This window comes from Nonomuraea sp. NPDC049309 (genome assembly GCF_043196965.1).
Classification (GTDB): domain Bacteria; phylum Actinomycetota; class Actinomycetes; order Streptosporangiales; family Streptosporangiaceae; genus Nonomuraea; species Nonomuraea fastidiosa.
Genome location: NZ_JBICSH010000002.1, coordinates 572785 through 628364 on the forward strand (window position 1 = coordinate 572785; position 55580 = coordinate 628364).

A 55580-nucleotide genomic window follows, 5' to 3' on the forward strand; every position below is an offset into this window, starting at 1 on the left:
CCAGTTCGCCACCACGATGTTCAACGCCGTCTTCTTCGGGGGCTTCCAGGACGTCCAGCACATGCCCCACCAGTACTACATCTCCCGCTACCCGGCCGGCCGCGAATCGACGGTCTCGTACCCTCAACCGGACTTCCGCTGGCGTAACGACTCGCCGTACGGAGTGCTCATCAAGACGTCCTACACCGATACCTCTATCACCGTGCAGTTCTGGAGCACCAAGCGCTATGACATCGAATCGCAGAGCTCAGGGCGCTACGACATCAAGCCCGTCCGCAGCATCACCGACTCAGGACCCGAGTGCATCCCCATGGAAGGCGCCGAGGGATTCACGATCGACGTGTGGCGCATCTTCAAGCAGGACGGAAAGGTGATCCGAAAGCAGCGCTTCCACACGGTCTACGATGCTGAACCGCGCCTTACGTGCAAGGATTGATTGATTAAGTAATACGCATGTATTTAGGGTGAGCAGGGCTACTTCTGTGACCGTCAGTACTCATCGAAACAGCCCCACGCGAAGTGCGCTGCCCATGATGTTCACAACCTTCGCCACTGACCGCGGCCCTGCTGACGCTGGGCACGATGGTTCTCTACCCGTTCGAGATGGCCGCGGTCCTGAAGCTCGGCGGCGATCACTGGTCGAAACCTATTACGGCTGCTATAACACCATCTCCGGGCTAGGACTCGCGATGGGAAACGTGGCCATTGGCGGCGCCCTCGACGCCGCTCGGTCGCTCAGCCTGCCCAGTCTGCACTGGTGGGCGCTTCTCGGCCTGGGATGGGCCTGCGGGGCAGTCCTCTTCATCCTGAACAGAAATGGGCACCTGTGTACAGAGACCACCATCCCGATGGGTGAGCGGTCGGGCTAGCCACTCCAGTCCATCGAGGGCCAGAGCGTCGCCGCTGCGCTCATTCCTTCCTCGTCCATGGCCTACGAACATCCCTAGTAGACTCCGCGTCATGCGAGGGATTCGTGCTGTCGTTTCGGCAATCGTGGTCATGGCATTGGCGTCGTGCGGGCAGTCCGGGGAGCCTGCCCAGGCCGACGATCCAGGCATCGGGCACATCCATGGCCTTGGTGTGGATCCGGCCGACGGCGCCGTCTATCTTGCCGGGCACTACGGTCTGTTCAAGGTCACGTCCGCGCACACCGCCGAGCGCGTGGCAGGGCGCGTCCAAGACCACATGGGATTCACAGTGGTCGGCCCCAAGACCTTCCTCGCCAGCGGTCACCCCGGCGAAGCCGATACCGACTCCCCGCCCAATCTTGGCCTGATTCGTACCACTGATGCTGGGGAGACGTGGGAGACCGTCTCCGAGCTCGGGATCTCCGACTTCCACGCCCTGCAACCGGCAGGGGCCACGTTGTATGCCTATGACAGCCAGACCAGTCGCGTTCGGGCCAGCGTCGACGGCGGCGCGACCTGGCGGCAGGGTGCTCCTGAAGAGGTCATCGACTTCGCCGCCAATGCCGCGCAGCCGGAGCGCGTCTATGCGGCCACGACCAGTGGCGTGCAGGTGAGCGGGAATGGCGGCATGGACTTCGAGCCGGTAAAAGACGCACCCCCGCTCGGCCAGATCGAGGCTCCTGCCGCCGATCTCCTGATCGGGTCGGACGTCGACGGTCAAGTGCACATGAGCGTCGACGCCGGAAAGACCTGGCGGACGAGCGGCCGGCTTCCGGCTCCCCCCGTGGCGTTCACCGCTGTCGACCGGCAGCGCCTGCTCGCCGCGACTGAGGACGGCACCGTGTACGAGTCCAGGAACGGCGGCACGGACTTCACCGTCGTCTTCCGCCCGGCCAGCGTTGATGTTTCGTGACGAGGCCAATAGAGGTGAGCCGGTGGGGGGCTAGGACCACACCGACTCACTACTACGCAGTGTAGTTATTCAACGCCGCATGTCCACATGAAGGTCTATGCCACGCCGCCTTCTCCCTCACCGTCGCGGCGTGGACCGCCCACGGGCTGAACGCATGGGAGGTCGTACGCACACCTCCCATGACCGGCTATTACGCAACGTACGTTCACACTCTGAGGAAGTTGCGGCGAACCGGCTACCCAGCCCTCGACCTTCTGTACTATTTCGCCCCAGCTTAGAAATTACGAGGAGGCATCGTAGTGGCAGCGCCGACATGGCTCGGGAGATCAGCGGTGGCCACAGCCCTGGCCTTAGCTGTCTTGGTTTCCACCTCGGGCAATGCCGCCGCCGAACCGTCGCCCGAGCAGGCCCGGGCCAAGCTCGTGAAGCTGAACGAACAGGCCGATCAGCTCGTCGAGAAGTACAACCAGGCCACCGAGCGCTACAAGGCGGCCAAGAAGAAGCACGACGCCCTCAACGCCGACGTCAGGCGCATGGACGCGGAAGCGACTGCCCTGCGCAGCGATCTCGTCACCGCGGCGGTTGGGGACTATCAGTCAGGGTCGCTCACGAGCTGGGCGAGATTCACCGTCGAGGGCAGCCCCGAGACGGTTCTGAGCAGCATGGCCACCCTGGACCAGCTGGTGCAGGCCAGAGCCGCGAAAATGCGAGCCTTCGAGGCGACCACCAAGGAGCTGCGTGACCGGCGCGCAGGGGCCGAGCGAGCCCTGGCCGAGGCCAAGACGGCCCGCGACGAGGTACGCGACGAGAAGACGAAAGTCGACGAACTCGTCACCGAGCAGACCAAACTCCTTCGCCGGCTCGGCGCCTTCCAGACCGGCGACCCGAACAGTCCCGGCATCCCGTACACCGGCCCTGCCTCCGGCAACGCCCGGGCGGCCCTGCAGTTCGCCTTCGCCCAGATCGGCAAGCCCTACCGGTACGGCGGCACTGGACCGGGATCGTACGACTGCTCCGGCCTCACCCAGGCGGCCTGGCGTACCGCAGGGGTCGAACTACCCCGCACCACGTGGACCCAATGGAGCTGGGGCGCCGACCGCCGCGTGCCCCTCGACTCGCTACAGCCTGGCGACCTGCTTTTCAGCAAGGGCCTAGGGCACATGGGGATGTACGCAGGCAACGGAAAGATGGTCCACGCCCCGCAGACCGGGGACGTCATCAAGGTGAGCGATCTCGACGACTACTGGCGCAACCGCCTCCTCGGCGCCGTCCGCCCATGACACGTTAGGCCTCGCTGGTCCGCGTCAGGTTCGGCCAATGGACGTCGTTGCTGCCGTGTAGGTGGGCCCGTGCGGCGGCGCTGGGCTCGAGGGTCGTGTGGACACCGCCCAACGCCGCCGACGAATTCAGCGACTAACCGTGGAGGCGCTCCAGCAGGCGGTTCATCTCCTCGATCTCCCGCAGCTGGGTGTCCCGGACCGTTTCGGCCAGGCGCAGGGCTTCCCTGTCCTTTCCGTTCTCGAGCTCGTCGATGGCCATCATGACGCCGGCCGCGTGATGCGCGCGCATCATCATGAGGAACATGTGGTCGAACTCCGCCCGGTCGACTGTGCGGAGCATCTCCAGGTCCTGCTCGTTCATCTCCTGGATCGCGCGGGGCTCCTCCATGGGCCGCGCGCCCCGGCGTTCCAGCCAGTTCTGGATCTGCCGGATCTCTCGGAGTTGTGCGGCGACGATGCGGTCTGCGAGCCTCCGTACCTCGGGCAGGACGGCCCGCTGCCTGGCGACCTGCGCCATGCGCACGGCAGTGACGTGGTGCGGCAGCAGCATCGCCATGAACGTCACATCGTGGCGGACGGTGACGCTTGCGGCGGCGACCTGCTGCACCGACGCGCTCGCGGCCGTAGTGGCGGCCACTCCCGGCACCGCGACCAGGGCGGCGGTGAGAGGGATGAGGGCCCAGGCCCGACGATGCCGCGAAGTCGATGAGATGAACATGCGTTTCCCCCGATGATGTCAATGAGGATTGCCCCAGGCCGTGCGCCAGTCGATGCCCTCAATAGGCATTGGCGTCGTCACATCGCCATGCACGGACCGGTATGGGCGGGTCGGGGGGAAATGACAATCTCGTTTTAGCACCTGGCCTCGCCCGAAGCCTGGCGACACGCAGGCGCCTCCTGGCGATCAAGCTACCGGCCTCATGCGCGCCGCTACGCGTGTGCAAGGCACTGGGGAGCGCGCTTCGAGGGCACGGCGGCATTCGGCAGCCGACCTACTGGTCAAGTAGTGGCATTGCCCGCGCTGCCCTACTACGCGGTCTCGTCGGCAGGGCTACGCGCGGGGACGGTCCAGCGCTCCTCGATCCGCAGCACCTTCCACGCAGCGACCGCCAGCACCCACGTGAGGATGAACAGCGCGACGATGCCGTAGCCGACGTAGTCGAGGTCAAAGTCGGCGATCACGCGGAGCGGGCCGCTGGTTATGCCTAGTTTGTCAGCGAGGACGGAGTCGAGCTCGATGAAACCGATGATCAGGGCCACTCCTGCGGACAGGCTCGTGATCGTGATGTTGTAGTAGATCTTCCGAACCGGTTTGGAGAACGCCCAGCCATAGGCGAAGTTCATGAAGGAACCGTCGATGGTGTCCAGCAGGCTCATGCCGGCGGCGAAGAGGATCGGCAGGGTGAGGATCGCATACCAGGGCAGTTGGAAGGCTGCCGCACCTCCGGCCAGGACCAGCAGCGAGATCTCGGTGGCGGTGTCGAAGCCCAGCCCGAACAGCAGTCCGACGAGGTACATGTGCCAGGGCTTGGTGACGGTCCTGGTGACACCGTTGAGAATGCGGTTCATGAAGCCACGTTTGTCGAGTTCAGCCTCCAGCGCGGCCTCGTCGTAGTCACCCTGGCGCATGCGGCGGAAGACCCTGACGATCCCGCGCAAGACGACGAGGTTCAGCACCGCAATCAGCATGAGGAACACCCCTGAGACGGTGGTCCCGATCACCCCGGTGACCTGCTGCAAGGTCGAAGAGTCGTTGCCCACCTGCCTCGCCAGGGCACGAACCCCCAAGGAGAGCAGCAGGCATAGTCCGAAGACGACCGAAGAGTGCCCCAGCGAGAACCAGAACCCCACCGACAGCGGCCGCTGCCCGTCCGACATGAGCTTGCGGGTGGTGTTGTCGATGGCGGCGATGTGGTCGGCGTCGAACGCGTGCCGCATCCCGAGAGCGTAGGCGGTCACACCGAGCCCCACGCCGAACACCTGCCCGCCGACCGCATAGTGCTCAGGAGCGATGATGAGGATCAGGGTGCCCCAACCGATGAGGTGCAGGGCACAGATGAACACGGCCATGCCTGCCAGCCCGCGTTTCTCCGGCCCGAGCAGCCGCCCGGCACCGCGTCGGGTTGAGGGAAGATCTGACACGTATACCCCTCCATGGCACAGCATCTAACGTCCCAATTGACACTGTTTGGCAATTATGTACTAGCCGTAAAAGCGGCACTTTCTCAGGTAGCGTCCGAAGTCTCCCTCCCTGCGCGCGATGGTTGCCCGCCATGCATCGCCCGTCCTAAGACGCCGATCGGCGCGTCACCCGTGGCGGCTGTGCGCGGGCCGAGCTTTGGCGGTGGAGGAGTTACGGAGGGCGTCTAGCGCGGCTGGATCCGAGTTGATCAGCCTTTGTGGAAGTCGAGGTGGCGAGTGAGCATCCGGGTGACCGGAGGGACTGCGGCCAAACGCAACGGGAAGTCACGCAGGGCGAGTTCGAGACGGTTCCGTGGAGCGTGCAGGCCCGTGTTGGCCCGCCCCTTGGCCTGCCGCTCGATCACCTCCGGCCGGAGCCCTGCCTCCCAAGCACGCAGAGCCGCCGGAATCCCATCGGGGTGGCGATCGAGCGCGGTACCCAGCAGGTCGGCACCACCCACCGCCAAGGCGGAGCCGTAGCCGGCGAAAAGACTGACGCACCAGGCGGCATCGCCGAGCAGCACGACCCGTCCTTGGCTCCACTGATCCATGACGATCTGGCTCACACTGTCGAAGTACGCGTCCTTCTCCCGCATGTTCGTGATCAGCTCAGGCGCGGCCCACGTCAGGCCCCCATATGCCTGCTGGAGGGCGTGGCGCGGGCCTTTGTCCACCTCGGCGGCGGGATCGTCGGTGCCATAGGTGAAGAACGCGGCGGCCCTTCCCCCTCCCAGGCCTGCGACGGTGAACGTCTGCCCGACGCGGGTCACCGTGGTGAACGCCCTCCTGGACGCTCCGGCCAGCAACTCGTCCAGGGTGAAAGCGGCCACCATATGGCCCAGGTCCCGCCGGTACTGCGCTTCGGGGCCGAAGACGAGCGCACGTACGGTCGAATGCAGGCCATCGGCACCCACCAGGAGGGCCGCCCGCTCGACTGTGCCGTCGGCGAGGGTGACCTCCACTGCCTCAGCTTCCTGCCGCACGGCCGTGATGGTCGTGCCGAATCGAATCTCGGCCTGATCGGCCACTGCTTCGTACAGGACGGTTTCGATGTCGCCGCGCAGGAGCGCCATGCCGCCGCCGCCGAGCACCTTGCGCACGGTCGCGTACGGAACGGTGAAGCGCGGGCGCCCGTCGGCCCTCAGATAAGCGAGGTCGAACGCGCCGACCTGGCGCGCCTGCAGGCCGGGCAGGATGCCCATGCGTTCGGCCGCGTCGTGTCCGATACCGGAGAAGACGACCGCGTAGCCGCCGCTGCGACGCGACGGGGCGCGTTCGAGGACGAGAGGTTCCCAGCTGCTCCGGCGCAGCCGCAGCGCAGCAGCCAGGCCCGCGATCCCCGCGCCAATGATGATCACTCGTTTCGCGGTCATGCCGCCGCGTCCTTTCTGCCGTGGAAGAACGTGATCGCGAGGACGGCGCACAGCGCCATCAAGAAGGCGGAGACGACGAAGGCAGAGCCGTATCCGTCAGTGAGCGCCAGATCCATCGGTGTCCCTTCCCGAAGCCGATCACCGGTACGGGCGGCAGCCGCCGTCGCGAGGACCGCCAGCCCGAACGCCCCACCGAGCTGGGCGCTGACGTTGAGCAGGGCGGCCGCCACACCAGCGGCTGAGGGCGAGACGCCAGAGAGCGCGGCGTTGGTAAGTGGCACGACAATGAGCCCGAGACCGGCGCCAAAGACGACCAGGGGCACGATCACCCCCATGAGCAGACCCGTATCGGGCGAGATCCAGGCCAGCGGCAGCAGGCCCGCGGCGGCGAGCAACGCGCCGGACGCCAACACCGTACGGACGTGCAGGCGGCGAGTCAGCCCCGGCCCGAGCCAGGAAGCCGCGACCATGACGAGCGTGAGCGGCACGTACGCCAGGCCGGTGGCCAGAGCCGAGAGGCCGAGCACATCCTGCATGAACAGCGTGGCCAGGTAGAACAGCCCGAACAGGGCACTGGCCCGTACCATTTGGATCAAGTTGGCCCCGACCAGCGCGCGGTCGCGGAACAGTCCGAAATCGACCAGCGGGCGTTTCGCCACGGCGGCCTCATGGACGGCGAAGTAGCCCAGCAGCGCCACCCCGACGAGCACGAGCCACCATTGCGCCCGCAGCACGCCATAGATCAGCAGCCCGACCCCCACGGTGGCGGTCGCCGCGCCGACGAAATCGAACTCAGTGGATCGGCGGCCTTCTGCGCGCCCCGGCAGCACACGTCCCGCTACCAGCAGCAGCGCGCCGACCGGCACATTGATGAAGAAGATCCACCGCCAGCCTGGCCCGTCGACGAGTAACCCGCCGGCGACGAGCCCCAGCGCGCCGCTGACGACCGTGGCCGTACCCCACAGCGCCAAGGCACGGGCGCGCGCTCGCCCGTCCGGGAAAATCTGGCTGATCAGGGCCAGTGTCATCGGCGCGATCAGTGCCGCCGCAAGGCCCTGCACAGCGCGGGCCGCGACCAGCATTCCTGCCCCCTGGGCCAGTCCTGCCGCCAGCGATGTCCCAGTGAAGAGAGCGATGCCGCCCAGCAGAACCCGCCGGTGGCCGAGCAGATCGCCCAACCTACCTCCCAGCAGCAGAAAGCCGCCGAAAGGCACCATGTACGCGTTCACCACCCAGGACAGGTCGGCCGCCGTGAAGGCGAGGTCGTCCTGTATGGCGGGCAACGCAACGTTCACCACCGTGCTGTCGACGGCGTCCAGCACCTGCGCCGTACACAGCGCCAAGAGGGCGACTACGTGCCTTCGCGTCCACACGAACTCCGGCGTCTTCATGATCCTCCCGAGAATGAACGAATGCTCATACAGTATGAGCGAGTGTTCATTCTGGCAAGGTCGTAAACTCGGGAGGCATGTCACCCCGTGGCGTCACCATCCCCGAAGTACGGCAGCAGCTCTTCGACGCCGCCGAGCAAGTGCTGCTGCGCCAGGGTCCGTCCGCGCTCACCAGCCGCGCCATCACCCGGGAGGCCGGGGTCGCCGCCGGGCTACTCCACAACCACTTCGGCGACCTCGACAACTTCCTCGCCGAACTCTTCCTCGACCGTGCGAAGGCGGCAACGGAGCGATTCCGCGATCTGCCCGCACGAGCCGGCTCAGGCACGGTGGTGGACAACGTGATGGCGTGTATCGACTCGCTGTTCGCCGGCAACCTGCTCGCCCTGGCGGGGCTGGCACTGGTCAGGCCGTCCATCGTGGCCCGGCTCAGCCAGGCGCACGGCACCGAAGCACTGGAACTGGACGCCAGCGAACGCGTGCTGGCCGATTACCTCGAAGCCGAGCAGCGACTCGGCCGCGTTCCGGCTGGTGCCGATACCGGCTCCATGGCCCTTGCCCTGGTGGGCGCGGCGCATCAGCTCCTACTGACGCGTGGCCCCCAGGCGCCGGATCTACGTGAGCGCATGCTCCGCGTGGTAGCCGCCCTCACAGCCCACTGAGGCACTCGTGCCTCGCGTGAATCCGAGGGGCCCGAACGCGCTCAGGGCGGTCTCGTCTGCCTCGTCCAACACACTGTCAATGCCCTGAAAGTGTGGAGATGGTTCTATGCCACAGCGGTTCTCAGCAGGGCCGATTCGGCCTGTCTCTTCTCGATCATGTCGCGTTCAGAGGCGGCAGGCCGCGGTGGGTGCTGTGCCGCCGGGTTGCGTTGTAGAGGTCGGCGATCCAGGTTGCAATCTTCAGGCGGGCCTCGGCCCGGATACGGAACCGGTGAACGCCTCAACGGCCGCATTGTCGAGCGCGCAGCCCACCCGCTCCCTCGACTGCACCACACCAAGACGCCAGCACAACTCCTGGTAGCGGGGGCCGTGTATTCCGAGCCGCAGTCGGAGTGGAAGATCCCCCGTCCACGTTGCCGCCTCGAGTGGCCGCCGCCATCTGCAGCGAGGCGCACGTCAGCGCGTGGTCGTGATGCTCGGACACGGCGTAGCGAGCAGCTGGCGGGAGAACAGATCCTCGCTCGCGCTCTCCGGTGGTCAGCAACAACGTCTGTGCATCGCCCGCGCCATCGCGGTCAAGCCCGACGTGATCCTCATGGACGAGCCGTGCTCCGCGCTCGACCCGATCGCCACCACCAAGATCGAGGATCTCATGCAGGTCCTGTCGCGGGACTACACGATCGTCATCGTCACCCACAACATGCAGCAGGCGGCCCGAGTCTCCGAGCGCACCGCCTTCTTCACTGCGGAGGTGGACGACAAGGGGGAACGGCACGGCCGCCTGGTCGAGTTCGACTCCACCGCCCGCATCTTCAGCAACCCCGCCGACAAGCGCACGGAGGGCTATATCACCGGACGCTTCGGCTGAGCAGGAAGGGGAGCCGAGCACACATGAGCCACGCGAGCGCCGCCCCCGTATCGCTGCCCACCCAGCGGGGCAGCGAGGAGACCGCCAGGATCGGCCCCCTCCTGCTGGTCGCCGACCCGCACGCAGAGCTGGCCGAACTGTCCCAGCACGGGGTCACGGTCGTGCACTGCAGAGACGGAGTGGAGGCGCTGCTCCGCATCGGTGCCGAGCAACCCGACATCCTGCTGCTGAGCGTGGATCTGCCCGACATCGACGCGGCGACGCTCATCAGCACGCTGCGCCGGCGCATGAACCTGCGGATCATCGTGGGGGTGGGGGCCGGCGACGCCGAGGTCGCGATGCGGGCCCTGCAGGCAGGCGCGGCCGCCTGCGTGGCCCGGCCCTACCGGTTCTCCGAACTTCTGTCGCTGATCAGCGCCGGCCCCGGCTTGTCGGGGCCGCTGCGGATCGGTGAGGTCGAGCTGGACCAGCTGGCGCACGTGGTGAAGGTGCGGGGTCAGGTCGTGCACGTTCCGCTGCGGGAGTTCGAGCTGCTGGCGTACCTCATGCAGAACGCCGGCCGGGTGGTCACCCGCACCGAGATCAGCCGCGACGTCTGGCACAGCACCGTCGACCCGCCGAACAACACCATCGCGGTCCACAGCAAGCGCCTGCGCCGCCGGATCGGGGACGACGAGAAGAGCCCCACCCGAATCCATACTGTTCGAGGCGTCGGCTACCGCTTCGCGCTACCCGAGGAGCCTGCCGAGGACGCGTGACGCCGCCGACCCTTGCCGCCGTTCTAGGACGCTGGACATGCCAGACCCCATCCCCAAAAATAGACGAGTGTCTATGCATGGGCCGCGGCGGCCCGGCCCGCCCGCCGCCGCCGACGCCTGCTTCGGCTCGACGGCAGGCCCGCCACTTCCTCCACAGGTGGCCGCGGATCTGGCGCGGCGGGTGAGCGTGCTCGCCGACCCGATACGCCTACGGCCGATCAGCATCCTGCTGGCCCACGAGCAGGGCAGAGTGTCCGTGTACGACCTCGCCAACGCCTTGGAACCGACTGAGCCGGAGATCAGCCATCATCTGGAAGTGCTGCTCGACGCCGGGCTGGTCGACTGCCAAAAGACAGGCGTCTACTCGGTGACGAACTTGGGTGCGGAGCTGTTCCGGCACCTTGTGCAGTTATTCGGCCACCCGCCACGCGACGAACCATGACAAAGGGCGCCGCTGGTCAGCGGACGCATTTCGGTGCTCGTCCCTTGCGCCGTGGTCAGGCGGCCAGTTCGCCGATGAGTTTGTCGATGCGGGTGCGGATCTGGTCACGGATCACCCGGACCGCCTCGATGCCCTGCCCGGCGGGGTCGTCGAGCTTCCAGTCCTCGTAGCGCTTGCCCGGGAAAATGGGGCAGGCATCTCCGCAGCCCATGGTGACGACCACGTCGGACGCCTCAACCGCATCGACGGTGAGGATCTTGGGCTGCTCGGCGGTGATGTCGATGCCGACCTCGCGCATCGCCTCGACGGCCACCGGGTTGACCTGGTCGGCGGGCGCTGACCCGGCGGAACGGACCTCGATCCGGTCACCTGCCAGGTGCGACAGCCACCCCGCGGCCATCTGGGAACGCCCGGCGTTGTGCACACAGACGAACAGCACGCTGGGCTTGCCGGAAGAGTTTTCAGCCACGAAGCGGCTCCTTGGATGCGGTGGTGAACAGGCGACGGCCGGCCAGGCTCACGTAGACCAGGGCGACCAGGACGGGTACCTCGATGAGCGGGCCGACGACCCCGGCCAGCGCCTGGCCGGAGGTGACGCCGAAGACACCGACCGCCACGGCGATGGCCAGCTCGAAGTTGTTGCCGGCGGCGGTGAAGGCCAGCGTGGTGGTCCGCTCGTACGGCAGGCCAATGGCCCTGCCCAGCAGGAACGAACCGCCCCACATCAGAGCGAAGTAGGCCAGCAGCGGCAGGGCGATGCGAGCCACGTCCAGCGGTCGCTCGCTGATCGTGTGGCCTTGGAGGGCGAAGAGGATGACGATGGTGAACAGCAGGCCGTACAGAGCGAGCGGGCCGACCTTCGGCAGGAACCGCTCCTCATACCAGGCCCTGCCCTTGGCGCGCTCGCCCCAGGTGCGGGAGATGTAGCCGGCCAGCAACGGGATGCCAAGGAAGATGAGCACGTACTGGGCGATGTCCCACATCGATACGTCCAGGGCGGCCTGCGACAGGCCGAGCCAGCCGGGCAGCACCTGCAGGTAGAACCACCCCAGCACGCCGAACGCGACCACCTGGAAGATCGAGTTGATCGCCACCAGCACGGCCGCCGATTCGCGGTCACCGCACGCCAGGTCGTTCCAGATGAGCACCATGGCGATGCAGCGGGCCAGCCCGACGATGATCAGGCCGGTGCGGTACTCGGGCAGGTCCGGCAACAGGATCCAGGCCAGCGCGAACATCAGCGCGGGGCCGACGATCCAGTTCAGCAGCAGCGAGGAGACCAGCATCCGGCGGTCTCCGGTGACGGTGTCGAGCCGGTCGTAGCGGACCTTGGCCAGCACCGGGTACATCATCAGCAGCAGGCCGAGCGCGATCGGCAGCGAGATCTCGCCGACCTTCACCGCCTCCAGCGCCGCGTCCAGGCCCGGGACAAACCGGCCCAGCAGCAGGCCGGCGGCCATCGCCGCGCCGATCCACACCGGCAGGAACCGGTCCAGGACCGACAACCGGCCGACGATGGCGGTCGTGACTCCCTCGGCGGGCGCTTGGGCGCGGGCAGCATTCGAAGACATCTCGTACTTTCTGCTAGAGCGGCCGTCAGACCGAGGCGGGCGTGTTCAGCAGTGCCGACAGCTGGGCCAGGTTCTCGGGGACGAGCCGGTAGTAGACCCAAGAGCCGCGCCGCTCGTGGGTGAGCAGGCCGACGTCCTTGAGCACCTTCAGGTGGTGGCTGATCGTCGGTTGGGTCAGCTTGAAGGCGTCGGTGATGTCGCAGACGCAGACCTCACCGCCCGCATGGCTGGCCACGATCGACAGGATGCGGAGCCGCACAGGATCGCCCAGCGCTTTGAAGACGCGAGCGACCTCGGCGGCCTTGCCGGGGTCCAGCTGCTCGCGTACCAGCGGCGGGCTGCACTCCAGAATCTGCAGCGGCTCCACATGACCCCCTGTATAGATGGTTGTCGAAGTCCTCCTCCATATTGACATACGTCTATGAGCAAGCGCCAATCGGGGCCTGCCAGCAGGAACTCGGCGGAATGTCCGCAGAACTCGACCACCTCACAGCGTCGGGCGTTGCTTGCATCGCATCGATATCTGTCTATATTGAGAGCGCGTTCTCAACCTCACGTCGATGGGATGAGCTTCGATGAAGCCTTGCGAGGCGCTCCACCATGACGGCCGTACGTCTCGGTGTGAGCCCTTCACGCCGGAGGTTCGCCGATGGAACTGAGCCGGCCGGATGCGCTGCTGCGCCGGATCGCCCAGCAACTGCTGCCCCACTTCCCCGGGATCTTCTCGATGGAGACCGTCGAGCGGTACGTGACGGAGTCGTACGAGTCTCTCGCGCGCGGCGCCCGCGTCCGCCAGCACCTGTTCACCCTCACCCATCGCCTGGCCGAAGCGCGCCTCACCGCCCTCGCCCAGAGTCGCGGCGCGATCGGCAAGCCGGTGTGCGAGGTGCTCTTCGTCTGCACGCACAACGCCGGACGCTCCCAGATGGCAGCGGCCCTGATGAAACACCACGCGGCTGGACGCGTCCATGTGCGTACGGCCGGCACGCATCCCGCGCACGAGATCGAGCCGACCGTGATCGAGGCGCTCGCCCTCATGGGGGTCACCACGACGACCGAATTTCCCAAGCCGCTCACCGACGAGATCGTTCTGGCCGCCGACGTGATCGTGTCCATGGGGTGCGGGGACGCCTGCCCCGTCCACCCCGGCAAGCGGTATCTGAACTGGGACTTCTCCGACACCCGCGGCAAGTCGCTGCACGATGTCCACAACCTGTGCCAGATGATCGACCTGATGGTCCGCGACCTGCTGGACGAGCTGATCCCACATCCCGCCAGTCAATAGTCGTACCTGCCGATCGCCTGGATCCTGGGACCAGGAACCCGGTTGCTGACAGGCGCTAAGAACGATTCGCCGCCTCGTCGATCCAGTTTTGAGGAATTAGCTTTTCTCCGTTGCGCCAGTTATGCATCACAGAGTTCTGGAACCACTCTTCCGGAAGGTTGGCGTGATCACACACGATGATCTGCATGTCCGGAGCCAGCTCTCGTACGATGTCATAGATCAGTCTGAAAAGTCTGCTCACGGCTTCACGATCACTGTCCGAACGCAGTGCTCCTGAGGCTTGGTCGACCTCTGATCGATACCAGACCTGCGTAGGCTGGTCGAGCATGAGCATGCGGGGAACTGGCCGATTCTGACGGACAAAGTAGCGATGTAGGGCGAGGTGTGCCACAACGTGGTAACCGACCCAGTTCTCGCCGCTTCCAATTCGGAAGAGCGGAGCTGGCCCCTGCGCGGTGTCAGCCACAACAGTGAGCCGACTCAGATCGAGCCGTACGTTGCCCTCTCCGTGTTCCAGCTCGAGCCTGTTTGCCCAAGCCGTCATGTCCCGGCTGATCGTTACAAGGCGTGAGGTCAATTGCTCACGCTCTTCGGCTGGGTCCAGTTCGGCTTCCAAGGCGCGGACGCGTTCGGCAGCGAACTCCTGGAGAAGCTTCAGGCGATCAAGTTCTTCGTCGGAACCGCTTGGCAGAGCCGCCAGTGTGGCGTGGATACGGCCGCGTGTGAAGTCATGCCGGGAGTCTTGTGGAAGCTGATCTGTGGCGAACCTGCTGGACGTCAATGACCGAAGTGCCGCCTCCACGGAGCGAAGACGAGAGCGAAGAACTGAGGCTTGTTCATCGAGTGCCGTAAGTGCTGCGCGGCGTGCTGGGCGAGCCGCGTCGACTCCCGCTAGCTGGGCGTTAAGAGCTTTCAGGCTGCGGTCAAGGTCGGCGACGCTAGGGTCGGGTTGGGCCAGAGTACTGCCGCACAAGGGGCAGTCAACGGCAGAGTCTTCGGACGAATCTGCCCCATTCTGCTGTGACACAAGTCCCAAGAGGTTCAAGCTAGTAAGACGCGCGGTTTGCGTCCGGATGGCGCCATCGAAGCCAGCTTCCGTAGCCTCCTGCTGTAGCAAGATCTCTCGTTCTGCCGTAAGAGCTCGTATCTGGGCGCGCAGGTTGTCCCGATCCTGCTCCAGGAAGGTCGCGCGGGCAGCGATCTCCCCATCCACCTCCCGTGAAGGTTGTGGTGCTGTGATCGCTGTCTGCAGTGCGGAGATTGCGATGAGACGCTCGGGTTGTTCCGGCGACTGGACCATCCCAAGGGCATATGCCTCCCGCCATAGTGCGGCCAGGCTCGCGCCGGCCAGGTGGCTGGCTTCCTCAGCGCGCCGATAAGCCGCTTCAGCATCGCGCAAGTCGCGTCGAGCTGAGGTCAGCTGAGCCCGCCGAAGGGCTTGGTCGCGGGGTACTGCACCTATGAAGTAGGGGATGGTGTCTTTGAGCGTCTGTGCCATGCCTTGTTCACCCTGGCGATGGAACAGCAGGTTCCGATCGGCAATCTCACTCTGCCGCTGCATGCACAAGAGTGTGGCGTGCCCCAGGTGAGCTTCCACAGCGTTCCGCGCCGATCCAGTCGGAGGCTCATGGCGGTTCTCTTCGATACCGATCCTGCGCCCCAACTGCTCACGGATCGAAGCGGAGTCCATATCGGCTTGGAGCTCATCGAACTCAAGCGGCTCCAGGTCGGCGCCAAAGCGGAGCATTGCGCGCTGGGTGGAACTCCGTCCAGGACGTGGTGCGGGTCGAGCGACGAAGGCACGTCCTCCGCCGATCTCGAATAGGGCAGCATGCCAGGCAACCGTCTGCGTGATGGGCCCGATAGGCATCTGCATGGTGTCGCGGCCAAGGCAGTACTCGACGATATCGAGCAGTGCGCTCTTGCCGGTCTTGGACTCACCGGTGACGACATTGAGCGCTCCCGGTTTGAAGTCCAGGATGCGCTTGGCGCCCGTGGCGCTGTAGAGGACGATCGCGAGCAACTGCACAGGAATCAGGGTGCCACGCCGAGGAGCGCGAAGATGGTGGTTGGGCTGTCTGTCTTCGCCAGCCAGCGCCCCACGAAGTTCGCCTTACGCATTATCTCCTCAAGATCTTGCGGTGACCGAAACCCTCGAGGCCGCCTTCGTGCTTGGGCGAGGAGCCTCTCTCCCTCAAGTTGCAGGATGCTGTGCGCTAGCCCGAAGCGGATGCCTTCCCGCACAGGGTCGACCAGCCCCTGTGCGCGCAGCGGGAAGCCCGCTCTCAGGACCGGGTTTCGCGACAGCCACGTGGACAAGTGCGTTGTGGTCGTCGCAGGAAGCGCGTTGCGCGTCCCACGATGCAGAACCATCGGCGCGATGACGAAGGACAACATCCATGGCACGCCCCTGTCGGACTCTTTCTGGTAGCCCTGTGCTGCTGTACCAAGAACCGCTGCTAGGAGTGCGGGATTCAACATCACGGCCACGATGGGAGACCGCTCACTCCATACCGTCAACCACGTTCCTCTTTCATAGGCGCCCCTGATGGTTCAACCGCTTCGGCTTCACAGACGAACGCTGAGCAGATCTTGGATTCGAGCCTTGAAGTCGGCATGCCAACCAATGGTGCCCGAGTCTGCCAGAATATGCCGCTGCCCTCGCGCGAAGAAGGGATCGTTGTAGCGGGAACGGATGGTGATTCCAGTCTGGTTCAGCAGCGTCCGCAGGAGCTCCTTGCCTGCGGCTCGCTTTGCCGCCTCGTCGGCGTCTTCATCTAGGCTGTCGACCATCCATTCGAACTCTCTTTCCCATTCGTCAACCAGCTCATGTTCGAATCTAGTCAACTCCGCTATACCGATCAGGTCTTCGTCCATCCATAGGACTGCCTGGGTGTACGCCCGATAGTAATCTACAATGGCTTTTTGTAGGTTTCTGGGCGGAAATGCCACCCATTGCATCTGCTGAACAAATGGGCGAGTGCGGTACTGCTCCCTGAGCTCATCTTCGTTGACCTCGGCAAGGTGGATAAGCGTCGGCAAATTCGCTCGTGCAAACTGATCCCGAATATCATCGATGGCGGCATGCGCAGCCCCGACATCAAGACTGATTAAGCGCCTCTGCAATAGGGCCAGCGCTTGACCGTCCCACCATTGCCAGACCATGGATAGAAAGAGTTCTTCGTGCCCTAGCGGCAGAGTCCAGCGAAGACAGGTACGTACAGCTGCATTCACGTCCTCTATGTGAACAGACCCGTCGATCACCCGAATGCGATGGAGAAAGGAACGGCGCTCAGAGGGAGTCAGCCCAAGGAACTGCTGACGGGTTGCGCTCGTCTCCTTGGAGCCTTTTTCCGCAGCAATGACTTCAAGTATAGCCAGCGCCGCCTCTTCATCGCGCCCGATGGCCCGCAAGGCCGCCATTGCGGACCCCTCTGCGGCGACCTGTGTGGTGACAAGTGCCAGCGCTGGCCCTTCCACATTGCCAGGAAGCGCAGTGTCCATCCATACTTGCAGTGTTTTCCACACATCCGTCGCCCGGTCTGTCAGGGCACGGTGATTACCCTGATGATGCTTGACCTGCAGCAGTTCGGTCGGTGTGCCGGCCTGGTCCCAGGCAATGTCATCGTAGAGCTCAAGGCTGATGGCCGAGTCTGGTCTCTCCGGGCCAGAACGAAGCAACTCCAGCAGTGCCCACCAGGTTTGGTGCTGGTATCCGATCGCGTTAGGACCAGCGTTATGTGAGCCGCGAGCCATCCCTCAATTCTCCATCCGCTGAAGGATTAAGTCTAGACAGGAACAAGCACAGCGGCTGAGTGGCTCGGTGCTGACCCACACAAACACAGAGCGATAGAAGCCGTTCCGCACTCCCTCACGATGCGTCACCCGCCCTGAGCAGTGCGCCAACCTGTCGACCGCGGAGTTCGCATCATGCGTTGACGAGTTGGATGTCCGCAGGCGTGCTGGGGACGGGGTCGGCCAGCGGGGCGAACAGCCGGCCCAGCTTGTTCACCACCTCGGGAATGATCCGGTAGTAGACCCAGGTGCCGCGCCGCTCGCCGTCGATCAGCCCGGCGGTCCGCAGCACCTTGAGGTGGTGGGAGATGGTCGGGGCGGTCAGGTCGAAGGCGTCGGTCAGGTCGCAGACGCACGCCTCGCCGCCCGCGTGCGAGCCGATCATCGACAGCAGGCGCAGCCGCACCGGGTCGGCGACCGCCTTGAGCAGGGCGGCCAGGTCGGCCGCCTCTTGCTCGGCCAGTGGCTCGCGGGCGATCGGAGCGCAGCAGGCGCCGGCGCCGGGCTTGTCGGCGAGCGTGAGGGGAGGGGTCATGACAGCGGCTCCTGATCCGGTTCTGCCGAAACCGTCTGCTTCGATGATTGTCTAAACGATACGCGATGGTAGGCCAGGAGTGCGAACGCCGCCAGGCCACAGGCTGCCGCCACCGCGGTGAGCACCCAGCCGTAACCGGCCGCCTGGGCGAGCGCGACCGCGCCGAGCGGGGCGGCGGCCTTGTCGGCGACCGAGAACAGCGCGATCCGGCCGGACAGGGTGGCGTAGGCGGCGGTGCCGTAGCGCTCGGCGAGCAGGTGCGGCAGCGTGATGGTGCCGACACCGAAGCCGATGCCGAACAGCAGCACGCATCCGACGGCGCCCGGCACGCTCGCCCCGACCAGGGGGAAGAGCAGCGCGCCCACTCCTTGCAACGCGAAGACGGCCGCCGCGACCGGTGCGGCCGGCCACCGGCGGCGCAGGCCGGTGGTGACCAGGCGGCCGGTCACCGACAGAATGCCGAGCAGCCCCGCGATGGTGGCGGCGAAAACGGGCTGGTGACCGAGGTGGACCAGGTAGGTCACCAGGAGGACGGCGATGACGGCCACCGCACCGCCGTGTGCGGTGAAGGCCGCCACCAGCAGCCAGAACGGCTTGGCCCGTACGGCCGCCCGCACCACCTCCGCGCGCGCTTCGCTCTTCACGGCGGTGGCGGTGTGCCGGGTACGGCGCGTGAGCACCAGAGCGTGCAGCGGGATCGCGAGCACCCCGTATCCGAGGCCGAGCAGGACCAGCGCCTGGCGCCAGCCGTAGTGCTCGACCAGCAGGCCGCTCAGCGGCAGGAAGATGGAGGAGGCGAACCCGGCCACGATGGTCAACGCGAGCAGCGCGTTGGCCCGGGCCGGTCCATGCACAGGGCCGTCGAACCAGGCGACGATGACGGCGAACGCGGGCTCGTACAGCACCATCGCCGACGCGACCCCGATGGCGACGAAAACCCCGTACAACTGGGTCAGGTTGTCCACCTGGGACCAGGCCAGGACGGCGAGCGTCCCGATCACCGAGCCCGCCGTCATCAGAGCGCGCCCGCCGTGGGCGTCCAGCCACCGGCCGACCAGCGGCGCGCAGAGCGCCGTGGTCAGCACGGCCAGAGTCAGGGCGGTGGCGACTTGCGTTCCGCCGGCTCGCAGGTCGCGCGTCATTGGCGCGAGGAACACCGAGAAGGCGTAGTACAGGACGCCATAGCCGATGGTCTGCGTGACGCCCAGAGCGGCGACGATCCGCCAGCCGCGGGTGAACCGAGATCGGCCTCCGCTCCCGGTGACGGTAGCGGAGGTCTCAGTCGTAGCGCTCACGAACGCCGGCCCAAACAGGCGATCAGATCGCGGCCGTCTGCTGTGGTCGCCCAGCGACCGACGCCGGCCTCGGTGACGAAGCCTTGGGCCTGCAGCCGCCAGATCAGCGTCCCGGCCATGCGCGCGATGGCCGGTGCGTAGCCGGGATTGGGGCTGCTCCTGCGGGCCGACAGCAGACGCTCGGCCACCTGCTCTACGGGCACCGGCTCTTGATCGCAGATCACCCGCAACGCTTCCTTCTGCGCCGCGGTCGGGTATCCGTCGGACATGTTCGATCCCTTCGGGGTCAGCCGCAGCAGCTTCCGCCCTCGGAGGCCGGCACCGTAACCAGCGGCAGCGGGGTGGACAGCAGGCCGCCGCTGATGCCGGTGGCCAGGCCGACTCGCTGCTCCTGGGCCTCGGCGAGATTGGAGGAGCAGACGCCGGTCTCGGGCAGGTCGAGCTGTACGTCGCGGGCGGCCTCCCAGTCGCCGGCCACCGCCGCCACGACCGAGCGGGCCTGCTCGTAGCCGGTCGCCATGAGGAAGGTCGGGGCGCGGCCGTAGCTCTTGACGCCGATGGCGTAGTAACCGGGCTCCGGATGGGACAGCTCGTCGACGCCGTGCGCGGGGACCGTGCCGCAGGAGTGCTGGTTGGGGTCGATCAGCGGGGCCAGGGCGCGGGTGGAGCCGAGGACGGGATCCAGGTCCAGGCGCAGCTCGGAGGCGATGGAGTGGTCGGGCCGGTAGCCGGTCGCGGACACGATGCGATCGGCGATAACCGTCTGCTCGTGGCCGGAGGGATCACGGCTGATCACCTCCACACCCGCGTCCGTGCGCTGCACCCGGTGGGTGAAGAAACCGGTCAGCAGGCGGATGCGGCCGGAGGTGACCAGGGCGTGCAGCCGGGTGCCAAGCGCGCCACGCGCCGGCAGGGCGTCGGCGTCGCCGCCTCCGTAGGTGCGGCTGGCGGAAGCTGCGCGGATGGCCCAGGTGACCGGGGTGTTCTCCAGTTGGGCGAGGGCGAGCAGGGTGGTGGCGGCCGAGTGGCCGGCCCCGACGACGAGGACGTGCCTGCCTTCGTAGCGGTCGCGGTCGCTGCCGAGCACATCAGGCAGGGCATGGTCGATCAGCTCGGCGACCGTGTGCTCACCGTGAGCGGGCAGGCCGCTGGCCCCGAGCACGTTGGGGCTGGCGTAGGTGCCGGAGGCGTCAATGATCGTGCGCGCCTGCAGCTCGGTGCCGTCGTCAAGGCGGATCAGGAACGGCGCCTGCTCACGGCCCGTAGTGCGGACCCGGTCGTATCCGAGACGGCTGACCGCCGTCACCTTCACGCCGGTACGCACCCGGTCGCCGAACAGCTTGGCCAGCGGCTCCAGATAGTCCGAGATGAGCTCGGCGCCGGTCGGCAGCCAGTCGGGGTCAGGCGCCGTCCACCCCTCGGCCTCCAGGAGCCGGCGGGCGGCGGCGTCGATGTCGTACTTCCACGGGCTGAACAGCCGTACGTGCCCCCACTGCGCGATCGACGCACCCGCCTGCTCGCCCGCCTCCAGAACCAGGAAATCCAAGCCGCGCTCGGCCAGGTGCGCGGCGGCGGCCAGCCCCACCGGCCCAGCGCCGATCACGACCACCGGAAGGCCCGTGCGGGGCGCGAACTGCTCGATCTCCACGGCCGCGGAGCCACAGCATTCACTCATGATCGATTCTCTTCTCTGTCTCAGCGGGCCATCAGACTGGAGGTACGGGCACGGTCGACCAGCGCTGTCGCACGACACGCGGAGTCGCACACGTCGCCACGCCTCTCGTCGAACGTGATCGTGGTTGAGCGCATGCGGCGGAGAAGCGTAAGCACCGGACCCTCCTGATTGGAAGTTCGTCTAAGTAGACCCTAGATTGGTGCACGATTAGACGGATGTCAAATTAGAGAACGGTCTAATCGGGCACCTTATGGACTCCGAACGGTTAGGTGGGCGAGAGCACGACAGGAAGGGTGCGGATGGTGAGAAGGATCCGGCCCAGGCTCGCGGCCACGGCGACGGCCATCGGCCAGATCGGGGCCGGCGCGAGGAGGGCGAGCGCGGCCAGCGTCAGGCCGTCCAGGACGATCAGGCCGACCGCTGCGCCAACGGTGTATGCGCGTGCCCGCCGATAGGCGCGTCTTTCGCGGATCACATGGAGCAGCAGACAGGCGATGGCGGCGAGGGCCGTTCCGTAAAGGATCTTGGCGGGGGAGGGCAACGACCACGTCCATGCCTGTACCGCCACCAGCGTCGTCCCCCAGACGGCGCCCATGATCGGGCCGGTGGCGAGGAGGGTTTGTGCTGCCCGCCGCCAGGGTGCTTGACGGATGAAGGCGGCGGTGACCGTATCAGCGTCGCCGAATTCGGTGATGGCCGCGCGCGCGGCAGCTTCGGGGTCGTCGAGCTCCTGTAGGTGCTGTTCGTAGGCTTCGGTCAGGCCGTCGGCGAGCTCCTCGACGGCTTGGGGCGGCAGCCATTGTGCGAGCACGTCCAGTTCGGCGCTGATCAGCCGGTGGACGGCCATGGCCGTGCCCTCAGCGCCGCGGTGATCGCCGTAGCGAACTCCTGCCAGTTGGCCCGCTCGCCGCCGAGTGCGGCACGGCCGTCGGTGGTCAGCTCGTAGCTGCGTCGGCGGCGTCCGCCGACGACCGACCAACTGCCGGTGATCAGCCCGGCTCGCTCAAGTCGGTGCAACGCCGGATACACGGTGCCGGTGGGCAGGTCGATGCGGCCCTCGGTGGCATCGCGGAGGGCTTCCTTGACCGCGTAGCCGTGCCGCGGCCCGTCTTCCAGCGCGGCCAGCAATAGGCCATCGAGGTGACCTTTGAGCGCCTCTGCCCTCATAGGTAGTAACGCTATATCGGGGCTATCCAGCGGACAACTCCTGAAGTAGCGTCGCGATATATAGCATCACTACGTATGGAGGCGGGCGGTGGACGTTCTGGGGCTGCCGGTTCCCGATGCCGGACCGCTCTTCTTGGCCGCACTAAGCGTCCACGTGCTGGCGGGACTGACCTGCGTGACCTGCGGGGCCGTGGCCGCCCTGTCACGCAAGGGCGGACCACGGCATCTGCGGTTCGGGCGCATCTACGTGTGGGGATTGGTCGTGCTGTTCGCCACGTTGACGATCATGTCGATGATCCGCTGGCGGGAGAACGCCCATCTGTTCGCCGTCGGATCGTTCACCGTCGCCGCAGCACTGATCGGTTACCTCAACCGGCGTCGCCATCAGGCGGTGCACATCGCCGGGATGGGACTCTCCTACATCGGGCTACTGACCGGCTTCTATGTCGACAACGGTGCGAATCTGCCGCTGTGGGAGCGACTTCCGTACTGGAGCTATTGGTTGCTGCCCGGCGCGATCGGCCTCCCACTGATCGTCCGCGCGGTCCGGCGCAGGCGGGCGACGTCCTGATCAGCAGCAGCCGGCGGCGGGTGCGTCGTCCGGTGGGCAGCAGGCGTTCAGGGTGGCCTGGAGGTCGGACAGCGCCTTGCTGATACGGGCCGAGTCGGCGCGGTAGTAGACGGTCTTCCACTCGCGCCGCGAGGCGAGCACCCCGCCGTCGCGCAACGTCGCCAAATGGGTCGAGGTCGCCGACTGGGCCAGCGACATGCGTTCGGCGACCTCGTTGACGGTCAGCTCGACGCCTCCGACGAACAGTTCCATGATCTGCTGGCGCGTCTCGCTGGCCATCGCCTTGAGGAAGCCACGCGCCGCATCGCTCAGCTCGATCCCATCCATGGTCATAGCATCACCCCAAGCCCATCATATTGTGCTTTCTGGATATGACGATATGATCCGGCGGCATGGACACGATCGTCATCGGCGCCGGACAGTCCGGCCTCAGCGTGGCCCGCGCACTCCGCGACCGCGGCATTACCCCGGTCATCCTGGAAGCGGGTGACCAGCCCACCGGCTCCTGGGCCGATTACTACGACAGCCTCACCCTCTTCTCGCCCGCCCGTTACAGCGCCATGCCGGGCATGAACTTCCCGGGCGATCCGGACGGATACCCCACCCGCGACGAAGTCGTCGCCTACCTCCGGCGCTACGCCGACACCCTGGACGTAGAGATCCGCACCGGCGTCCGCGTCGCTTCCGTCGAGGCCGACGGCGCCGGCGGCTTCCTGGTCCATCCCACCAGTGGCGAAACGATGCACGCCATGGGGGTCGTGGCGGCCTCGGGCTCGTTCGGCAACCCCTACATCCCCGACGTGCCCCGACAGGACAACTTCACCGGCCAGGCCCTGCACGTCGCCGACTACCGCAATCCCAAGCACTACGCCGGGCAACGCGTGATCGTGGTGGGCGCCGGCAACTCCGCCGTTCAGGTCGGCTACGAGCTGGCCGAGGTCGCCACCGTCACCCTCGCCACACGACAGCCGATCCAGTTCATGCCGCAGCTCATCGGCGGCAAGGACGTGCACTTCTGGCACGACACCACCGGCTTTGACTTCTTGCCGCCGCAATGGCTGGCCCGCGTCGCCACCGGCACTCTGGTGCTGGACACCGGCGACTACGCCGCCGCCCTCGCCGCGGGGCGCATGGACCGCCGCCCCATGTTCACCGCCTTCGACGGCGACCACGTCGTATGGGCCGACGGAGCCCGCGAGCGCATGGACACGGTCATCTACGCCACCGGCTACCGTCCCCACCTGGACTACCTGCGATCTCTCGGCTGTCTGGACGAGACCGGCATGCCTCTGCACAGCGGCGGCATCTCCACGACGCATCTCGGCCTCGGCTACGTCGGGCTGGAGTTCCAGCGCTCCTTTGCCTCCAACACCCTGCGCGGCGTACACCGCGACGCCGAATACATCGCCGCCCCGATCGCGGCGTACGCGAGCAAGGGCCTGGCCGTCTACGGCCTGTGACATGGCGTCGCCTGTGATCACGCTGGCCTTGGTCGCGTTGCTTGTGGCGACCATGCTCACCGCCGGAACCTCGTTGACGGTGGCAGGGGTCGCGGCATTGCTACGCCGGCCGCTCGCTTTGGTGGTGGCCACGGCGGTGGTTGTCGTGGCCGTACCAGCGCTCGCGGTTCTGCTGGTTCGCCTCCTGGAGTTGGAGGGACCCATCGCGTACGGCGTGATCCTGGCCGCCGCCGCGCCCGGAGGGGGCACAGGAGTGCTCCTCACGTACCACGCGAAAGGCGATCTCGCCCTGGGGGTGAGCCTGCAGGGCGCCCTGGGTGTGCTCGGCCTGGCCGCTGTGCCTGCGTGGAGCCTGGCCGCCCCCTACGCAGGCGTTCCCCTCACCGGCTCGGCGAGTTTCCAGGTGATCGCCGTGCTGGTGGCCCAGGTGATCCCGATCGGCGCCGGCATGTGGCTACGGGCCGGCCGGCCCTTGTGGGCCGACGCCGTCCAACGGGTCAGCAGGCGTGTGGCCGACGTGCTGCTGATCTCATCGACGCTCTACATCCTCTTCACCACAGCCGATCAGTTGGCCGGGATTCCGGGCTCCGGCTGGGCCATCTTCTTGCTGCTGACGGTGGTGTGCCTGGTCGCCTATACGGCTCCTGGCTTGGGCGCGGCTGCGGCACGGCGAGCAGTCGCCATGACCACCACCGTTCGCAATCTCTCCCTTGCCCTCCTGATTGCCGGACTGTCCGCTGACGCGACCCGTGTCAGCCTCACCGTCCTGGCGTACGGCCTGGTCATGTACGCCGTCACCGGCCTCGCCGTGATCCCGCTACGCCGAACCACTCATCTCGGAAGGAAAGTCACCCGATGACCGCCAATCTGCCCGTCGCAGTGATCGGCGCCGGCTCCGTAGGGCTGGCGGCGGCTGCCCACCTGGCCGAGCGCCGGCGGCCCTTCGTCGTTCTCGAAGCAGGTGTCGGCCCCGGTCACTCAGTCCGTCAGTGGGGACATGTACGCCTGTTCAGCCCCTGGCGCTACAACACCGACCCTGCCGCGCGCCGTCTCCTCGACGACACAGGCTGGAACGCGCCCGACCCAGACGAGCTACCGACCGGAGCCCAACTCGTCGACCAGTACCTGCAGCCCTTGGCCGATTCGCCCGCGATCGCTCCTCACCTGCGCTACCGCTCACGCGTCACCGCGATCAGCCGCCTCGACACAGATCGCATGCGCACAGCCGCGCGCGACCAAGCGCCCTTCGTCATCCGACTCGCCAACGGCGACGAGATCACCGCAGCGGCGGTCATCGACGCCTCCGGCACCTGGACGAACCCCAACGTCCTAGGAGCCAACGGTCTACCCGCCCACGGCGAGCCCGAGGCGGCGGCCTGGATCGATCACGCACTGCCCGACGTCTTCGGTGCCGGCCGTTCCAGGTACGCCGGAAAGCACACCGTCATCGTCGGCGCCGGCCACTCGGCTGCGACCACGCTCCTCGCCCTGGCCGAGCTCGCCGAACAAGAGCCGGGCACTCGCCTGACCTGGGCCATCCGCGCCGACGCCCCGGATCGCGCGTACGGCGGTGGAGATGACGACGCCTTGCCCGCCCGCGGCAGCCTGGGCTCCGGCCTCCGCTTGCTCGTCGACAAAGGCGTGGTGGAACTCGCCGCCGGCTTCAAAACCCGGGCCCTGAGGACGCTGCCGGGCGGCGCGGGAGTGGAGTTGATCGCCCGCCGAGAAGACGGCTCCGAGTGGGCCATCGCGGCGGACAACATTGTGGCGGCCACCGGCTACCGGCCTGACCACTCCATCGCCGGCGAACTCCGCCTGGATCTGGACCCGATCCTAGGCACGACCCGCCTGCTCGCTCCGCTCATCGACCCGAACGACCACTCCTGCGGCACCGTTCGTCCACATGGTGTGGACGAACTGGCCCACCCCGAACCCGGCTACTACGCCATCGGCATGAAGAGCTATGGTCGGGCCCCGACCTTCCTGCTGGCGACCGGATACGAACAGGCACGCTCCGTCGTGGCAGCCCTGGCCGGAGACTGGGAGGCCGCGCGCGACGTCCAGCTCGATCTGCCCGAGACCGGGGTCTGCTCCGTCACCCTGGCCGTACGTGCCATCGCCGCAGATTTCGGACTGGCGCCTGACATTCCGGCTCAGCTGCTCGCCGCAACCTCTCGGCACCTGCCACAGCACATCAACCCGGCCGACGCCGTCTTGGCGGCAGCCGCCGAGTTGGGCATCGATCCAGCTGCGGCGTTCAAACTGGCCGCTCTCGCAGGAGAGAGCTCCGGCTGAGGACTTCTTCTTCAGGCGACGGAGCGCCGTGCCCGGCAGCCCTGGCCGATCGTCGCCAGAAGACCGTTGCTCAACCCTCGCCCCGGCCACCAGCGCCTGGTCGACGGTGAACGGCGGTCACTCCTGGACGCTGGACATAGCCATCATGGCCTGTCCAGCAGTCCAACAGTGGCCACCAGCAGGCGGGCCGCGGCCAGCAGGGTGTCCGGTTGTACGCGGTCGGGTGTCTCGGCTGGGGTCTGGTAGCCGGGCATGCCCATGCCGATGCCGACCGCGGCCAGGCCCGCCGCGGCGTAGCGGCGGTTGTCGGAAGCCATGGCGCCGGCCCGCAACGGCACTCCGGTCAGCCGCGCCGCCTGGTCCAGAGTCGCGAGCAGGGCATGTGCCGGCCCGCCCGCCTCGACGGAGGCGGCTTGGTGCAACTGCGCCGCCCCGTCCAGGTTGAGCACCAGCGTGTCCGGCGGCACCGTGGCGGCATGGTGGGCCGAGCCCCACGCGCCTGCCTCCTCGGCGTCCAGGAACGCCACCGACAACTCAGCCGGTGCGGCGACCGAGTTCGCCGTCAGGACACAGGCCGCCTCGAGCACCGCGGCCACGCCGGAGGCGTTGTCGGCGGCGGCGGGGAGCCGCCGGGCCGGGTCGTCGCCCACGCCGTCGTAGTGCGCGGTCAGCAGTACCCGCGGCCCACCTCCGGTTCCGGGGAAACGGGCGTACACGTTGAGCCCTTCGGCCGCGACCTGCCGCAGAGGCAGTGACGCCGTCACCTGCACCGGGCCTCCGGCCAACGCCTCGGCCAGCTCCCGGTGCATCTCTGTGCGCAGAGCCAGGATCGGTACTTTCCGGACGGGTGGCCCGGCGATCATCTTGGGCATCCAGCCCTCGGCATCGCTACCCCGCGCGGTAAGCACCCCCGCCGCACCCTGGGCCTCGGCCAGCTTGCAGGCCCGCGCCCAATCACCGGCCTCGGCCAGTACCCATCGGTCTCGCAAGTCGCCCTCGGCGGCAAGGTGGGAAGCCAATGACGCAGTGCGCGGGGTCGACCGTTCGGCTGAGGCGAGGTGCTCCACGAAATCCCGGCGGTGCTCCAGGCGCCGTACTTGCCCACCGGAGTGCCACTGCAGCAGGGGCGTGGCGTACAGCTCGCGCACACTCGTAACAGGGAAGCCGTCGACTTCGACTTCGGCGTCGAGTTCGCGCAGCCGCGCGGCCAGCCAGTCAGCGGCGGCCCGACCACCGGGTGTGCCGACCCGCCGTCCGGCATAGCGGTCGCCGGCCAACTCTCGCACGGTGGTCAGCATCCGCGTCGCGGACACCGAGGCTAAGGCGGCCGTCAGGCCCGCTTCCACTCGGGCACTGGCTGCCGCCGTCGGAGTGGAGGTCATCCGCAGCAGCCGGTGGAGCTGTTGCTGGTGACCTGCGCGCCGGCGGGTGCCTGGCCGCAGCACCCTGCCTGGGCAGCCTCGACGGCAGCTGTTGGGCTGCCACAACAGCCCGTGGCTTCCACGTCGCCCGCCTCTGCCAGGGCGGACGCCGGAATGGGCGCCCCACAGCACCCTCCGGCCGCAGCCGGGTTGAACGCCTCTTCCAGGTTGCCGATGAAACCGCCGACTTGCTTCGTCATCGTGTTTCCCCTCAGAGCGGGTACGGCGGTGAACCGCCACATCCGCAAGAATTAGATGGATGTCTAAGCAATCGCCACAATGCCACGCTGATTAGAAGCTCGTCAAGTTAGACATTTATCTAAGCAACGCGCCCTCTGTGGGCACGCTTCATGGAGCCGCCTGAAGTCCATACGCTCGCTGACAGACCCAGGGGTGAACCGACAAGGTGAACCAGAGCTCTGGGCAGTCGCCCGAGCGGGCGCCAAGATGATGATCTGCGCGTCATCGTCGGTTTGCGCACACTAGACGATATGGAGCATCAGACAGTCTCTGCTGCGACAGGCGAGCGGCCGGGAATGGAGGCCAGCCATTCGAGTTGCGCGGCCATGCCAGTCAGCAGATCGGTGGTCGGAGCCCAGCCGAGGAGTTGACGCGCGGAGGACGGGTCCGCCCAGGTAGCGGGGACATCGCCGCTCCGCGCGATGGTTGAGTGGAGGTCGATCGCACGGCCGGTGATCTTGCGAGCGTGTTCGACGACCTCGTTGAGGCTCGTCGTGCCGCCGGCTCCGACGTTGATCACGCTGTTCGGCAGGTGGACGGTTCCGGCCGCGATGGTCGCGGTGATGGCGTCGTCGATGTAGGTGAAATCCCGGCGCTGGCTGCCGTCTCCATAGATCTGCAGGGTCAGACCAGTCGTGGCGGCGGTGAGGAGTCGCTGGACGAACATGTCCTCCCGCTGGCGAGGGCCGTAGACGGTGAAGTACCGCAAAGCCACCACAGTGGTCTCACAGTCGGAGCGGGCCGCGTGCGCCAGGCAGAGTTGTTCCTCCGCGAGTTTGGTCACCGCGTACGGGGAGGCGGGACGCGGGTGATCCGTTTCGGTGCTCGGTCGGCCGCAGGTCGAGCCATAAACGCTGGAAGAGGAGGCTACGACGAGGCGTGGGATGCGCAGCCTCGTGACCGCGTGCATGAGCCGTTGAGTGGCTGAGATATTGGAGGCGACGTAGTCGTCGAAGTCCGCACCCCATGAGGGTTGGACACCGGGGACGCCGGCCAGGTGGAAGACGACGTCGGCGTCCAGCAGAAGGGGTTCGATGGCGCAGGTGCGCAGGTCGCCGGCGGCGAAGACGAACGCCGGATGGCCGCGAAACTCGGCGAGGTTCTGCGCGGCGCCGAGGTCTTTGCACGGGTCGCGGCGGTCCACGCCGATCACGGTCACGCCCCGTTCGAGCAATGCCTGGCAGAGGTGCGAGCCGATGAATCCGGCTGCGCCGGTGACGACGGCCCGCCGGGGAAGCGGCGTGTGTGCGTTGTTCGGAAGGACAGGGGTCGTCATGGTGGTCCTCTGGTGGGGTCGGTGGAGGTCGGAGATCAGAGCCCGGCCATGGGCCAGCAGTTCCGCGTTGCCTGTCTCGTGACCGCGTACCAGCGCGGTCACGGCTTCCTTGAGGCGGAAACGCTCCAGAAGTTGCTCCTCGGCGGAATCGAGAGAGTGGCCGTAGCCGTCGAAGAATGCTGTCCGAAGCCTCGGGTTCCGCCGCCAGTAGCGGTGTTCAAGGCGGCTGAAGTCGCGGATGCGCGCATTCAGGCGGGTGTGCTCGAAATCGAGGACGCCGATCCGTCCGTCCGCTCTGACGATCCAGTTCCGCGGTTGGTAGTCCAGGTGGCAGACGCTGGTCTCCAGCGTTTCGGTGGCCATTTGGTCCGCCCAGGCGTGCAGAACGCGCAGTTCGGAGGCGGTGATGAGGGCGGCCGAGTGCGCGCGGGCGGCCCACCAGCGCACGCGTTCGGCGAGGTAGGCAGGAACATCGGTGTCGGTGTGCGGGCCTGGCGGGACTTGGTGGAGCATCCGGAGGACGCGACCCGCGCTGCGATGAGCCTGCTGTTCGGCGGGGGAACCCTCGATCAGTTGCGTAGCGCGTTGCCCCGGTATGACGGTCAGCAGTAACGAGAGGCTGTCCCGATCGGCGTGGATCAGGGACGGGGCGTGATCACCCAGGGACGGGACCCAGGTGGAGTAGGCGTGGGCCTCCGCGTGGAACCGTTCGTGTGCGGTGTGGCGCTTGAGCATGTAGCGCTGTCCGTCGTCCGCGGCGAGGAGCCGGAGGTGCGACGGCAGGTCGGGACACGGAAGCGCCGTGACGGGGCCGAGATGGCGGCGGGCCAGAGCCAGCGGGTCGCGATCGGTGCTGCTCATGAGCCGGCCGACTCATGCAGGTGGGCGGTGTCGTTGTGGCAGAGCAGCATCCATCGCTCGACACCGAACCGGCTGCGGTGCAGCTGCCAGTGGGTGATCGAGGCATGGTCGACGGTGAAGCTGGTCGTCAGGCCGGGGCGTAGATCGAGCAGGAGCGCGTGCGCGGCGAGCACGGTTTCGCCGTGGGCGGCGAACAGGACGCGTTCTCCCTGATGGTTTCGGATGAGATCGGCCAGGACCGCGCCGGCGCGTTTGAGGTAGCCGTTCCAGGTGTCGGAGCCCGGCGCCCACGGTTGATCAGGATGAGCGTGCGGGCCTCCCTGGAACGCGGTCTTCACCTCGTGCCAGGGTTTGCCGTCGGCATCGCCGTGGACGGGGCCGTCCAGCGCATGACTGTTGATCAGCGGCAGGCCGACGGCGTCGGCCAGGATGCGGCCGCTCTCCCGAAGCCGCTGACGAGGTCCGGCGTACACGCGGGTGAACGGGTTCGTCTCGTGTTCGGAGAGGAGGCGCGCGGCGGTCAGCGTCATCTGCGTGCGACCGAGGTCGGTCAGTCCCGTGCAGGTACGCGGGCCACCGACGACGCCGTCCGCGTTGCATTGTGCCTCGCCGTGCCGGATGAAGATCAGTTCGGTGGAGATCACTTCAGATCCTCCGAGAGGGGACGGACGCTCGGCCACGGATACCGGTAACCGCCCTTACCGAGATAGGGCAGGGTGAGCAGGTGATGCAGTTCCGCATGAGCGAGGAACTGGTCGATGGAGACCGGCGGCAGGCCGGCAGCGATGAGCGGCTCGTTGTAACGAGCCAGGGAGGTCGTGAAGATCTCGAGCGGGAGAGGGCCGTGCGTCATGGCCAGGGTGACCAGCAGCTTGGCAAGGTCGTAGCCGAACGGCGCCAGAGTCAGACTGTCGAAGTCCACCATGACGGGGCCTTCAGCGGTGATGAGGACGTTGCGCGGATTGGTGTCCTTGTAGAAGGCGACCGGGGTGGCACCGTTGATCGCCAGGAGCGACTGCACGTCAGCGACCTGTTGGGCGCTGACCAGCCCAGCATCACGGTGTCTGCGGAGAGCTGCGATACGCGGAGCGACGAAGTCGGACAGCTTCCGGCCACCGGGCAGCGGATGTGCGGCGGTCAGGATCGCACGGTGCAGATCGCTCTTCCAGGCTGCGGCATGGGCACAGCCGAGGTCGGTGGCCACGGCCGGAGCGTCGGCGACGAGGGCGTGGCGGCCCTCGACCAGGACGAAGTCGATCTGGTCCGAGTGAACGGTCACGATCGACGGGATCCGCAGCGGTCCGGCATGCTCCTTGAGCCATGCGTGGTGGGCGACGGTCTGTTCGAGCGCCTCGCGGATGGCGTACGGCTTGCTGAAGATCACGGCCGGTCACCTCCTCCGGCGGCCAGTGTCACCGCACGGCAGGCGCTGCCTCTGCGGGTCAGCGCCCGGCGGCCACCCGCTCCAGCCAGCGGCGCGTCTCTGCGCGGCTGGTCAGGTACACCACCTGCTTGCCCGCGGCGAACTCGTTGATCTTCGCGAGCACCTTCGGCCGCATGCGCCGCCGGTAGGTCGCCACGTACGAGACCACGCCCCAGTGGATGCGGTTGTAGACGCCGGAGCCGTGCTGGCCCGAGCCGTGCCGAAGCTGGCGGAAGAAGATGCCCCACAGGGCGGCCCACGTGGGAACGTCCATCATCACCACGGTGTCGCACGCCGCCAGCCGGATATACAGCGAGGAGTTGTGGTTGCCGTCGATCACCCAGCACGGCTCCCCCACCAGCTCCCGCTGGGCGGCCTCGAACTTCTCCGGCGGAAGCGGGTTCCACTCGTCGTCGTAGTACACCGCGTCCAGATGGATGACCGGCACCTGCAGCAACCGGCCGAGCTCGCGGGCCACGTGGGACTTGCCGCTTCCACCGGATCCGACGACGACCACCCGGTTCATCTGCATGGCGCTCCACGATAGTCGGAAAGGACGAGGTCAGAGGGGCTCCGACGCCCTGTGCGGTCGCGCTCATCGGCAGCTCCGGAGCGCACCGAACTCGCCCAGAATCGCCTCCAGCGTCTGCAGCTGGCGGCTGAGCCGGAAGACGTCGAGTTTGGCCAGGCAGGCCGCGATCAGGTCGGAGTGTTCAACCGTTCCGGCGAGGAACATCAGCCGATGCACCACGGTGATCACGTCGCTCGCGTCATCAACGATCAGCTCGTCGGGGACGAACTGGTCGACGTGCGCGATGGTGGACGGTGCCAGCGGCACACAGCCGGCCAGGACGGCTTCGAAGATCCGCTGAGTCATCTGGCCCGTGGCCGCGTAACGGTTGGGGAGCAGCAGGATCGTGGCCAGGCTTTCGCCGTAGATGTGGCTCACCTTGTCGAACGGCACCCTCCCGATGAAGCTGACCCAGGGCCAGCGTCGGGTGTTGTGCCATTTCCCGGCGACTTGGTGCCGCAGATGGGCCGCTGCGGGGGCAAAGTAGTGGTCGAACGCCTGGTCGCGGTCGTACTGGTTGCCGACGTAGGTCAGCGGGAAGGGCCGCGGCTGCGCGGCGAGCACCGCCGGGTCTGCTCTTTCCAGAAGGGCATCGTCCACCGGGAACAACAGGGAGCGAGCGCCCGCGGAGGGGGCCAGCGCGGCTTCACAGACCACGACGCGGCGGTGTCGGCGCAGCGGGTGGTTCAGCGGAAGCTTCCGGTCTTTGTCCCAGATGATCGTTGGTGTGCCGAGCGCGTACGTGTAGTGCTCGATCAACTCGGTCTGCCGGTGCAGGTCACAGGTGTGACCATCGGCGGTGCAGGCGGTCGTGTTGCGTCCGGGGATGGACCATCGCCACTCGGCGAAGAGCACGTCGATGTCAGGCAGGCCCGAGTCGAACAGATACCGGTCGGCGATGTGGTCTCCGGCCTCGATGACATCGCGGTTGGGCTGGAGGAGGACGACCTCGTGGCCGGCGGCCTGGATGGCATCGATGAAGGGGCGCCGGTGGCTGCGCCCACCGTCCGGGGTGTCGGTGATGCCGGGGCCCAGGAAGCCCCAGAAGCTGTAGCCGATCCTCATCTGGTGATCCACCGGCCTTCCATCAGCAGGGCGTCCAGGCCGCTGTTCGCCAGGCAGTCGAGCGCCATGGCCGGGGTGCCGCAGATCGGCTTGCCCTTCACGTTGAGGGACGTGTTGATCAGAACAGGTACGCCGGTCCGGCCGGCGAAGGCGGTCAGCACAGCGTGGACGAACGGGTTGAGGTCCTTGGTAACGGTCTGCACGCGAGCGGTGCCGTTCGCATGCACCACGGCGGGGATCTGCTCACGAGCCAGCTCGGTCACCTTCGAGGCCATGGACATGAACGGGGCCTCCTGGCCGAGAGTGAAGTAGTCGGCGGCTCGCTCAGCCGTCACCATGGGCGCGAACGGCCGGAACGGCTCCCGGAACTTCACGGTGTCGTTCAGCCGCGCGACAACTCCAGGGATCAGAGGCGACGCCAGGATCGAGCGGTTGCCCAGCGCACGGGGCCCGGCCTCGACCCGCCCCTGGAACAGGCCGACGATCTGGCCATCGGCAAGGCGCTCCGCCAGGAACTCCGCAACATCGCCGTCGACTCGGTGCACCGTGAACCTGGAGAGGTCCAGCGTCTGATCGGGAAAGGCAGGCCCGAGGTAACACGCGCCCGCAATACCGCTCAGGGGACGCGTTCTTTCCTGGAGGTGTACGGCCGCGGCGGCGCCGATCGCCGTACCGGCATCGCCTGGCGCCGGAGGCACGAACACCTCCTCGAACAGCCCCGACTCGACGATCTTGCCGACGGACACGCAGTTGGCGGCGACGCCTCCACCCAAGCACAACCGCTTCATGCCGGTGCGTATCCAGGCCTGCCCGGCCAGGTGGAGCATCACCTGCTCGGTGCGCTCCTGGAGCGCGGCGGCCAGGTCTTGGTGGGCTTCGTCGATCGGAGCTTCTGGAGCCCGGCGGAGACAGGTTTCCGCAGCGAAGCGAGGCGTCAGACGGGGGAAGGACGAGGACAGCACCCTGAGCGCGAAGTAGTCCGGGTTGAGGGCGAAGCCGGTGGGCGTGATGGGGATCGCGTCAGCGAAGAGGTCACGGAAGCGAGCCGGGTCGCCGAGGGCGGCCAATGCCATGACGGTGCCTTCCTCGTCGCTGCGGCGCCAGCCCAGGTGCTCCGTGACGGCGCCGTAGGCGTAGCCGAGCGAGGCGGGGTCGGTCAGCTCGTACAACGTCCGTACGGCAGGTCGGCCGGGCTGGAGCTGTCGTCCGAGCGCGATGGTGGTGGTCTGCGCCTCGCCGAGGCTGTCTGCGACCAGGACGGCCGCGCTCTCCCACCCGGATGCGGCGAAGGCGTACAGCTGATGGGTGCGATGGTGCAGCAGCGGGCTGATGCGGGCGCGTGGAAAACGGCGCCTCAAGCTCTGAAGCCGGCGGACAGTGCGGAAGCTGACCTTGGCGAAGCTGGCCGCGCGCATCACGGCACGCTCGCGGGTGGCAGAGCGCAGAGCTGCTGGAACGACCCTCAAATAGTGAAGAGGGTGGAAGTTGTAGGCGACCGTGTCCACCTGGCCGGGGGTGATTCCCGCCTGACTCACCAGCCACGAGATCGCATGCTCGGGGTAGGCGCGGGTGTGTTTGACGTCGGAGAGGCGCTCTTCCTCGACGAACCCGACCAACTCGCCATCTACGAGAAGGGCCGCGGCCGAGTCATGGGTGAAGGAGCACAGCCCCAGGACGATGTAAGGAGACATCGAGATCACCGGCTCTTCAGAACCGCGTACCAGGCGCATAGTCCCTCGCCGAGCGAGCCGCCGATCTCCTCGGCGCTCTGTACGGCGGCTTCGCGGTGGCCGCGCTTCCACTGCTGGTAGCTGGCCAGCACGGCGGCCATGGCGTCCCAGCCAGCATGGTGGACCCTCCGGCCGGCCCGGACATCAGCCAGCAGTGCGTCGAACCCCTCCCAAGGCGTCTGCAGGGAGGGAAGTTCTCCGGGCGGCGAGACCGCCGTATCCATGACGGCGACCGCTTTATCGAGGTCCTCCTCGTACAGGTGGAGGGAGTCGACGTGGTGGCGGTAGTCGCCCAGCTCGGCACCGAGCCAGCCGGCCATCAGCTCGTGCAGGGTGGTCGCGGCGAAGACGTCGTAGGGCAGCCCGGTCCACAGGTCCTGGCTCCGCATGGTCGTCGCCATGTGCAAACGTCCCTGTCGGAGGTGGAAGCGGTACCCGAGAGTGCAGGGCACGTCCCGGTGGCCGCCGGCGTCACGGGCGGGGTCGTAGAGCTGGATGACCGCCCGGCGCGAATCGGGGTCGCCTCGCAGGGTGGCCAGCGCCTGGGCGAGCTGATCGACCTGTCCGTCCCAGCTGCGCATGCGCGGCCCGTAGGCGCCTCGCAGGATGCCGTCGTCCTCGGCGTACCGCCGAAGCCGGCTGTTGAACTCGTAGATCCACGGCGCGTCGGAACCCGACATGATCCAGACGGTCTCGGCGACGGCGAACGCGGTGTTGAGAACGCGGCCAGGCGGAGCGTGGAGCAGCCTCTCGCGCGGTCTCCCCAAGAGCAGGCGCACGTCCAGCAGTTCGCGCGTGTCCATGCCCCGGGGGCTGACCTTCTCGCCATCGATCGCCAGTCTCACCGCCCTGGCGAACAGTTCGGTGAGCGTTCCACCGGAAATGGTCGTCACTGACCTCCCCTTCCTTGCCCGTTTCACAGCGACAGACAGTCCCCCTGACCGGAGCGTGAATCCGATGCCGGACAGGCACAGATCCATCACAGCCTGGTAAGACGCCATGTCGGGAGGGGAGACTGGGGGAAGCACGAGGAAGGCTTTCCGCCCCCCTTCCTTCCCTCTCCGCGGCGAGGTGGCTACGGAATGGACGACCAGGAGACGCCCGATTGGGCGGTACGGCTCCGCCAGGCCAGGCTCGACAGGCTGCTCAGCCAGAAAGGCCTCGTACGGCTGATGCGCCAGGCCGCCGGGGACGACATGCCGCTCCCGAAGACCGACAGCCTGTGCCGGAACATCCGCTACTGGGAGGCCGGCACACACAAGCCCAACGCCCTCGACCGCGTGCTGCTCTGCAGGGCCCTCGACATGACCGAGGCCGAGCTGTTCGGCGGACGCGCTCCAACGACCACGACGCCGGTCCGCCGCAGCGCACAGGTCCCGATGCCTGCCAGGGAACAGTACGGCGACGTCCTCGAACACCTCCGCGAGCAGTGGCACCTGCTTGTCCAGCGCGACAACCTGCTCGGCCCCCGTCACACGATTCCCGCGGTCCGCGAACAGATCGCCGTCCTCGAGGACCTGCTCATCCCCGCCCGCGGGAACGACCGGGTAGAGGTGCTCCGTCTCGCCGCTCGCTATGCCGAGTCGGCGGCATGGTTGTATGAGGACGCCGGAGAGGTGGAGCCGGCTGAGCTCTGGACCAACCGAGCGTCCACGTGGGCTTATGAGATCGGTGATGACGAGATGATCGCGTGGACGATGTTCCGAGGCAGTCAGCAGGCCATGGGCGGGCGCCGGGCCGGTGACGTACTTGGATTGGCCGCCTCAGCGCTCCGGCAGTCGAGCCACCTGCCGACACCGATGCGCGCGGCGATCGTCCAGCAGCAGGCCCACGGGCATGCCCTCGACGGCGAGGCCCGATCCTGCCAGCGGCTCCTGGACCACGCGCACGAGCTCGCGTCGGCTGTGGACGACGGTGGAGACGCCCGTGGGGGGCACGGATCGTTCTGCACGCCTGCCTATGTCGAGGTGCAGCGTGCCCACTGCTGGCTGGAGCTGAAGAAACCCCAACGCGCCGTCGCCGCCTACGAGCGGGCGCTTCCCGCATTGCCACCGGTGTACCGGCGAGATCGAGGCATGGCTCTGGCCGGCCTGGCCGCCGCCTACGCCGGACAAGGAAGCGTCGAACAGGCCGCCGCCACGGCGGTCCAAGCCCTCGACATCGCCCGCGCCGCCGGTTCCGTAAGGATCATCAAGGTTCTAACCTCAGTCGAGCGCTCGTTGAGCGCCCATCGCCGCCTTCCCACTGTGGCCGCGTTCCGGCTGGCCCTCGCCGAGGCGGTGGCCAACTGATGGCATCGGCCCTCGAACTCCAGGCCATGCGCCGGGCCATCGCGCTGTCCGCCCACGGGCTGGGCACCACGAGTCCCAACCCGCCGGTCGGCTGCGTGATCCTCGACGCCGCCGGCCAGCCGATCGGCGAGGGGTACCACGCCCGCAAGGGCGAGCCGCACGCCGAGGGCAACGCCCTGCAGGCCGCCGGCCCCGCCGCGAGGGGAGGCACAGCCGTGGTGACCCTGGAGCCCTGCAACCACGTCGGACACGCACCCGCCTGCCGCCAGCTCCTGATCGACGCCGGAATCGCGCGCGTGGTCGTAGCCCTGATCGACCCCACTTCCAGAGGCGAGGGCGGCGTACGAGAACTGCGCAAGGCCGGGGTCAGCGTGGAGACCGACGTGCTCGCCGATGAGGCGATGCTGGTCCTGGGCCAATGGCGGGCCGCACTCGCCCTGAGCCGTCCTGTCGTCACCTGGGTCTACATCGAGACCGCCAATGGCCGGACAGGCGCGCTCAGGCACATCCCGTCATCACGCGACCTGCTTCTCGCCGCCGACGCCGTGCTCGACGCCGACGGCCGGCTACAGGAAGCAACCCCTAACAGCCACGGGCCAGGCATGCTCCGCCTTCCGACCAGCCCTCTCATGCCAGAACACCATGAACTGCTGAAGACGCTTCACGCGGGAGGAGTTCGCCGTCTCTTTCTCGATGGCGGCCCTGACCTCGCCGCGCCTTTCCTCACCGACGATCTCGTGGACCAGATCATCGCCTACCTGCCGGATCGAGGCCCGTCCTCTCACCCACCGCTCACGGGCAGGGAGTCGATGATGCCGGACGGCTTCCGCCTCACCGACGTCAGCCGCATTCCGCGCTATGTGAAGATCAGCGCGACCAGGTCGTACACGACGTCGTAGAGACACCGCGGTGCTGAGGGGGCGCCCCGCTCACGAGTCCTTTGCGACCAGCTCGGCGCATATACGGCAAGTGCCCGCCGCCACCGGCGTGAAGCGCAACGTCCAACCGCATACCGGAAGAGACTCCACCCGCTCACCGCAGAGAGCCTTCCTCGGATACGGCCCGATGGCCTTGTCATCCGGCTCATGATCCCACTGGTGCATGTCGACCGCGTGCTGGAGCACCTTGTTACCGGCGAACGAGACCCCCACCCGGTAGGACGGAGACACCCGGCCATCGCCTGCCGCTGTCTCCTCGAGAATGCGGAGATCCGCCCAATGCACTGCCCATCGTCGGCACCCCATGGGCAGGTCGTACGCCTCGCCGTCCAGCTTCACCAAAGCCACTTGGCCGAACATCAACGCCTCGGCCACGACCCCGTGACGTCCCAGCAGGAGGGCAGCGTACTTCCGTGTACTCGCGGGGCTGTGTTCCAGCTGCGAGATCTCGACCCGGCCTCCCCGCTCTTGGGAGCCGCTCATTGGGGCATCTCTTCCAGGTACGACGCTGCGTCCAGCAGTCCGATCGGCGCGTCCTCCGTGGTGAGCACTTCGGCCCATACGGTCTTCCACCCGCGAGCGTTCAGGCGCACGCCCCACCGCTGCGCCATCTGGTCGACGAGACGCAGGCCTCGTCCGTGGCATTCACCGTCGTCGGCCTCACGAGGACGGGGAAAGGTCGTCCCCCCTTCATCGGTGACCTCGATGCGTGCGAGGCCGCTGTCGATCGACGTGACCTCGACGGCGATCAGCCCTCCCGGCCACCCCGACTGGCTGTGGACGACAGCGTTCGTGGCCAACTCGCTGGTCACAAGCCGGACGCCATCCACACCCTGATGGCCCGCAGTTGCAAGCGCGTGTCCGACGAAGTGCCGGGCCAGTGGCACTGAGCTGGCCATCCCAGGCAGCACCATTTCCCCGAGAAACTGAGCACTCACCGCAACCGCCTTTGCAGCCCGCGGCGAACGCACGCCCATCGAATGGGCATGCTGCTCTCATTAGCTGAATTTTCTGCCATTCCACCATTTATCCGGAATGTCCACATCGCTTTCACGGCTCGACCTTTCCTGTAGGACACCCGCGGCGCTACGGCGTTGCGCCAATTGCGCAGGCCAATGCACGGCACAGAAGCTCCGGCCCCCGTTGATTACGCATGGTCATCATCTGCTTACACTGTTCATCATGTCAATGCACAGTGCAGTTTTAGAGTGACCCATGCAACGGGATAGTGATATCGATTGGCGTTCTGGCACACTGAGCCCCATGCCACCGAGCCACAGCCCTACGGTGAGACTCCGGCGTCTTGCGCGCGAACTACGCAAATTGCGCGAGGAGAGAGGTCTGACGCCTGAGGCTGCCGCCGCCCAGCTCGGATGGAGCCGCAGCAAGGTCAGCCGCATCGAAACGGGGCGCACGATGGCAAGCCCCAAGGACGTCGCCGCGGTCTGCGACCTCTACGGAGTAGGGTCCGATGTCCGCGCCGGATTGATACAGCTCGCCAAGGATGTCCGGCAACGTGGCTGGTGGACGGCGTACGCCGATGTCTTCACCGGCTCCTACATCGGCCTGGAAGACGAGGCTTCCCTGATCTGCCAGTGGGAGACGCAACTCGTTCCCGGGCTTCTGCAAACAGAGGACTACGCCCGCACGGTCATCACCACTCTCCGCCCGGACGATGACGTCCAACGCCGAGTGATGGCGCGCATGGCGCGGCGTACGTTGCTCAGCAGACCCAACGCGCCGGAGCTCTGCGCGGTGGTCGACGAGGCCGTCCTGCGCCGCCCGATCGGGGGCCCGAGGGTGATGTACGAGCAGCTCGAAGCGCTCCTGATCGCGAGCCGGCGGCCGAACGTCTCGCTCCACGTCCTTCCCTATGAGGCGGGAGCCCACGCCGGGCTGGAAGGAGCGTTCACGCTCCTGAGCTTCGCCGAGGAGATCGACCCCGACGTGGTCTACGTGGAGGGCACGGCAGGCGACATTTATGTCGAGAGCGCAGAGCAGGTCGAGCGCTGTAAGCTCGCGTTCGAGCGCATCCGAAAGTCCGCTTTGTCCTCAGACGACTCCCTCCAGATGATCAACGAAACCAAGGAAGCCCTCTATCATGGTTGATCTTTCGAAGGCTATCTGGGTCAAGAGCAGCCTTAGCGGCGGCGGCAACAACTGCGTAGAAGTAGCACGCAACCTGCCCGGCGTAGTTGCCGTTCGGGACAGCAAGGACCCCCAAGGCCCAGCACTGGTCTTCACTCACGCTGAGTGGGCTGCTTTTCTGGCTGGGGCTAAAGGCGAAGAGTTCGACCTGGCATAGCTCAGGGCGAACAATCCCAGATCATGACTGGATGTACCGGTCGTACTGAAGTCACCGCCAAAGGCTGTCACTGCACCTTCTACGCGTCCGGCCGGATCTGCGCCACCCCACACCAGCGCGGACTCCCGGGGTACGGCCCGTGAACAGAGCTTCCCGGTGGCGGCGTGGGCAGAGGCTGTCTGCTCGAGGACACCGCTGTCGCGGCTAAGCGGGAGGATCGGGCGCCAGGCTCCCATCGGGGGCGATGTGGTCGAAGATCTGGCGAATCAGCGTGATCACATGCGGATCCTCAACCGCGTAGAGCATCCGGCGGCCGTCCCGGCGCGCGGTGATCAAGCCGGCGAGGCGGAGCTTTCCCAGGTGCTGGGAAACGGTGGCGATGCTGATACCCACGTGCGTGGCGAGCGTGCTGACGTCATAGGAATCGTGGGTGATCAGCCACATCAGCTGCAACCGTACCGGGCTGGCCAGCAGCGAGAACGTCTCGGCCGCCGACCTCAGCTGCGCAGGGGTCGGCGGCGGGTGCTCGGACTCGGGAGAGCTCGGCGCGGGGGAGATGGACATCGTTCCTCCATTGTCTCTCACCGATGCGTCCTGGCTCCCACTTCATTTCGACACTTGCGCGAATGCCGAAACGTAGGGAAACTAGGAGAACTCCGAAGGGGAGTAGTCCGCAACGCCCGCACGTCGACACGCTGAGAACCTCGCGTTCTCCGGCGGCGGGGACCGGTCACCGACCGGTGGGCGAGACCTTCGGCCACGCAGTCATGCCTGGCCGAGTTCCCCTCCGGGTGCCCGGCCGGGTCGCCCCCGCCCGGGAAGGAACCTCCTTTGGCACCCACCAAACTGCTGCGCCCCCTCCTGATATGCGCGCTGCTCACCCTGCCCGCACTCATCACCCGCCTGGCCGGCATCCATGCGCCGCCGCTGGTCGCGTTGCTGCTGTTCGGTGCGGCGGTGGTGGCGGCCTCATTCGTTCTCGCCTGGGCGGCCGAGGCCGCGCAGGTCGACATCTCCGGCGGGTTGGCCATCGCCATCCTGGCTGTCATCGCGGTGCTGCCCGAGTACGCGGTCGATCTGTACTTCGCTTACACCGCCGGCTCCGACCCCACGTACGTCGCCTACGCGGCGGCGAACATGACCGGTTCCAACCGCCTGCTGCTGGGGTTGGGCTGGTCACTGGTCGTACTCATCGGCTTGGCGTTGGTCAGGCGGCGCACCGGTCGGACCGTCCGGGAATTGGTGCTGAACTCGGGCTACCGCATGGAACTCGGCTTCTTGGCCATCGCTTCGCTGGTGGCGATGGCCATCCCCGTGACCGGCCAGATTTCCCTGCTACTGGGTTTCGCCCTGCTTGGCTTGTTCGGCTTCTACCTGTGGAAGATGGCCCACACCGAGGCGGAAGAGCCGCACCTGGTGGGCCCTGCTGCCCGTATCGGCGCACTTCCCCAGCGGGCAAGGCGTATCACGGTCGTCGTCTTGTTCGCCTTCGCCGCGGCGGTGATCCTGGCGAGCGCCGAACCGTTCGCCCATGGCCTCATCGCCACGGGCCGGCAACTGGGCATCGATGAGTTCCTGCTCGTGCAGTGGCTCGCCCCGCTCGCCTCCGAATCACCTGAATTCATCGTGGCGATCCTGTTCGCGGTACGCGGCAAGGGCGACGACGCGATCGGCACCCTGATCTCCAGCAAGGTCAACCAGTGGACCCTGCTCATCGGCACCCTGCCCATCGCCTACCTGCTCGGCGGCGGTGGCACGGGCGGCCTGCAGCTGGATGCCCGGCAGATCGAGGAGTTCCTGCTCACCGCCGCCCAAACCCTGCTCGGCGTGGCCGCGCTGCTGGCGCTGCGCTTCCCCCGCTGGGCCGCCTGGAGCCTGCTCGGCCTGTTCGCCGTGCAGTTCGTCCTGCCCGGCCAAAGCGCCCGCTACGTCTTGTGCGGGGTCTACCTCGCGCTCGCCCTGGCGGCCTTGATCCATAATCGCCGGCACATCGTTCCCACCCTCGCCGCGCCGTTCCGAGCGCCCGGAAGGTCGAGCTCGTCCCCCGACGCCACTTCCGCACCAGCGCGATAGGTCCGACCGGAGATCGCGAACACCCACGTCCAGTGTCATGACCACCACCAGCGGCGGCGCAAACGGCGCCGCCAGCGAGAAAGGACACCACAGCACATGAAGGTCTCGACGTTGCGGCTGCTGGCCGACGCCCGCTCCGCAAAGGCCGGCGGCGAGCGAACGATGGCCGCCCGGCAGCGGACCCGCCTTGTCGAGCTCGTGGCCTGGGCACGTTCCCGCTCGCCCTACTACCGGCACCTGTACCGTGAGCTTCCGGCAGGCGTGGCCGACCTGACCGCCCTGCCGGTGACCCGCAAGAGCGAGCTGATGGCCGCCTTCGACGACTGGGTCACCGACCCGGCCGTCACCCTGACAGAGGCAAGGGCGTTCGCCGACGACCCCGCGCGCATCGGGCAGCCGTTCGCCGGCCGATACAAGCTGACCACCACCTCCGGCACCACCGGGACGCATGGCATCTTCCTGCAAGACGCCCGCGCAGGCGCGGTGACCTCCGCGATGATGGCCCGGATGCTGGCCACCTGGCTCAGCGTCGGGGACGTGGCGCGCATCGTGCGCGGCGGAGCCCGGATGGCGCTGGTGGCGCCGACCGGCGGGCACTTCGCCTCCACCGTCGCCGCGGCCCGCCTGCGCGGCAGCTCCCGCATCGCCACCTTGAGCGTGCATCAACCGCTGGGCGACCTCGTGGCCGGGCTCAACGCGTTCCGCCCAACGGTGCTGGCCCCCTACGCGAGCATCGGCGCACTGCTGGCCGGCGAGGCCGAGTCAGGACGGCTGCGCATCAACCCCGCCCTCGTCATGCTCAGCGCCGAAGGCCTGCCCATCCCGGAGTACGCGCGCATCGCGGCCGCGCTGGGGGCGAAGGTACGCACCAGCTACGCCTGCAACGAGTGCCCCTTCCTGTCCTACGGCTGCGCGGAAGGTTGGATGCACCTCAACGCCGATTGGGCCGTCCTCGAGCCCGTCGACGAGCAGTATCAGCCAGTGGCGCGTGGTGCGCCGTCGCATACCGTGCTGTTGACCAACCTGGCCAACCATGTCCAGCCGATCCTGCGCTACGACCTCGGCGATGCCGTTGTGGCCCGCCCAGACGCCTGCTCGTGTGGAAACCCCGGTCCGGCCGTCCGCGTCCAGGGACGCGCCGCCGACCTGCTCACCTTCCCGCGCCCTGGCCCGGCGGGGGAAGAGACGCCGGTCACCCTCGCCCCACTCCCGCTGGCCACGTTGCTCGAAGCGGTACCCGGCCTGGAGTTGTTCCAGATCGTCCAGACCAAGCCGACCGCGCTTCGCGTCCGGCTGCACCCCGCGCCCGGCGCCGACCCCGACACGCTTTGGCGCCAGATCGAGACCCGCATGGGCGACCTGCTGGCCCGCCACGGCCTCGGCCACATCACCATCGAGCGTGCGAGCGAGCCGCCGCAACAGAGCGCCGGCGGCAAATACCGCGCTGTCATCCCCGCGGCCCCGCCCAACTCCAGGTCTGCGACCGCCACTTCATGACGATCGCCACGGCCTCCTCCCGACGCCTACACCCGCGGACCTCGACTGGATGGCAGACATCCGTCTCTATGACGCGATTCCCGGCCTCGGGCAATGAACCTGCCCACCAAGCGGTGGGAGGCCGGTGGATAAACAACGGGTAATGATCAGCTGGCTTGCGAAGAACGACGGCTACCCTGGCCTGGCAACTTTTAGTAGTCAATCAGCTTCCTTGCGTAAGGGGTTGGTCGGTGAGGGTGAATTCGCTCAGCTTGGGACGGGTAATTCCGCTGATGGCGCTGCTTGTCGTTCTCAGTGCCGTGACTGCCTGCCAGTCCAGCGGATCCGCTCCCAAGCCGCTCTCTACGGAGACGTTGGCGCCGGCCACTCCCACCCCTACTCCCACCACCGATAGGGACGCCGTCCTGGCTGCGTACCGCGAGCTGTACCGCGCCGGTCCGCGCGCCGAGCAGGTGCCTGCCGACGAGCGACGAGCGATTCTTGCGCAGGTCGCGACCCAGCCCCTTCTCGACACGATGCTGAAGGGCATCGACGCGCTCCGAGCCAGCGGCCGGGTCACCTGGGGACAACCGGTCCTGCACGTCTTCGACGTGCAGGTCCAAGGCGACCGGGCTGCTCTGCACGACTGCCAGGACGCGCGGAAGGCCGGACAGGCAGACGATCGAACGGGGAAGCGCCTCACTCACGGCATGCCGCGTACTCATATGGTCGCTGCCCTGGTCAAGGAGCCCGATGGCGTCTGGCGAGTCGCGAAGGTCGATCAGTTGGAGGAGCCTTGCTCACCGGCGGCCTGACCCAGCTCCTTGCCGCCGGATCTGTCGTCCTCCCTGTAGCGATGGACGACGGGGACGGCGCCGGCGTGTCGGCCCAGCCCTTCTCCTACCTCGTGTGGGCCAACGACAAGGCGAGTCGTGCGGCTGCCGCTCCAGCCGGCAGGAAACCGAAGGTCACCTGCTCCTACCGGCGGTGGTGGTACGTGAACGGGTTGAAGAAGGTGGGCGAAGGCGTCGTTGATCCCCATCGCACCTCCAGCACCGAAGAACCCAAGAAGGGTGCCTGGTACGAGGTCAAATGCTCCGACGGCTACCGGGACATCGTCTGGATCGACAACCGTGACGCACCGGCAGTCGCTCCTGAGCAACTCGCGCGCCGGGCATACAGTCGCATCCCCATAACGCCACCGAAGGTGCTCACCGCTCCGCCGCGCGGCAGGGAAGGGCTCGTCGGCCTCCCGCACTGGTTCTATCTGGCCAAAGAGCAGTGGGCGGCCAAGTCCGAGCGGCTGCAGGCCGGGACGGTCTGGGTCGAGGCCACCGCCACCCCACAGCGGATGACCATCGACACCGGCGACGGCCGCACTTTGACCTGCAACGGCCCCGGAACCGCCTACGACCCCGCGCGCCCGGCCACCGCGCAGCACTCGACGTGCTCACACCGCTATCAGCAACCGGCCCACACCCGCCGGGTGACGGTGTCGGTGACCTGGCGGGGTACGTGGCGCGGCTCCGGCGGCGCAGGCGGCGCGTTGCCGCCGATCACCAGGTCGGTCTCATTCCCGGTCCGCATTGTTGAGGCCCAAGCCCTCGTTACGAAGGGATAGAGGTTGATGCTGCTTCAGCGGCTCTCGCCGTCCAGGGAAGCGGGCCAGTTGCGCCCGTTGCCGAGTCGGCGCAGCCCGATGATGCTCGTGGTGGGCGTCGCGTTGACCGCGCTGGGGGCATTGGTGGCCTGGCAGGTGTACGGGGTCGCCAGCCAGCGGGTGCCGGTCCTGGTCATGGCCAGAGATGTGCCGGTCGGCCAGCAGCTTCAGGCTCAGGACCTGCGCACGGTCGCGCTTGGTGTGGATGCGGCGGTCCACTCCGTCGACGCCGCGGCGAGGACCGCGCTGATCGGTAGGCGGGCCGCGGTGGATCTGAAGGCGGGCAGCCTGCTGTCCCCCGCACACGTGACCGACGTGCTGGTGCCGGCGCCGGGCGAGGTTGTGGTGCCGGTGGCGCTGAAGCCCAGCCGGTTGCCGGCCAGGGGGATCCAGCCGGGCGATCGGGTGGTGGCCACTGCCGTGTCGTCCGGTGATGTGGGCCGTGGGCCGGCACAGGATCAACCGGCCAGGGTGGATCGCGTCGGACAGCCGGACGCTGACGGGCTGGTCGTGGTCGACCTGGTCGTCCCGGCTGCGGCTGGTACGGCTCTGGCCCGCCAGGCTGCTGAGGGCCAGGTCGCGATCGTGCTGCAGTCGCGGGCTGGGTGAGCTCCTGATGCTGATCGTTCTGTGCTCGGGTGGGCACAGCCCCGGCGTGACGACGGCCGGGCTGGCTCTGACCCTGACCTGGCCGCGAGAGGCCCTCTTCGCTGAGTGCGACCCGGCCGGTGGAAGTGTCCTGTCCGGTTACTTGGTCGGTCATCAGCAGGATCGCGGCTTGGGTGAGTGGTCGGTGCAGCTCCGGCGCGGAGCCGACGCGATGGCCACGCTGGCCCACCAGGTGTTGCAGCTGAACGGCCCGGAGAACCGCCGGATTCTTCCCGGCTTGGCGACTCCTTCACAGGCGTCATCCGTCCAGCCGCTGTGGCCGAACATCGCCGAGACCTTCGCCACCATGCCCGGGGATGTGATCGCCGACATCGGACGGATCGGCGGCTCGGACACCCCCGTCCCGCTGCTGGCCGGCGCGGACCACGTCGTCGTTATCACGCAGCCGACACTGCGCGACCTGTCCGCACTCGCTCCTCGCCTCGCAGAAATCGCGACGGTACGGGGCCACCGGCTGAGTCCTCGGGTGGTACTGACCGGTGACGGGCCCTATGGGCGCAGGGAGGTCGCCAGAACGCTGGACGTGGAGGTGGCCGGCCACCTTCCGCATGATCCGAAGGCGGCGGCGGTGCTGACGCACGGCGCGGGCAGCGAGCGGCACCTGTCGCGTTCCCTCCTCCTGCGCGCTGCGCGTTCGCTCGGGACCAAGCTGTGTGAGCGAGTGACGGCGTCATGAGTTTCGATGTGCAGCAAGCGGTGCGGGACATCCTGCCCCAGGTGACCGAGGCGCTCGATAACGCCGGTGTCACCGGGGACGAGGCCGTCCGCGAGTACGCACGGGCGGTCATCATCCACCTGGTACGCGAGTACGCCGACAGCAGGACTCTGACCGGCCGCGACGTGCCCACCCTGCCTGAAGAGCGGCTGCTGGCCGAGGCCGTCTACAACGAGATCTTCGCCTTGGGGCGCCTGCAGCCGTTCGTCGACGACCCCGAAGTGGAGAACATCGACGTCAACGGCTGCGACCAGGTGTGGATCACCTACCGGGACGGGCGTAAGGTCCTCGGCCCGGCGATCGCCGACAGCGACGAGGAACTGGTGGACAACGTCCGCCGGTGGGCCGCCTACCAGGGCCAGACAGCCCGAGACTTCTCCATCGCCCGCCCGCGCCTGCACCTCTCGGTCGGGCGGACGCGCATCGCCGCGCTGATGGGAGTCACACCGCGTCCGTCCCTGTCGATCCGCAGACACGGCATGCTCCACGCCGACCTGGACGACCTGATGGCGGCCGACACCCTGGACAAGGGGTGCCGCGCTTTCCTGGCCGCTGCCGTACGCGCCCACAAGGACATCGTGATCACCGGTGGGATGGGCGACGGCAAGACCACCTTCGCCCGCGCCCTCGCCGCGGAGATCGACCCGGACGAGCGGATCGCCACCGTGGAGAAGGAGTACGAACTCTTCCTCCACGCCCAGCCCGAGCGCCACCGGGACGTTCTCGCCTTGGAGGCCCGCGAGGGCAACACCGAGGGCTTCGGCGCGATCACCCTGCACCAGCTGATCGAGGACGCCCTGCGCTTCAATGCCCGCCGCATCATCGTCGGCGAGGTCCGCGGGGACGAGCTGGTCCCGATGCTGGAGGCGATGAACACCGGAGGCGCCGGCTCCATCTGCACCATGCACGCCGACTCCGCCGACCAGGTGTTCGCCCGGATGCTGATCCTGGCCGGCTCGGGCGGCCTGTCGATCGCGCCGGAGACGCTGTTCCGCACCATCGGCATGGCCGTGGACTTCGTCGTCCACCTGCGGCACGAGCTCCGCCACGACCTGGACGGGCTGGTCAACCGCCGATACGTCGCCGAGATCCACGAGGTCCTGCCACCGGCTGACGGGCTGGAACCGGCGGTCAACCGCGTCTATGTTCCCGGCCGTGATGGGCGCGCGGTGCCGAACACCATCCCCCAGTGCATGGACGAGCTGGTCGCTGCCGGTTTCGATCCGCACCTGTTCACGGGAGCATGGGCATGAACGGCTGGCTGGCCGCCCTCGCCGGGGCGGCGCTGATCGCCGGGCCGATCCTGGCGGCCGCCGGTTCCCGTCGGGTTCCGGTACGGCCGCCCCGCCCGCCACGGCGCCGGATCCCCCGGACCGCCGTCATGCCGTTGGTGTACGGGCTGGCGGCGTTCTGCGTGACGTGGTGGCTGACAGGCTGGCCGGTGGCCGCCGCTGGGGCAGCAGTCGGCGCGATCGCACTGCCGCGCATGCTGACCAGCCGAGACACCGTACGGCGCATCGAACGGCTGGAAGCGCTCGAAGCCTGGATCCGCCACCTGGCCGACGTGCTGGGCGGTAGCGCGGGCATCGAGGAGGCGTTGCGCTCCAGCGCCGACCGCCCGCCCGCGCCGATCGCCCTCGAGGTACGCGCGCTGGCCCGGCGGCTCAGCTACCGCACCCCCACCGAACAGGCGCTACGCGCGTTCGCCGACGACCTGGCCGACCCGACCGGCGACATGATCGCCGCCGCGCTGATCCTGGCCTGCCGCGCTCGCGGACAAGGGCTGCGTGAGGTCCTGCAGCGACTGGCCCGCACGGTCGCCAAGGACGTCGCCGCCCGCCGAGAGATCAATGCCGAACGAGCCACTCACCGTGTCACCGCCCGCTGGGTCGTCGGCGCCCTACTCGGCTACACGGCCTTCGCCCTGCTCAACACCGCCTACGTCGCTCCATTCGGCACAGTCGGCGGGCAGCTCGTGCTCGCGATCGTGATCGCCCTTTACGCGAGCGCGTTCACCTGGCTGTACCGCCTCTCCAGGCCGCCGAAGGGCCACCGCTTCCTCAACACCGCCAGCGAGCCGTCATGATCGGGATCGTGCTGGCCTGCGGCGCGATCAGCGGCCTCGGGATCGCCCTCGTCCTCGCCACCGCCTTCCCAGCCCCTCCCGCGCTCGCCCCTGCGATGGAACGCCTCCGGCCAGGCGGACATCCCGAACCAGAGCAAGACTGGAAAGCGCGGCTGACCGGCAAGTTGTCGAGAACGATGATCGGCGCGCGGATACCGCATGCCGACCTGGCGTTGCTCGGCAAGACGCCTCACGACTACCTCGCCCAGAAGGCGTTGATGATCGCCCTGGGGGCGGCCGGTCCGTTCGTGTTCTGGGCGTGGTGTGCGCTGCTGGACGTCAGCCTGCCCTGGCCCGTCTCCTGGGCCGCCTGCTTGGGCTTCGCCGTCGCAGTGTTCTTCGCCCCCGACGCGGCCATCCGCGGCCAGGCCGTCGAAGCACGCACTGCGTTCCGGCAGGCCATCGTCGTCTATCTCGACCTGGTGGCGCTCGCCCGCGCGGCAGGAGCCGGGCCGGCCGAGGCGCTGGAGTCGGCGGCGAAGATCGGCCATGGGTGGACGTTCCAGCGGCTGGCTCAGGCTTTGGACCCCGCTCGCCGATCCGCCGGCAGCGCATGGGACGAGCTCACCCGCTTGTCCCAGGAGATCAGCGTCCCTGAACTGGCTGACGTGGCCGCCATCGCCCAGCTGGCCGGCACCAGAGGAGCCAGCATCCTCGACACCCTGATGGCCAAAGCCCAGTCCCTACGCGAGGCCGACCTGTCGGCCGAGGTCTCCAAGGCCCGGTCCCGCACCGAGACCATGACCGTCCCGATGGCCCTGTCGGTCCTCGGATTCCTACTGCTGCTCGGCTACCCCGCCTTCGCGCGGATGACCGGCGGCTGACCCCTATCCCGGAGGTATCCAACTGATGATCCGTAACCGCGTGCTCGCCGGTGCCGTGCGGCTGGAGCTGCTGCTCAACCGCCATGCCGTACGGCGCGGCCTGGACCCCGAACGCGGCGCCTCGACCGTGGAATGGGTGATCATCGCTGCCGTGCTCTTCATCTTGGCCGTCACCGTCGGCACGAAGATCACCTCTGTCGTCAACGAGCAGCTCGCCAAGATCAAATGAGCGGACGTGAGCGAGGATCAGCAACGCTGGAGGCCGCCCTGGTCTATCCCGCGGTACTCCTGCTTGTCCTGCTCACCCTGAACACCGCGCTGTGGTTCCATGCCAGGACCCTCGCCATGGCCGCCGCCCAAGAGGGGCTGCGCGCGGGGCGGGCCTTCGACTCCAGCCTGTCGGCGGGGCAGGCGACGGCCGAACGCTTCATCCGCCAGGCAGGCGGCTCGTTCCTCACCCATCCGAAGGTCGCCATAACGCGCGACGCGAACACCGTCGAGGTGTCGGTCAGCGGCCAGGCCATCAGCCTGGTCCCCCTGCTGAACCTCACCGTGACCCAGGTCGCCCGCGCTCCCATCGAGAGATGGACCACCGAATGACGCGCGAGCGCGGATCGATAGCCCTGGAGATGGCGATCATCGCACCGGCGCTGATCACCCTGCTGTTGATGGTCATCGGGCTGGGCCGCGTCGCCCTCGCCCACAGCGCCCTCGACGCTGCCGCGCGGGACGCCGCCCGGCAAGCCTCCATCGCCCGCGATCCAGCCGCCGCGCGATCGGCTGCTGTGACGAGCGCACGGGCGGCGCTCGCTCGTGAAGGTCTGGCCTGCACGCCGTCGGTGACCGTGGACACCACGGGCCTGTCCGCACCCCTGGGCAGACCGGCTGCGGTGGTCGCCCGCGTCTCCTGCGAGGTGGAGCTGGCCGACCTCGCCGTACCGGGAATCCCCGGCACCAAGACCATCACCAGCAGCTTCACCAGCCCGATCGACCCCTACCGCGCACGAGGAGAGCAGCCGTGAACGCCGAGAGGGGCTCGGTCACGGTGTTCACCGCAGTGATCGCCTTCGCGCTGCTGCTCTGCGCCGGGCTCATGGTGGACGGCGGCGCCAAGATCCAGGCGTACCGGGAAGCGTACGCTGCGGCCGAGGAAGCCGCCCGCGCCGGAGCCGGACAGATGAACACCGCACGCGCCTACACCAGCGGCCGGTTCGAGATCGACACCGCCCAGGCACTATCTGCCGCCCGCGCCTACCTGACGGCCGCCGGTCACACCGGCACCGTCTCCACGACAGGTAACCAGGTGCGCGTCACGGTCACGGTGTCCAAGCCGACCGCGCTGATCTCCTTGATCGGCATCGACAGCGTGACCGCCACTGCCGGCGCCTCGGCGCGCATGTTCCACGGTATCGAGCAAGGACGATCATGAAGATGTACGGGCTGCGTCACCCGATCCTCGCCAAGGCCGGTGCCGTTGTGGTGCTCACGGGATTGCTGCTCGGCATTCCTGCCGTCCTTCTGACCTTCTTCTGGCCCGTGGACGTACCCACGCTCGACGATCTGGCTACGCCAGGAGAGCCGGTCGTGGTGAAGGCGCTCCTGCTGGGTGTCGTGTGGACGTGCTGGGCGTTGTTCGCCTGTGCCGTCGTGGTGGAACTGGTGGAAACGGTCCGAGCCCGGCGCAGCCCGGTGCGCATGCCCTTCCAGCGGCTGGCCGCCTACCTGATCACCACCATCGTCGTGGCGGCGACCGCCCCTGCCGCAGGACCTCGCGGCATGGTTCCGGCAGCAGCAGTGACCGTCACTCCTGCCGCGCCACCCGGTCCCCCACCCGCCGCAGAGCCGCAGGGCTCCACCGCGAAGGCGTACACCAGCTACGTGGTCAAGCCACACGACACCCTCTGGACGATCGCGGAGAAACAGCTCGGAGATCCCATGCGGTACCGGGAGATCGTCACGCTGAACCAGGGTCGCACGATGGACGACGGCCAGACCTTCACCCGAGGAGACTGGCTCCGGCCGGGCTGGACCCTGCGCCTTCCCGCCGATGCCCGCAAAGAAGCCCATAGCTCTGAACGCACACACACCGTTTCGCCTGGCGAGAGCCTCTGGGAAATCTCTGAGCGGCACCTCGGAGACGGCAACCGTTACAAGGAGATCTTCCGCCTGAACAAAGGCCGCACTCAGCCCGACGGGGCACGCCTGACCAACCCCGGTGTGCTGGAATCCGGCTGGCGCCTGATGCTGCCCAGACGGGAGCCAGAACCGCGCGATCGCACACGCCTCGATCGCGCCTCGCACCGCGAGGTCACTCCTGCCCAGCCCAGCGTCGAGCCGTCTCCACAGGTACAGCAGTCAGCCGCGGCAAGGACAACAACCTCAGTGGTCGTCCTCCCTGACGGCGGGATGATGGCACTGTCCTTCGCCGCGGGTGTGGCCGTCGCGCTCGCCTCCGCCCGGCTCCACTACCGCCGCCGCCTCAACGCTCCTACCGTCGAGGAGCCCGTCAGCCTGCCGGCGCCGACGCCCCACCCGCCGGCCGTACGCGCCCTGGAACAAGCACACATCCGCTCCTGCGCCGACTCCGAGGAAGCTCCGCCGGAGGACTTCGAGCTGGTCACATCCGCGTTCACAATCGACCCTCCGGTCATGCTCAAGGCCGGGATCCGCAGCGACGAGCCCATCTCCGTCGCGTTGTCGGGACTGAACCTGGCGCTGACGGGCCCAGGAGCGGACGACTGCGTACGCGCCATCGTGCTGGACCTCCTGACCCAGGCCGACCAGCACCGCGCGGAAATCGTCATGCCGGAAGCCGACGCCGTACGGTGGTTCGGCGAGTCCGTCTCCACGCTGGTCCCCCACCTGCCCGGCCTCCGCCTTACGGCCACGCTGGACAAGGCCATCGACCACCTGGAGGAGCAGTTCGTCGCCCGCCGCCGCATCCTCCGGGACTCCGAGGCCGACGACATCCCGCAGCTCCGCCAAGCCGAACCCGGCGAGCCCCTACCCGCTCTCCTGCTGACCGCCTGCTCCGCCGAAGCACACCCGTACCTGGACAAGCTCATGGGCCTGGCATCCGCCTTCGGCGTCGGCGCCGTACTGGCCGGCCACTCCACCTCCGGCACCACATGCGAGATCGATCAGAACCATCGGGTGACAGACACCACGGGCAACCTGGCAGATGACCTGCGCGACGCCACTTTGTTCCACCTCACCGAGGACGCCGCCAACGCACTCCTCCACACCCTCGCCACAGGCAACGGCATGCCGACCGAGGAACCCGCACCGGCGCCCGCCGAGCCAGCCGTTCCGCCACCAAGCCCCGTGGCCCAACCGGTGCGCTTCGGCATCGTGGGCGAACCCTCCCTCGAAGTGAACGGCAAGACCGTTGACCTCTCCAGGAGAACCAAAGCCCTGGAGCTCCTCGTCCTGCTGACCGTACATCCGAAGGGCTTGGACCGCGAACAGATCTGCGACCACCTCTGGCCAGAACTGGACGAGACCCTGGCCGGGTACCGCTTCCACGCCGCACTCAAAGACCTGCGCGCCGCCCTACGCGAAGCCTCCGGCCTGGGCGAGAAGGAAGCCACCTTCATCGAACGCGCCGGCAAGACCTACCGCATCGCCGCCCAGCACATCGACGTCGACCTCTGGACCTTCCACCGCGCCCTCGCCGACGCCCGCACCGCCACCGACGAGCAGACGAAGACAGCCGCCCTGGAAGCGGTCGCCGGCCTATGCCGAGGACGCCTCGGCCAAGGCCTCCGCTACGACTGGCTCGACCAAGACCACCGCTGGCCCCTGACCGTGGCGAGCGTCAAAGCCCTCCTCCAACTCGGCGCCCTCCACGAACGCACCGGCCACCACGAACGCGCCCTTGAGATCTACGACCAGGCCACCACCCTCGACCCCGACATGGAAAGCGCTACCAGATCAGCCATCCGCCTGCTCCTCCACCTCGGCCGCACAGACGAAGCCCGCCTGCGCGCCACGCACCTGAAGTCGCGCCTCGACGCTCTAGGCGTCAGATGCTCCCCAGAAACCCAAGCCGTGCTGGATCTCATGCATGCGCGATCAAGGTAACGCCGCCAGTAGCAGTCTCGCGGCTCAAACGATGGGATCCATACCGGACTTGCGAGCCATTTCTCGAACACGACTTCGGGGCACACGCGAGAGTTACGCAATCGTGATCACGTGAAGCTCTTATCAAATAGCGAGAGCAGATCTAATCTCTCACCTGTGGCGGGTGAGGATGCGCAACTCAAGGGAATACTGAAGCTTCGTCGAGCGAAGCGCTGGCTCGAATCATCCACCCGCGTAGCGCAATCATGGACAAATGAGGACGTTGGACTCAAGGAGATGCTTGAGTTCGACTGGCCGTACTGGGACAAACCCTTCTCGTTCGATATAGGTGGCCGATTCCGCGGAGACGAGCTCAGCGGGAGGATGTTCGTCGCCGAAGTCAAGGGCTACCGCGCCGAATACGACCTCCCGCATCACTACCAGTCGTTCCTCGCCAAGTGCTATGTGGCACTGCAGGCCAAACCCACGCGCTGCGACCACTTCATGTGGATCTCCTGGGCGCCCTTTCAGGCACAGAAGTGGCACCACCACCCGAGCGTCCCCAGCGTGAAAAACGCAGTGCTTAAGGAGCGGCAGCGAATCTTCAATACTGACGACAGAGAGGAAGCCGAGCGTCTGCTTGACGAGAAGCTCCTCGTCGATGTCGCCGACCGCCTTTGGTTGATAACTCTGTGCGACAAGCAAGAAAACCTGATCATTGCGGAGAACCACTACCGCGATGTCGTCAGCATGATGCTCGCCGAGGAGTTGCACCGGCCATGACTGAATCCTTCGTGGCGGCGATCGACCGAGCACTCGGGGAGCCAGAACCAGGCGCCCGGGTGTCCAGCATCAAAACAGCGGTCAGCAGACAACTAGAAGGCATGGAGCGAGGCCTGCGGATAAAACACACCGAGTACTTCAACAACACGATCGCCCCCGACATGATCGTCAAATGGCCCGCCGAAAAGCGAGAACGCTTCGTCTTCCTAAGGGCCAATCAACATCCGGCGTGGCTGGAGGAAGACGTCAAGATCGTCGGGCAGAGCCATCCCATCATCGTCACCCTGCAGGCCACCGCCCTCCCTACAGCAAGCGACCTGCAGAACTCTGCGCAGAGCACCGACACACTCGTCACCGACCCCCTCGGTGTGCAGGAGTTGGCACGCGAGCCCGAACGGCCCGCAATCGGTCTGCTGTCCCAGGCGATTCTCCGGGGAGGCAGAGGCATCCTCGGCCGGCAACAGGCCACGAACGCCACGACGATCACGGACCAGGGCTTCCGCGGAGCGGAGCGAGGCATCACCGCACCAACCCGCAGCGCCACCGACCTGATTGCCGACCTGCTCACAGACGACCAAGCCAGCCGGATGACTCGGGTTCTCCAGTCCGTCTGGGAGGGCCATGGCGCCCGCCCTGCAGATTTCCCA

The 55580-nt window shown here is 67.3% G+C and carries 59 protein-coding genes and 1 pseudogene (2 of these 60 only partly in view); 32 read left to right on the forward strand and 28 right to left on the reverse strand.

Going from position 1 to position 55580, the window contains the following annotated elements; all coding sequences use genetic code 11:
- The 3 genes from ACGFIM_RS16615 to ACGFIM_RS16625 form a co-directional block, all read left to right on the forward strand.
- Positions 1-436, forward strand: the 3' portion of a protein-coding gene (locus ACGFIM_RS16615; protein WP_393200862.1) for a VanW family protein. 1226 nt of this gene lie to the left of the window's left edge; only the last 436 of its 1662 coding nucleotides appear in the window; its start codon lies beyond the left edge, outside the window; its stop codon occupies positions 434-436.
- A gap of 524 nt (positions 437-960) precedes the next feature.
- Positions 961-1821, forward strand: a complete 861-nt coding sequence (locus tag ACGFIM_RS16620) for a F510_1955 family glycosylhydrolase (protein WP_393200864.1) — start codon at positions 961-963, stop codon at positions 1819-1821.
- Positions 1822-2153: 332 nt separating this feature from the next.
- The gene (locus tag ACGFIM_RS16625) at positions 2154-3101 is read left to right on the forward strand and encodes an NlpC/P60 family protein (RefSeq protein ID WP_393200866.1); all 948 of its coding nucleotides are present in this window, start codon (positions 2154-2156) and stop codon (positions 3099-3101) included.
- Positions 3102-3234: 133 nt separating this feature from the next.
- Here ACGFIM_RS16625 and ACGFIM_RS16630 read toward each other — a convergent pair whose 3' ends face one another.
- From ACGFIM_RS16630 to ACGFIM_RS16645, 4 genes are all read right to left on the reverse strand, one after another.
- The gene (locus ACGFIM_RS16630; RefSeq protein WP_393200868.1) at positions 3235-3738 is read right to left on the reverse strand and encodes a DUF305 domain-containing protein; all 504 of its coding nucleotides are present in this window, start codon (positions 3736-3738) and stop codon (positions 3235-3237) included.
- 392 nt (positions 3739-4130) lie between these two features.
- Complete coding sequence (locus ACGFIM_RS16635; RefSeq protein ID WP_393200870.1) at positions 4131-5243, reverse strand: HoxN/HupN/NixA family nickel/cobalt transporter; 1113 nt, start codon at positions 5241-5243, stop codon at positions 4131-4133.
- Positions 5244-5491: 248 nt separating this feature from the next.
- Positions 5492-6655, reverse strand: coding sequence for an FAD-dependent monooxygenase (locus ACGFIM_RS16640; RefSeq protein WP_393200872.1), 1164 nt, complete (start codon positions 6653-6655; stop codon positions 5492-5494).
- Complete coding sequence (locus tag ACGFIM_RS16645; RefSeq protein WP_393200874.1) at positions 6652-8046, reverse strand: MFS transporter; 1395 nt, start codon at positions 8044-8046, stop codon at positions 6652-6654. Before ACGFIM_RS16645 ends, ACGFIM_RS16640 begins: the two co-directional genes overlap by 4 nt.
- A gap of 77 nt (positions 8047-8123) precedes the next feature.
- Here ACGFIM_RS16645 and ACGFIM_RS16650 point away from each other — a divergent pair, with 77 nt between their 5' ends.
- From ACGFIM_RS16650 to ACGFIM_RS16665, 4 genes and pseudogenes are all read left to right on the forward strand, one after another.
- The gene (locus ACGFIM_RS16650) at positions 8124-8708 is read left to right on the forward strand and encodes a TetR/AcrR family transcriptional regulator (protein ID WP_393200876.1); all 585 of its coding nucleotides are present in this window, start codon (positions 8124-8126) and stop codon (positions 8706-8708) included.
- A 490-nt stretch (positions 8709-9198) separates the two neighbouring features.
- Positions 9199-9576, forward strand: a pseudogene (locus tag ACGFIM_RS16655) (phosphate ABC transporter ATP-binding protein); the annotation flags it as partial.
- A gap of 23 nt (positions 9577-9599) precedes the next feature.
- Entirely contained in the window at positions 9600-10334 is a 735-nt protein-coding gene (locus ACGFIM_RS16660) for a response regulator transcription factor (protein ID WP_393200878.1), read from the forward strand.
- 157 nt (positions 10335-10491) lie between these two features.
- Positions 10492-10776, forward strand: a complete 285-nt coding sequence (locus ACGFIM_RS16665) for an ArsR family transcriptional regulator (protein ID WP_393200880.1) — start codon at positions 10492-10494, stop codon at positions 10774-10776.
- 55 nt (positions 10777-10831) lie between these two features.
- Here ACGFIM_RS16665 and ACGFIM_RS16670 read toward each other — a convergent pair whose 3' ends face one another.
- From ACGFIM_RS16670 to ACGFIM_RS16680, 3 genes are read right to left on the reverse strand one after another with little or no spacing between them, the layout of a single operon-like run.
- Complete coding sequence (locus tag ACGFIM_RS16670; RefSeq protein ID WP_393200882.1) at positions 10832-11245, reverse strand: arsenate reductase ArsC; 414 nt, start codon at positions 11243-11245, stop codon at positions 10832-10834.
- Positions 11238-12347, reverse strand: coding sequence for an ACR3 family arsenite efflux transporter (gene arsB, locus ACGFIM_RS16675; protein WP_393200884.1), 1110 nt, complete (start codon positions 12345-12347; stop codon positions 11238-11240). The genes ACGFIM_RS16670 and arsB overlap by 8 nt, the downstream gene beginning before the upstream one ends.
- A gap of 25 nt (positions 12348-12372) precedes the next feature.
- Positions 12373-12714 (reverse strand): ArsR/SmtB family transcription factor, encoded by a 342-nt coding sequence (locus ACGFIM_RS16680; RefSeq protein ID WP_393200886.1) that lies wholly within the window; start codon positions 12712-12714, stop codon positions 12373-12375.
- 282 nt (positions 12715-12996) lie between these two features.
- Here ACGFIM_RS16680 and ACGFIM_RS16685 point away from each other — a divergent pair, with 282 nt between their 5' ends.
- On the forward strand, positions 12997-13632 hold the full coding sequence (locus ACGFIM_RS16685) for a low molecular weight phosphatase family protein (RefSeq protein ID WP_393200888.1): 636 nt from the start codon (positions 12997-12999) through the stop codon (positions 13630-13632).
- Between the two features lie 55 nt (positions 13633-13687).
- On the opposite strand, the gene ACGFIM_RS16690 is transcribed toward ACGFIM_RS16685, so the two are convergent.
- The 9 genes from ACGFIM_RS16690 to ACGFIM_RS16730 form a co-directional block, all read right to left on the reverse strand.
- Positions 13688-15661, reverse strand: coding sequence for a DUF3732 domain-containing protein (locus ACGFIM_RS16690; RefSeq protein WP_393200890.1), 1974 nt, complete (start codon positions 15659-15661; stop codon positions 13688-13690).
- A gap of 5 nt (positions 15662-15666) precedes the next feature.
- On the reverse strand, positions 15667-16152 hold the full coding sequence (locus ACGFIM_RS16695; protein ID WP_393200892.1) for a three component ABC system middle component: 486 nt from the start codon (positions 16150-16152) through the stop codon (positions 15667-15669).
- 48 nt (positions 16153-16200) lie between these two features.
- The gene (locus ACGFIM_RS16700; RefSeq protein WP_393200894.1) at positions 16201-17388 is read right to left on the reverse strand and encodes an ABC-three component system protein; all 1188 of its coding nucleotides are present in this window, start codon (positions 17386-17388) and stop codon (positions 16201-16203) included.
- Positions 17389-17560: 172 nt separating this feature from the next.
- The gene (locus tag ACGFIM_RS16705) at positions 17561-17962 is read right to left on the reverse strand and encodes an ArsR/SmtB family transcription factor (RefSeq protein ID WP_393200896.1); all 402 of its coding nucleotides are present in this window, start codon (positions 17960-17962) and stop codon (positions 17561-17563) included.
- Complete coding sequence (locus ACGFIM_RS16710; RefSeq protein WP_393200898.1) at positions 17959-19257, reverse strand: MFS transporter; 1299 nt, start codon at positions 19255-19257, stop codon at positions 17959-17961. The genes ACGFIM_RS16705 and ACGFIM_RS16710 overlap by 4 nt, the downstream gene beginning before the upstream one ends.
- Entirely contained in the window at positions 19254-19526 is a 273-nt protein-coding gene (locus ACGFIM_RS16715; protein ID WP_393200900.1) for a hypothetical protein, read from the reverse strand. Before ACGFIM_RS16715 ends, ACGFIM_RS16710 begins: the two co-directional genes overlap by 4 nt.
- Before the next feature lie 17 nt (positions 19527-19543).
- Positions 19544-20932 carry an FAD-dependent oxidoreductase gene (locus ACGFIM_RS16720; protein WP_393200902.1) on the reverse strand — a complete coding sequence of 463 codons (1389 nt, stop codon included), beginning with the start codon at positions 20930-20932 and terminating at the stop codon, positions 19544-19546.
- Positions 20933-21197: 265 nt separating this feature from the next.
- A complete protein-coding gene (locus ACGFIM_RS16725; protein WP_393200904.1) occupies positions 21198-21779 on the reverse strand; it encodes a permease prefix domain 1-containing protein in 582 nt (193 codons plus the stop codon).
- A complete protein-coding gene (locus ACGFIM_RS16730; RefSeq protein WP_393200906.1) occupies positions 21761-22099 on the reverse strand; it encodes a PadR family transcriptional regulator in 339 nt (112 codons plus the stop codon). Before ACGFIM_RS16730 ends, ACGFIM_RS16725 begins: the two co-directional genes overlap by 19 nt.
- Before the next feature lie 88 nt (positions 22100-22187).
- Between ACGFIM_RS16730 and ACGFIM_RS16735 the strand changes: the two genes are divergently transcribed.
- Positions 22188-22670 carry a hypothetical protein gene (locus tag ACGFIM_RS16735; RefSeq protein ID WP_393200908.1) on the forward strand — a complete coding sequence of 161 codons (483 nt, stop codon included), beginning with the start codon at positions 22188-22190 and terminating at the stop codon, positions 22668-22670.
- On the opposite strand, the gene ACGFIM_RS16740 is transcribed toward ACGFIM_RS16735, so the two are convergent.
- On the reverse strand, positions 22671-23003 hold the full coding sequence (locus ACGFIM_RS16740; RefSeq protein ID WP_393200910.1) for an ArsR/SmtB family transcription factor: 333 nt from the start codon (positions 23001-23003) through the stop codon (positions 22671-22673).
- Between the two features lie 59 nt (positions 23004-23062).
- Between ACGFIM_RS16740 and ACGFIM_RS16745 the strand changes: the two genes are divergently transcribed.
- From ACGFIM_RS16745 to ACGFIM_RS16755, 3 genes are read left to right on the forward strand one after another with little or no spacing between them, the layout of a single operon-like run.
- Positions 23063-24130, forward strand: a complete 1068-nt coding sequence (locus ACGFIM_RS16745; RefSeq protein WP_393200912.1) for a flavin-containing monooxygenase — start codon at positions 23063-23065, stop codon at positions 24128-24130.
- Positions 24131-24143: 13 nt separating this feature from the next.
- Positions 24144-24989: a hypothetical protein gene (locus ACGFIM_RS16750; protein ID WP_393200914.1), complete on the forward strand. Its 846-nt coding sequence runs from the start codon at positions 24144-24146 to the stop codon at positions 24987-24989.
- Positions 24986-26425, forward strand: a complete 1440-nt coding sequence (locus tag ACGFIM_RS16755) for an FAD-dependent oxidoreductase (protein ID WP_393200916.1) — start codon at positions 24986-24988, stop codon at positions 26423-26425. Before ACGFIM_RS16750 ends, ACGFIM_RS16755 begins: the two co-directional genes overlap by 4 nt.
- Positions 26426-26568: 143 nt before the next feature.
- Here ACGFIM_RS16755 and ACGFIM_RS16760 read toward each other — a convergent pair whose 3' ends face one another.
- From ACGFIM_RS16760 to ACGFIM_RS16795, 8 genes are all read right to left on the reverse strand, one after another.
- On the reverse strand, positions 26569-27723 hold the full coding sequence (locus ACGFIM_RS16760) for a M28 family metallopeptidase (protein ID WP_393200918.1): 1155 nt from the start codon (positions 27721-27723) through the stop codon (positions 26569-26571).
- Positions 27724-28345: 622 nt separating this feature from the next.
- Positions 28346-30223 carry an NAD-dependent epimerase/dehydratase family protein gene (locus ACGFIM_RS16765; protein ID WP_393200920.1) on the reverse strand — a complete coding sequence of 626 codons (1878 nt, stop codon included), beginning with the start codon at positions 30221-30223 and terminating at the stop codon, positions 28346-28348.
- Positions 30220-30867 (reverse strand): histidine phosphatase family protein, encoded by a 648-nt coding sequence (locus ACGFIM_RS16770; RefSeq protein WP_393200922.1) that lies wholly within the window; start codon positions 30865-30867, stop codon positions 30220-30222. Before ACGFIM_RS16770 ends, ACGFIM_RS16765 begins: the two co-directional genes overlap by 4 nt.
- Positions 30864-31607: a phosphotransferase gene (locus ACGFIM_RS16775; RefSeq protein WP_393200924.1), complete on the reverse strand. Its 744-nt coding sequence runs from the start codon at positions 31605-31607 to the stop codon at positions 30864-30866. Before ACGFIM_RS16775 ends, ACGFIM_RS16770 begins: the two co-directional genes overlap by 4 nt.
- Before the next feature lie 58 nt (positions 31608-31665).
- Positions 31666-32178 carry a topology modulation protein gene (locus tag ACGFIM_RS16780; protein ID WP_393200926.1) on the reverse strand — a complete coding sequence of 171 codons (513 nt, stop codon included), beginning with the start codon at positions 32176-32178 and terminating at the stop codon, positions 31666-31668.
- A 63-nt stretch (positions 32179-32241) separates the two neighbouring features.
- The gene (locus tag ACGFIM_RS16785; protein WP_393200928.1) at positions 32242-33282 is read right to left on the reverse strand and encodes a hypothetical protein; all 1041 of its coding nucleotides are present in this window, start codon (positions 33280-33282) and stop codon (positions 32242-32244) included.
- Complete coding sequence (locus tag ACGFIM_RS16790) at positions 33279-35012, reverse strand: carbamoyltransferase (protein WP_393200930.1); 1734 nt, start codon at positions 35010-35012, stop codon at positions 33279-33281. Before ACGFIM_RS16790 ends, ACGFIM_RS16785 begins: the two co-directional genes overlap by 4 nt.
- Positions 34979-35905 (reverse strand): thymidylate synthase, encoded by a 927-nt coding sequence (locus ACGFIM_RS16795; RefSeq protein ID WP_393200932.1) that lies wholly within the window; start codon positions 35903-35905, stop codon positions 34979-34981. The genes ACGFIM_RS16790 and ACGFIM_RS16795 overlap by 34 nt, the downstream gene beginning before the upstream one ends.
- A 189-nt stretch (positions 35906-36094) precedes the next feature.
- On the opposite strand from ACGFIM_RS16795, the gene ACGFIM_RS16800 reads away from it, so the two are divergent.
- Together ACGFIM_RS16800 and ACGFIM_RS16805 are read left to right on the forward strand one after the other, a co-directional pair.
- On the forward strand, positions 36095-37303 hold the full coding sequence (locus ACGFIM_RS16800; protein ID WP_393200934.1) for a hypothetical protein: 1209 nt from the start codon (positions 36095-36097) through the stop codon (positions 37301-37303).
- Between the two features lie 26 nt (positions 37304-37329).
- Entirely contained in the window at positions 37330-38202 is an 873-nt protein-coding gene (locus tag ACGFIM_RS16805) for a dihydrofolate reductase family protein (RefSeq protein ID WP_393202576.1), read from the forward strand.
- A 30-nt stretch (positions 38203-38232) separates the two neighbouring features.
- Here the strand turns inward: ACGFIM_RS16805 and ACGFIM_RS16810 are convergent, their stop codons facing one another.
- Together ACGFIM_RS16810 and ACGFIM_RS16815 are read right to left on the reverse strand one after the other, a co-directional pair.
- Entirely contained in the window at positions 38233-38616 is a 384-nt protein-coding gene (locus tag ACGFIM_RS16810; protein WP_393200936.1) for a hypothetical protein, read from the reverse strand.
- A 104-nt stretch (positions 38617-38720) separates the two neighbouring features.
- Positions 38721-39218 (reverse strand): ATP-binding protein, encoded by a 498-nt coding sequence (locus ACGFIM_RS16815; protein ID WP_393200938.1) that lies wholly within the window; start codon positions 39216-39218, stop codon positions 38721-38723.
- Positions 39219-39504: 286 nt separating this feature from the next.
- Between ACGFIM_RS16815 and ACGFIM_RS16820 the strand changes: the two genes are divergently transcribed.
- Together ACGFIM_RS16820 and ACGFIM_RS16825 are read left to right on the forward strand one after the other, a co-directional pair.
- Positions 39505-40350: a helix-turn-helix domain-containing protein gene (locus ACGFIM_RS16820; RefSeq protein ID WP_393200940.1), complete on the forward strand. Its 846-nt coding sequence runs from the start codon at positions 39505-39507 to the stop codon at positions 40348-40350.
- Positions 40343-40546, forward strand: coding sequence for a DUF397 domain-containing protein (locus ACGFIM_RS16825; RefSeq protein WP_393200942.1), 204 nt, complete (start codon positions 40343-40345; stop codon positions 40544-40546). The genes ACGFIM_RS16820 and ACGFIM_RS16825 overlap by 8 nt, the downstream gene beginning before the upstream one ends.
- Positions 40547-40750: 204 nt before the next feature.
- Here the strand turns inward: ACGFIM_RS16825 and ACGFIM_RS16830 are convergent, their stop codons facing one another.
- A complete protein-coding gene (locus tag ACGFIM_RS16830) occupies positions 40751-41110 on the reverse strand; it encodes an ArsR/SmtB family transcription factor (protein WP_393200944.1) in 360 nt (119 codons plus the stop codon).
- 267 nt (positions 41111-41377) lie between these two features.
- On the opposite strand from ACGFIM_RS16830, the gene ACGFIM_RS16835 reads away from it, so the two are divergent.
- The 16 genes from ACGFIM_RS16835 to ACGFIM_RS16910 all read left to right on the forward strand — a co-directional run.
- The gene (locus ACGFIM_RS16835) at positions 41378-42619 is read left to right on the forward strand and encodes a sodium:proton exchanger (protein WP_393200946.1); all 1242 of its coding nucleotides are present in this window, start codon (positions 41378-41380) and stop codon (positions 42617-42619) included.
- A gap of 96 nt (positions 42620-42715) precedes the next feature.
- A complete protein-coding gene (locus ACGFIM_RS16840) occupies positions 42716-44116 on the forward strand; it encodes a hypothetical protein (protein WP_393200948.1) in 1401 nt (466 codons plus the stop codon).
- A 272-nt stretch (positions 44117-44388) separates the two neighbouring features.
- The gene (locus tag ACGFIM_RS16845) at positions 44389-44910 is read left to right on the forward strand and encodes a hypothetical protein (protein ID WP_393200950.1); all 522 of its coding nucleotides are present in this window, start codon (positions 44389-44391) and stop codon (positions 44908-44910) included.
- A gap of 41 nt (positions 44911-44951) precedes the next feature.
- Positions 44952-45716: a hypothetical protein gene (locus tag ACGFIM_RS16850; protein WP_393200952.1), complete on the forward strand. Its 765-nt coding sequence runs from the start codon at positions 44952-44954 to the stop codon at positions 45714-45716.
- Between the two features lie 6 nt (positions 45717-45722).
- The gene (locus ACGFIM_RS16855; RefSeq protein ID WP_393200954.1) at positions 45723-46364 is read left to right on the forward strand and encodes an SAF domain-containing protein; all 642 of its coding nucleotides are present in this window, start codon (positions 45723-45725) and stop codon (positions 46362-46364) included.
- 7 nt (positions 46365-46371) lie between these two features.
- Positions 46372-47100: a hypothetical protein gene (locus tag ACGFIM_RS16860; protein WP_393200956.1), complete on the forward strand. Its 729-nt coding sequence runs from the start codon at positions 46372-46374 to the stop codon at positions 47098-47100.
- Positions 47097-48392 carry a CpaF family protein gene (locus ACGFIM_RS16865; protein ID WP_393200958.1) on the forward strand — a complete coding sequence of 432 codons (1296 nt, stop codon included), beginning with the start codon at positions 47097-47099 and terminating at the stop codon, positions 48390-48392. Before ACGFIM_RS16860 ends, ACGFIM_RS16865 begins: the two co-directional genes overlap by 4 nt.
- The gene (locus ACGFIM_RS16870; RefSeq protein WP_393200960.1) at positions 48389-49225 is read left to right on the forward strand and encodes a type II secretion system F family protein; all 837 of its coding nucleotides are present in this window, start codon (positions 48389-48391) and stop codon (positions 49223-49225) included. The genes ACGFIM_RS16865 and ACGFIM_RS16870 overlap by 4 nt, the downstream gene beginning before the upstream one ends.
- Positions 49222-50088 carry a type II secretion system F family protein gene (locus ACGFIM_RS16875; RefSeq protein WP_393200962.1) on the forward strand — a complete coding sequence of 289 codons (867 nt, stop codon included), beginning with the start codon at positions 49222-49224 and terminating at the stop codon, positions 50086-50088. Before ACGFIM_RS16870 ends, ACGFIM_RS16875 begins: the two co-directional genes overlap by 4 nt.
- Positions 50089-50113: 25 nt before the next feature.
- Positions 50114-50317, forward strand: a complete 204-nt coding sequence (locus ACGFIM_RS16880; RefSeq protein WP_393200964.1) for a hypothetical protein — start codon at positions 50114-50116, stop codon at positions 50315-50317.
- Positions 50314-50688: a TadE/TadG family type IV pilus assembly protein gene (locus ACGFIM_RS16885; RefSeq protein WP_393200966.1), complete on the forward strand. Its 375-nt coding sequence runs from the start codon at positions 50314-50316 to the stop codon at positions 50686-50688. The genes ACGFIM_RS16880 and ACGFIM_RS16885 overlap by 4 nt, the downstream gene beginning before the upstream one ends.
- Positions 50685-51110, forward strand: a complete 426-nt coding sequence (locus ACGFIM_RS16890) for a TadE/TadG family type IV pilus assembly protein (protein ID WP_393200968.1) — start codon at positions 50685-50687, stop codon at positions 51108-51110. Before ACGFIM_RS16885 ends, ACGFIM_RS16890 begins: the two co-directional genes overlap by 4 nt.
- Positions 51107-51517 carry a pilus assembly protein TadG-related protein gene (locus ACGFIM_RS16895; RefSeq protein WP_393200970.1) on the forward strand — a complete coding sequence of 137 codons (411 nt, stop codon included), beginning with the start codon at positions 51107-51109 and terminating at the stop codon, positions 51515-51517. The genes ACGFIM_RS16890 and ACGFIM_RS16895 overlap by 4 nt, the downstream gene beginning before the upstream one ends.
- Positions 51514-54171 (forward strand): LysM peptidoglycan-binding domain-containing protein, encoded by a 2658-nt coding sequence (locus ACGFIM_RS16900; protein ID WP_393200972.1) that lies wholly within the window; start codon positions 51514-51516, stop codon positions 54169-54171. Before ACGFIM_RS16895 ends, ACGFIM_RS16900 begins: the two co-directional genes overlap by 4 nt.
- A 156-nt stretch (positions 54172-54327) precedes the next feature.
- The gene (locus tag ACGFIM_RS16905) at positions 54328-54933 is read left to right on the forward strand and encodes a hypothetical protein (protein ID WP_393200974.1); all 606 of its coding nucleotides are present in this window, start codon (positions 54328-54330) and stop codon (positions 54931-54933) included.
- Positions 54930-55580: the beginning of a hypothetical protein gene (locus ACGFIM_RS16910; protein ID WP_393200976.1), read on the forward strand. 768 nt of this gene lie beyond the right edge of the window; only the first 651 of its 1419 coding nucleotides appear in the window; its start codon is at positions 54930-54932; the stop codon falls past the right edge of the window. The genes ACGFIM_RS16905 and ACGFIM_RS16910 overlap by 4 nt, the downstream gene beginning before the upstream one ends.

Excerpts from the sequence above, each read along its gene's own strand:
- ACGFIM_RS16790 (WP_393200930.1), bottom strand. The coding sequence starts at position 35,012 with ATGCGCCTGGTACGCGGTTCTGAAGAGCCGGTGATCTCGATGTCTCCT.
- ACGFIM_RS16845 (WP_393200950.1), top strand. The coding sequence starts at position 44,389 with ATGGCGCTGCTTGTCGTTCTCAGTGCCGTGACTGCCTGCCAGTCCAGC.
- ACGFIM_RS16650 (WP_393200876.1), top strand. The coding sequence starts at position 8,124 with ATGTCACCCCGTGGCGTCACCATCCCCGAAGTACGGCAGCAGCTCTTC.
- ACGFIM_RS16855 (WP_393200954.1), top strand. The coding sequence starts at position 45,723 with ATGCTGCTTCAGCGGCTCTCGCCGTCCAGGGAAGCGGGCCAGTTGCGC.
- ACGFIM_RS16805 (WP_393202576.1), top strand. The coding sequence starts at position 37,330 with ATGCGCCGGGCCATCGCGCTGTCCGCCCACGGGCTGGGCACCACGAGT.
- ACGFIM_RS16880 (WP_393200964.1), top strand. The coding sequence starts at position 50,114 with ATGATCCGTAACCGCGTGCTCGCCGGTGCCGTGCGGCTGGAGCTGCTG.
- ACGFIM_RS16830 (WP_393200944.1), bottom strand. The coding sequence starts at position 41,110 with ATGTCCATCTCCCCCGCGCCGAGCTCTCCCGAGTCCGAGCACCCGCCG.
- ACGFIM_RS16660 (WP_393200878.1), top strand. The coding sequence starts at position 9,600 with ATGAGCCACGCGAGCGCCGCCCCCGTATCGCTGCCCACCCAGCGGGGC.
- ACGFIM_RS16785 (WP_393200928.1), bottom strand. The coding sequence starts at position 33,282 with ATGAGGATCGGCTACAGCTTCTGGGGCTTCCTGGGCCCCGGCATCACC.
- ACGFIM_RS16865 (WP_393200958.1), top strand. The coding sequence starts at position 47,097 with ATGAGTTTCGATGTGCAGCAAGCGGTGCGGGACATCCTGCCCCAGGTG.
- ACGFIM_RS16890 (WP_393200968.1), top strand. The coding sequence starts at position 50,685 with ATGACGCGCGAGCGCGGATCGATAGCCCTGGAGATGGCGATCATCGCA.
- arsB (WP_393200884.1), bottom strand. The coding sequence starts at position 12,347 with ATGTCTTCGAATGCTGCCCGCGCCCAAGCGCCCGCCGAGGGAGTCACG.
- ACGFIM_RS16755 (WP_393200916.1), top strand. The coding sequence starts at position 24,986 with ATGACCGCCAATCTGCCCGTCGCAGTGATCGGCGCCGGCTCCGTAGGG.
- ACGFIM_RS16725 (WP_393200904.1), bottom strand. The coding sequence starts at position 21,779 with ATGGCCGTCCACCGGCTGATCAGCGCCGAACTGGACGTGCTCGCACAA.
- ACGFIM_RS16645 (WP_393200874.1), bottom strand. The coding sequence starts at position 8,046 with ATGAAGACGCCGGAGTTCGTGTGGACGCGAAGGCACGTAGTCGCCCTC.
- ACGFIM_RS16885 (WP_393200966.1), top strand. The coding sequence starts at position 50,314 with ATGAGCGGACGTGAGCGAGGATCAGCAACGCTGGAGGCCGCCCTGGTC.
- ACGFIM_RS16705 (WP_393200896.1), bottom strand. The coding sequence starts at position 17,962 with ATGACCCCTCCCCTCACGCTCGCCGACAAGCCCGGCGCCGGCGCCTGC.
- ACGFIM_RS16730 (WP_393200906.1), bottom strand. The coding sequence starts at position 22,099 with ATGAGGGCAGAGGCGCTCAAAGGTCACCTCGATGGCCTATTGCTGGCC.
- ACGFIM_RS16745 (WP_393200912.1), top strand. The coding sequence starts at position 23,063 with ATGGACACGATCGTCATCGGCGCCGGACAGTCCGGCCTCAGCGTGGCC.
- ACGFIM_RS16800 (WP_393200934.1), top strand. The coding sequence starts at position 36,095 with ATGGACGACCAGGAGACGCCCGATTGGGCGGTACGGCTCCGCCAGGCC.
- ACGFIM_RS16780 (WP_393200926.1), bottom strand. The coding sequence starts at position 32,178 with ATGCAGATGAACCGGGTGGTCGTCGTCGGATCCGGTGGAAGCGGCAAG.
- ACGFIM_RS16900 (WP_393200972.1), top strand. The coding sequence starts at position 51,514 with ATGAAGATGTACGGGCTGCGTCACCCGATCCTCGCCAAGGCCGGTGCC.
- ACGFIM_RS16640 (WP_393200872.1), bottom strand. The coding sequence starts at position 6,655 with ATGACCGCGAAACGAGTGATCATCATTGGCGCGGGGATCGCGGGCCTG.
- ACGFIM_RS16620 (WP_393200864.1), top strand. The coding sequence starts at position 961 with ATGCGAGGGATTCGTGCTGTCGTTTCGGCAATCGTGGTCATGGCATTG.
- ACGFIM_RS16740 (WP_393200910.1), bottom strand. The coding sequence starts at position 23,003 with ATGACCATGGATGGGATCGAGCTGAGCGATGCGGCGCGTGGCTTCCTC.
- ACGFIM_RS16870 (WP_393200960.1), top strand. The coding sequence starts at position 48,389 with ATGAACGGCTGGCTGGCCGCCCTCGCCGGGGCGGCGCTGATCGCCGGG.
- ACGFIM_RS16825 (WP_393200942.1), top strand. The coding sequence starts at position 40,343 with ATGGTTGATCTTTCGAAGGCTATCTGGGTCAAGAGCAGCCTTAGCGGC.
- ACGFIM_RS16815 (WP_393200938.1), bottom strand. The coding sequence starts at position 39,218 with ATGGGCGTGCGTTCGCCGCGGGCTGCAAAGGCGGTTGCGGTGAGTGCT.
- ACGFIM_RS16875 (WP_393200962.1), top strand. The coding sequence starts at position 49,222 with ATGATCGGGATCGTGCTGGCCTGCGGCGCGATCAGCGGCCTCGGGATC.
- ACGFIM_RS16860 (WP_393200956.1), top strand. The coding sequence starts at position 46,372 with ATGCTGATCGTTCTGTGCTCGGGTGGGCACAGCCCCGGCGTGACGACG.
- ACGFIM_RS16720 (WP_393200902.1), bottom strand. The coding sequence starts at position 20,932 with ATGAGTGAATGCTGTGGCTCCGCGGCCGTGGAGATCGAGCAGTTCGCG.
- ACGFIM_RS16840 (WP_393200948.1), top strand. The coding sequence starts at position 42,716 with ATGAAGGTCTCGACGTTGCGGCTGCTGGCCGACGCCCGCTCCGCAAAG.
- ACGFIM_RS16700 (WP_393200894.1), bottom strand. The coding sequence starts at position 17,388 with ATGGCTCGCGGCTCACATAACGCTGGTCCTAACGCGATCGGATACCAG.
- ACGFIM_RS16850 (WP_393200952.1), top strand. The coding sequence starts at position 44,952 with ATGGACGACGGGGACGGCGCCGGCGTGTCGGCCCAGCCCTTCTCCTAC.
- ACGFIM_RS16685 (WP_393200888.1), top strand. The coding sequence starts at position 12,997 with ATGGAACTGAGCCGGCCGGATGCGCTGCTGCGCCGGATCGCCCAGCAA.
- ACGFIM_RS16820 (WP_393200940.1), top strand. The coding sequence starts at position 39,505 with ATGCCACCGAGCCACAGCCCTACGGTGAGACTCCGGCGTCTTGCGCGC.
- ACGFIM_RS16715 (WP_393200900.1), bottom strand. The coding sequence starts at position 19,526 with ATGTCCGACGGATACCCGACCGCGGCGCAGAAGGAAGCGTTGCGGGTG.
- ACGFIM_RS16760 (WP_393200918.1), bottom strand. The coding sequence starts at position 27,723 with ATGCTGACCACCGTGCGAGAGTTGGCCGGCGACCGCTATGCCGGACGG.
- ACGFIM_RS16765 (WP_393200920.1), bottom strand. The coding sequence starts at position 30,223 with ATGAGCAGCACCGATCGCGACCCGCTGGCTCTGGCCCGCCGCCATCTC.